Annotated in this window: 44 protein-coding genes and 8 pseudogenes; 19 read left to right on the top strand and 33 right to left on the bottom strand. The window is 61.3% G+C overall.

Going from position 1 to position 51,512, the window contains the following annotated elements; genetic code table 11:
- Positions 1 to 848 (bottom strand): IS110 family RNA-guided transposase (locus tag AXW67_RS38945; RefSeq protein WP_063681995.1); only part of this gene is annotated, 848 nt, incomplete at its 3' end.
- Between the two features lie 407 nt (positions 849 to 1,255).
- Between AXW67_RS38945 and AXW67_RS38940 the strand changes: the two genes are divergently transcribed.
- The gene (locus AXW67_RS38940; protein ID WP_063682156.1) at positions 1,256 to 2,806 is read left to right on the top strand and encodes a pilus assembly protein; all 1,551 of its coding nucleotides are present in this window, start codon (positions 1,256 to 1,258) and stop codon (positions 2,804 to 2,806) included.
- A gap of 71 nt (positions 2,807 to 2,877) precedes the next feature.
- Here the strand turns inward: AXW67_RS38940 and AXW67_RS44660 are convergent.
- Positions 2,878 to 3,258 (bottom strand): annotated as a pseudogene (locus AXW67_RS44660) (hypothetical protein); the annotation flags it as partial.
- Positions 3,259 to 3,401: 143 nt separating this feature from the next.
- On the opposite strand from AXW67_RS44660, the gene AXW67_RS38930 reads away from it, so the two are divergent.
- Positions 3,402 to 3,638, top strand: a complete 237-nt coding sequence (locus AXW67_RS38930; protein WP_063682155.1) for a hypothetical protein — start codon at positions 3,402 to 3,404, stop codon at positions 3,636 to 3,638.
- Between the two features lie 601 nt (positions 3,639 to 4,239).
- On the opposite strand, the gene AXW67_RS44655 is transcribed toward AXW67_RS38930, so the two are convergent.
- The 8 genes and pseudogenes from AXW67_RS44655 to AXW67_RS38895 all read right to left on the bottom strand — a co-directional run.
- A complete protein-coding gene (locus AXW67_RS44655) occupies positions 4,240 to 4,440 on the bottom strand; it encodes a hypothetical protein (protein WP_082908213.1) in 201 nt (66 codons plus the stop codon).
- 167 nt (positions 4,441 to 4,607) lie between these two features.
- Positions 4,608 to 4,706: pseudogene (locus AXW67_RS45170) on the bottom strand (SOS response-associated peptidase); the annotation flags it as partial.
- A 20-nt stretch (positions 4,707 to 4,726) separates the two neighbouring features.
- On the bottom strand, positions 4,727 to 4,888 hold the full coding sequence (locus AXW67_RS41375) for a DUF2934 domain-containing protein (RefSeq protein WP_082908212.1): 162 nt from the start codon (positions 4,886 to 4,888) through the stop codon (positions 4,727 to 4,729).
- A 165-nt stretch (positions 4,889 to 5,053) separates the two neighbouring features.
- Positions 5,054 to 5,272, bottom strand: a complete 219-nt coding sequence (locus tag AXW67_RS38920; RefSeq protein ID WP_430648753.1) for a hypothetical protein — start codon at positions 5,270 to 5,272, stop codon at positions 5,054 to 5,056.
- Positions 5,273 to 5,428: 156 nt separating this feature from the next.
- On the bottom strand, positions 5,429 to 5,890 hold the full coding sequence (locus AXW67_RS38915) for a GNAT family N-acetyltransferase (protein ID WP_063682152.1): 462 nt from the start codon (positions 5,888 to 5,890) through the stop codon (positions 5,429 to 5,431).
- A 781-nt stretch (positions 5,891 to 6,671) separates the two neighbouring features.
- Positions 6,672 to 7,136 (bottom strand): HEAT repeat domain-containing protein, encoded by a 465-nt coding sequence (locus AXW67_RS38905; RefSeq protein ID WP_063682149.1) that lies wholly within the window; start codon positions 7,134 to 7,136, stop codon positions 6,672 to 6,674.
- The gene (locus tag AXW67_RS38900) at positions 7,133 to 8,971 is read right to left on the bottom strand and encodes a glycoside hydrolase family 15 protein (RefSeq protein WP_063682147.1); all 1,839 of its coding nucleotides are present in this window, start codon (positions 8,969 to 8,971) and stop codon (positions 7,133 to 7,135) included. The genes AXW67_RS38905 and AXW67_RS38900 overlap by 4 nt, the downstream gene beginning before the upstream one ends.
- A 258-nt stretch (positions 8,972 to 9,229) precedes the next feature.
- Positions 9,230 to 9,691: pseudogene (locus AXW67_RS38895) on the bottom strand (IS110 family transposase); the annotation flags it as partial.
- A gap of 111 nt (positions 9,692 to 9,802) precedes the next feature.
- Between AXW67_RS38895 and AXW67_RS44920 the strand changes: the two are divergent.
- From AXW67_RS44920 to AXW67_RS38880, 4 genes and pseudogenes are all read left to right on the top strand, one after another.
- Positions 9,803 to 10,123 (top strand): annotated as a pseudogene (locus AXW67_RS44920) (class I SAM-dependent methyltransferase); the annotation flags it as partial.
- A 199-nt stretch (positions 10,124 to 10,322) separates the two neighbouring features.
- Positions 10,323 to 10,781: an OsmC family protein gene (locus AXW67_RS44645; RefSeq protein ID WP_063682145.1), complete on the top strand. Its 459-nt coding sequence runs from the start codon at positions 10,323 to 10,325 to the stop codon at positions 10,779 to 10,781.
- Between the two features lie 274 nt (positions 10,782 to 11,055).
- Positions 11,056 to 12,738, top strand: coding sequence for a pyrroloquinoline quinone-dependent dehydrogenase (locus tag AXW67_RS38885; protein ID WP_245315869.1), 1,683 nt, complete (start codon positions 11,056 to 11,058; stop codon positions 12,736 to 12,738).
- An 18-nt stretch (positions 12,739 to 12,756) separates the two neighbouring features.
- Complete coding sequence (locus AXW67_RS38880) at positions 12,757 to 13,401, top strand: c-type cytochrome (RefSeq protein ID WP_245315867.1); 645 nt, start codon at positions 12,757 to 12,759, stop codon at positions 13,399 to 13,401.
- A gap of 132 nt (positions 13,402 to 13,533) precedes the next feature.
- On the opposite strand, the gene AXW67_RS38875 is transcribed toward AXW67_RS38880, so the two are convergent.
- Entirely contained in the window at positions 13,534 to 14,487 is a 954-nt protein-coding gene (locus AXW67_RS38875) for an ankyrin repeat domain-containing protein (protein ID WP_161491340.1), read from the bottom strand.
- Between the two features lie 450 nt (positions 14,488 to 14,937).
- Here AXW67_RS38875 and AXW67_RS38870 point away from each other — a divergent pair, with 450 nt between their 5' ends.
- Positions 14,938 to 15,894 (top strand): glycosyltransferase family 2 protein, encoded by a 957-nt coding sequence (locus tag AXW67_RS38870; RefSeq protein WP_063682164.1) that lies wholly within the window; start codon positions 14,938 to 14,940, stop codon positions 15,892 to 15,894.
- Positions 15,895 to 16,001: 107 nt separating this feature from the next.
- Here AXW67_RS38870 and AXW67_RS38865 read toward each other — a convergent pair whose 3' ends face one another.
- The 4 genes from AXW67_RS38865 to AXW67_RS38850 form a co-directional block, all read right to left on the bottom strand.
- Positions 16,002 to 17,429 carry a hypothetical protein gene (locus AXW67_RS38865; protein WP_063682142.1) on the bottom strand — a complete coding sequence of 476 codons (1,428 nt, stop codon included), beginning with the start codon at positions 17,427 to 17,429 and terminating at the stop codon, positions 16,002 to 16,004.
- A 363-nt stretch (positions 17,430 to 17,792) separates the two neighbouring features.
- Positions 17,793 to 19,673 (bottom strand): potassium transporter Kup, encoded by a 1,881-nt coding sequence (locus tag AXW67_RS38860; RefSeq protein ID WP_063682163.1) that lies wholly within the window; start codon positions 19,671 to 19,673, stop codon positions 17,793 to 17,795.
- 253 nt (positions 19,674 to 19,926) lie between these two features.
- Positions 19,927 to 20,316, bottom strand: coding sequence for a hypothetical protein (locus tag AXW67_RS38855; RefSeq protein ID WP_063682141.1), 390 nt, complete (start codon positions 20,314 to 20,316; stop codon positions 19,927 to 19,929).
- A 202-nt stretch (positions 20,317 to 20,518) separates the two neighbouring features.
- Positions 20,519 to 21,193: a protein-L-isoaspartate(D-aspartate) O-methyltransferase gene (locus tag AXW67_RS38850; protein ID WP_063682140.1), complete on the bottom strand. Its 675-nt coding sequence runs from the start codon at positions 21,191 to 21,193 to the stop codon at positions 20,519 to 20,521.
- A gap of 227 nt (positions 21,194 to 21,420) precedes the next feature.
- Here AXW67_RS38850 and AXW67_RS41365 point away from each other — a divergent pair.
- A pseudogene (locus AXW67_RS41365) lies at positions 21,421 to 21,705 on the top strand (LysR family transcriptional regulator); the annotation flags it as partial.
- 48 nt (positions 21,706 to 21,753) lie between these two features.
- On the opposite strand, the gene AXW67_RS38845 reads toward AXW67_RS41365, so the two are convergent.
- Entirely contained in the window at positions 21,754 to 22,623 is an 870-nt protein-coding gene (locus AXW67_RS38845) for an SDR family oxidoreductase (protein WP_063682139.1), read from the bottom strand.
- 143 nt (positions 22,624 to 22,766) lie between these two features.
- Entirely contained in the window at positions 22,767 to 24,275 is a 1,509-nt protein-coding gene (locus AXW67_RS38840) for an amidohydrolase family protein (RefSeq protein ID WP_063682138.1), read from the bottom strand.
- A 738-nt stretch (positions 24,276 to 25,013) separates the two neighbouring features.
- Here AXW67_RS38840 and AXW67_RS38835 point away from each other — a divergent pair.
- The gene (locus tag AXW67_RS38835; RefSeq protein ID WP_082908208.1) at positions 25,014 to 25,508 is read left to right on the top strand and encodes a RidA family protein; all 495 of its coding nucleotides are present in this window, start codon (positions 25,014 to 25,016) and stop codon (positions 25,506 to 25,508) included.
- Between the two features lie 126 nt (positions 25,509 to 25,634).
- Here the strand turns inward: AXW67_RS38835 and AXW67_RS38830 are convergent, their stop codons facing one another.
- The 3 genes from AXW67_RS38830 to AXW67_RS38820 all read right to left on the bottom strand — a co-directional run bounded on the left by AXW67_RS38830 (position 25,635) and on the right by AXW67_RS38820 (position 27,884).
- Entirely contained in the window at positions 25,635 to 26,216 is a 582-nt protein-coding gene (locus tag AXW67_RS38830) for an amino acid synthesis family protein (protein WP_063682137.1), read from the bottom strand.
- A 6-nt stretch (positions 26,217 to 26,222) separates the two neighbouring features.
- Positions 26,223 to 27,086, bottom strand: a complete 864-nt coding sequence (locus AXW67_RS38825; RefSeq protein WP_063682136.1) for a fumarylacetoacetate hydrolase family protein — start codon at positions 27,084 to 27,086, stop codon at positions 26,223 to 26,225.
- A gap of 96 nt (positions 27,087 to 27,182) precedes the next feature.
- A complete protein-coding gene (locus tag AXW67_RS38820) occupies positions 27,183 to 27,884 on the bottom strand; it encodes a GntR family transcriptional regulator (RefSeq protein ID WP_063682161.1) in 702 nt (233 codons plus the stop codon).
- Between the two features lie 116 nt (positions 27,885 to 28,000).
- Between AXW67_RS38820 and AXW67_RS38815 the strand changes: the two genes are divergently transcribed.
- The 5 genes and pseudogenes from AXW67_RS38815 to AXW67_RS38795 all read left to right on the top strand — a co-directional run.
- The gene (locus tag AXW67_RS38815) at positions 28,001 to 28,993 is read left to right on the top strand and encodes a zinc-dependent alcohol dehydrogenase family protein (RefSeq protein ID WP_063682135.1); all 993 of its coding nucleotides are present in this window, start codon (positions 28,001 to 28,003) and stop codon (positions 28,991 to 28,993) included.
- Between the two features lie 17 nt (positions 28,994 to 29,010).
- Positions 29,011 to 29,916 (top strand): VOC family protein, encoded by a 906-nt coding sequence (locus tag AXW67_RS38810; RefSeq protein WP_063682134.1) that lies wholly within the window; start codon positions 29,011 to 29,013, stop codon positions 29,914 to 29,916.
- Positions 29,917 to 29,990: 74 nt separating this feature from the next.
- Positions 29,991 to 30,971 (top strand): tripartite tricarboxylate transporter substrate binding protein, encoded by a 981-nt coding sequence (locus tag AXW67_RS38805; RefSeq protein ID WP_063682133.1) that lies wholly within the window; start codon positions 29,991 to 29,993, stop codon positions 30,969 to 30,971.
- A gap of 53 nt (positions 30,972 to 31,024) precedes the next feature.
- The gene (locus AXW67_RS38800) at positions 31,025 to 32,494 is read left to right on the top strand and encodes an amidohydrolase family protein (protein ID WP_082908207.1); all 1,470 of its coding nucleotides are present in this window, start codon (positions 31,025 to 31,027) and stop codon (positions 32,492 to 32,494) included.
- Positions 32,495 to 32,936: 442 nt separating this feature from the next.
- Positions 32,937 to 33,616: pseudogene (locus tag AXW67_RS38795) on the top strand (DUF932 domain-containing protein); the annotation flags it as partial.
- Positions 33,617 to 33,768: 152 nt separating this feature from the next.
- Here AXW67_RS38795 and AXW67_RS38790 read toward each other — a convergent pair.
- Entirely contained in the window at positions 33,769 to 33,999 is a 231-nt protein-coding gene (locus AXW67_RS38790) for a helix-turn-helix domain-containing protein (protein ID WP_063682132.1), read from the bottom strand.
- A gap of 89 nt (positions 34,000 to 34,088) precedes the next feature.
- On the opposite strand from AXW67_RS38790, the gene AXW67_RS44640 reads away from it, so the two are divergent.
- The gene (locus tag AXW67_RS44640) at positions 34,089 to 34,361 is read left to right on the top strand and encodes a hypothetical protein (RefSeq protein WP_063682159.1); all 273 of its coding nucleotides are present in this window, start codon (positions 34,089 to 34,091) and stop codon (positions 34,359 to 34,361) included.
- A gap of 218 nt (positions 34,362 to 34,579) precedes the next feature.
- On the opposite strand, the gene AXW67_RS38780 is transcribed toward AXW67_RS44640, so the two are convergent.
- From AXW67_RS38780 to AXW67_RS38735, 10 genes and pseudogenes are all read right to left on the bottom strand, one after another.
- Positions 34,580 to 35,362 carry a 3-hydroxybutyrate dehydrogenase gene (locus AXW67_RS38780; RefSeq protein ID WP_063682131.1) on the bottom strand — a complete coding sequence of 261 codons (783 nt, stop codon included), beginning with the start codon at positions 35,360 to 35,362 and terminating at the stop codon, positions 34,580 to 34,582.
- 43 nt (positions 35,363 to 35,405) lie between these two features.
- Positions 35,406 to 35,850 (bottom strand): annotated as a pseudogene (locus AXW67_RS38775) (carboxymuconolactone decarboxylase family protein).
- 29 nt (positions 35,851 to 35,879) lie between these two features.
- Complete coding sequence (locus tag AXW67_RS38770; RefSeq protein ID WP_063682130.1) at positions 35,880 to 37,490, bottom strand: MDR family MFS transporter; 1,611 nt, start codon at positions 37,488 to 37,490, stop codon at positions 35,880 to 35,882.
- Positions 37,491 to 37,525: 35 nt separating this feature from the next.
- Positions 37,526 to 38,674, bottom strand: a complete 1,149-nt coding sequence (locus AXW67_RS38765) for an HlyD family secretion protein (RefSeq protein ID WP_145928160.1) — start codon at positions 38,672 to 38,674, stop codon at positions 37,526 to 37,528.
- Positions 38,675 to 38,707: 33 nt separating this feature from the next.
- Entirely contained in the window at positions 38,708 to 39,883 is a 1,176-nt protein-coding gene (locus tag AXW67_RS38760; protein WP_063682128.1) for a patatin-like phospholipase family protein, read from the bottom strand.
- 32 nt (positions 39,884 to 39,915) lie between these two features.
- Positions 39,916 to 40,710: an acetoacetate decarboxylase gene (locus AXW67_RS38755; RefSeq protein WP_027555528.1), complete on the bottom strand. Its 795-nt coding sequence runs from the start codon at positions 40,708 to 40,710 to the stop codon at positions 39,916 to 39,918.
- Positions 40,711 to 40,786: 76 nt separating this feature from the next.
- Positions 40,787 to 41,992 carry an NAD(P)/FAD-dependent oxidoreductase gene (locus tag AXW67_RS38750; RefSeq protein ID WP_063682127.1) on the bottom strand — a complete coding sequence of 402 codons (1,206 nt, stop codon included), beginning with the start codon at positions 41,990 to 41,992 and terminating at the stop codon, positions 40,787 to 40,789.
- A 116-nt stretch (positions 41,993 to 42,108) separates the two neighbouring features.
- Positions 42,109 to 42,393, bottom strand: a complete 285-nt coding sequence (locus AXW67_RS38745; protein WP_063682126.1) for a hypothetical protein — start codon at positions 42,391 to 42,393, stop codon at positions 42,109 to 42,111.
- Positions 42,394 to 42,494: 101 nt separating this feature from the next.
- Positions 42,495 to 43,445: a helix-turn-helix domain-containing protein gene (locus tag AXW67_RS38740; protein ID WP_063682125.1), complete on the bottom strand. Its 951-nt coding sequence runs from the start codon at positions 43,443 to 43,445 to the stop codon at positions 42,495 to 42,497.
- A gap of 52 nt (positions 43,446 to 43,497) precedes the next feature.
- Positions 43,498 to 44,451: a helix-turn-helix domain-containing protein gene (locus AXW67_RS38735; RefSeq protein ID WP_063682124.1), complete on the bottom strand. Its 954-nt coding sequence runs from the start codon at positions 44,449 to 44,451 to the stop codon at positions 43,498 to 43,500.
- A 304-nt stretch (positions 44,452 to 44,755) separates the two neighbouring features.
- Between AXW67_RS38735 and AXW67_RS42535 the strand changes: the two are divergent.
- A pseudogene (locus AXW67_RS42535) lies at positions 44,756 to 44,992 on the top strand (helix-turn-helix domain-containing protein); the annotation flags it as partial.
- An 8-nt stretch (positions 44,993 to 45,000) separates the two neighbouring features.
- Here AXW67_RS42535 and AXW67_RS38725 read toward each other — a convergent pair.
- A complete protein-coding gene (locus AXW67_RS38725; protein WP_347336778.1) occupies positions 45,001 to 45,876 on the bottom strand; it encodes a catalase in 876 nt (291 codons plus the stop codon).
- A gap of 624 nt (positions 45,877 to 46,500) precedes the next feature.
- On the opposite strand from AXW67_RS38725, the gene AXW67_RS38720 reads away from it, so the two are divergent.
- Entirely contained in the window at positions 46,501 to 46,902 is a 402-nt protein-coding gene (locus AXW67_RS38720; RefSeq protein WP_145928159.1) for a tripartite tricarboxylate transporter substrate-binding protein, read from the top strand.
- Between the two features lie 256 nt (positions 46,903 to 47,158).
- Here the strand turns inward: AXW67_RS38720 and AXW67_RS38715 are convergent, their stop codons facing one another.
- Positions 47,159 to 48,610: a helix-turn-helix domain-containing protein gene (locus AXW67_RS38715; protein ID WP_063682120.1), complete on the bottom strand. Its 1,452-nt coding sequence runs from the start codon at positions 48,608 to 48,610 to the stop codon at positions 47,159 to 47,161.
- 272 nt (positions 48,611 to 48,882) lie between these two features.
- On the opposite strand from AXW67_RS38715, the gene bioB reads away from it, so the two are divergent.
- Both bioB and AXW67_RS38705 read left to right on the top strand, forming a co-directional pair.
- Positions 48,883 to 49,878 (top strand): biotin synthase BioB, encoded by a 996-nt coding sequence (gene bioB / locus AXW67_RS38710; RefSeq protein ID WP_082908205.1) that lies wholly within the window; start codon positions 48,883 to 48,885, stop codon positions 49,876 to 49,878.
- A gap of 111 nt (positions 49,879 to 49,989) precedes the next feature.
- Positions 49,990 to 51,512: acyl-CoA carboxylase subunit beta (locus AXW67_RS38705; RefSeq protein WP_063682157.1), on the top strand; the 1,523-nt coding region annotated here is incomplete at its 3' end.

Raw genomic sequence — 51,512 nt, 5'->3', positions numbered from 1 at the left:
AGCGCGCGCAGGTAGCGATTGCCGCGCCTTGATATACTGCCGAGGATCGTGCGGTCGCCGGTCGAGATCTGCTTCGGCACCAGTCCAAGCCAGGCGCCGAAGTCGCGGCCTTTCGAGAACACGTCTCCAGTGCCGATCGCGGCCACCATTGCGCTCGAGATGATTGGGCCAATGCCAGGCACCGTCATCAGTCGCTGGCAGGCCTTATCTTGACGGGCCAGCGTTTCGATCTCGCTCGATAGACCCTCGATACGCTGATCCAGCCGGCGCCAGTCTTCCGCCAGACCCTCGATGATGCGCAACATGCGAGGTGAGAGCACATCGGTGCGTGTCGCCAAGATGCCCGGCAACTCGAACCGCAGGGAATGCGGGCCTTGCCGCACGGCGATGCCCCGCTCCAGCAGGAATGCACGGATCTGATTGATGACGCCGGTACGCTGACCGACCAATCGATCGCGGACGCGGTGCAGTGCCTGAAGGTCGAGCTGATCGGCGGTCTTGGTCGCGACGAACTTCATGGTGGGGCGTTGGACAGCCTCGGCGATGGCTTCAGCATCCCGGAAGTCATTCTTCTGTCCCTTCGAATATGGGCGCACGTATTTCGCCGGCATCAGGCGGGCGTCGTGGCCAAGCATTTGCAGTTTGCGGCTGAGATGATGGCCGCCCACACAGGCCTCCATGCCGATCAAGCACGGCGGCAGGTTGGCGAGCCGCGTTTCCACCTGGTCACGCGACCACTTCTGACGCAGCACAATCGCACCGCGCTGATTCTGGCCGACGATGTGGAACGAGTTCTTGCCAATATCGATGCCGATTACGGCGGGCGAAGCGTCGAGTTTCTGTGACATCGCGTGCTCCTTGTCTTCGGTGCCCCCTGCCAGCATTCGCTGCTGGCAGGGCCGGAGCACGGCCGGACCGTCCCATTAGCTGACATCCCACGGACAAAGACAGGATGGGCGCGGTCGCGATGCGCGCCTCTGTGTCCCAATTCCCACACTGCGGACCAAAAGAGGGTCTGTTTGTCTGTTTGCGAACAGACAGATCAAATCCGTTCGTCCAACCTCCATGATTGGAAACAGTCATTGGTGAGAATGCGAAAATGGAACGTTCGCTGATAACTGGCAAGCCGCGCGATAAATATGTTGAGCGGTGCAAGCGGTGAATTATCAGTTAGCGGAGACCGCGGGGGTCAAACCAACCTAAGATTCGATCGCCTTGTTCAATTGCACCTGGCAATCGCGGATCAGGGGGCGAAATGCGAAAATATGTTGACGGAAGTAATTTCGATTTCGGCAGCGACGACAAGCCTTGGTTTGGAGGTCCGTCCTCATACTCCGACGCACAAAACGACGTCTTCAATTTTCTTCCGGACCCCGATGTGCCGACCCACGTGTCTCTCCAGGTCCATGCTACGACGACATCGTCGTCATCCCCCGGCCAGGTTGTCAACGGCACCTCGACGATAACCGACGTGGACTATCACTGGGATGGGATAACGTTCGCGCAGAGTGGTGGGTATTATCCGCCGGATAACGCTCTGGCGGCAGGAGCAAACGTCGTCATTACTGCTGAGAACGATGCCATCCAAATCACGACTCTACAGGGCACCAGTCCTCAGACCGAATCGTTGAATACATTCTTTGGCTCTGTGATGTCGTCAGGATATTTTCTGGCAGATGCCAGGGTCCTCTACGATGTTGTCCACCACCAATTTATTGTCACCGTCGATGAAGTAAACAATAGTCTGACCACCAGCTCTATTTTGATGGCTGTGTCCAATTCGGACCTCACCACGACATCGCTATCATCGGCCAATTGGCAATTCCAGGCCGCCTCCACAACATACAATATAAACGGGATAACGACTTGGGCAGACCAGCCGCTCGTCGCAGTCGACGGGCACAACATCTACGTGTCGACGAACCAGTTCTCAGCGTCCGGCACCTACGAAGGTAGCGTGCTGACAGTCTTTGATGATGGGCTCTTTACCGGAAGCCATTCAAATTTCGTCAGCGCGACAGCTTACGCAGCCCCATCATACCAGACCGCGGAGATCTCCGGCAGAGGAACGTATTACGGGGAATATCTAATCGCCAACACGCACAACAGCCTGAGCATATTCGAATCGGTCGGAGGCGTTAATTCAACGCCCGTGACCGTCTCTCTCGGCAACATCGATTTTGGAAACGGCGCCTATTCCGCCAGTCAATACGGCACCAGATACAAGCTGGATGCTGGCGATGGAAGAATAACCAGCGCCGCCTACGATTCAGCCAACCAAAAGCTCTACGTTGTCTTTGAAGGACAGCCGAGCAGTTCGAAGGCGCCCCCTTCAGTTGAGTGGGTACAACTTGACATGCACGACTTCAATTCGACAGGCGGAGCCACCGCGCCGACGGTCTTGCACGCCGGCAATCTGAACAGCCTCCTGCCGACAACGGGAGCTACCGCTGGAGCCGCGACATTCAATGGATCGGTAGCCGTTGACGGTAACGGGGACGTGCTGTTCAACTTCAATGTGAGCGGTTCCCACATGTACGCCGCTGATTATTTCACGTTTTGGAAAGGGGCAGGCAGCGCCACTGCGACCACGACGCCGAACTTTGTGGCACCGACCGATTATCACGACAGCGTGGCTGCTTATGTAGATCCAGCGCACGATTTGGTCGGGCGCTGGGGTGATTATTCGACAGCCACCTTCGATCCCGCCCATGCTAATGGATTCTATCTATCGAATGAGTTCGATAATGGGAAAGTTCTAGGGTATTCCAGCTGGAGCACATCCGTCGACCACATCTTAGTGTAGGAGCAGCCGCGGCGGCTCACACTCGTCGGCTGTCCCGGCTCTCCGGATCAGTTGGCGAGCTCTTTGAAGTCTTAATTATGAGGGACGCATTTGGCGCGGCAATCAGGCCATGTGAAGTAGGTCAGCTCCTGGCCCATCGCGTCCTTACTGCGCCCATCTGCTGTTGGTCTGCTTTTTGGGGCTAAGCGGACGGACTGTGCTGCTGTCCGATCTTCCTTATCCGCCCCGCGCATCACGATCTTGAGCGCATCATCCGCCAACGGCCGTTGCAACGCCTTGGCCTAGTCCCACGGCGCGCGCATCCAGACATCGCGCTCCTAATCGGTGGTTAAAATCACGGACATCGCCTTCGGATGGATCGGCTCGACCACCGCATTCGGCGCGGTCGTCAGGAAGCCATAGACCAGATGCGGTCCAGGGATCGGATTGGACTTGGTGCCGCGGTCCGCGCGGCGTCGGGTCGCGATGTGTCTGTGTCTTAATTCCCACACTTGCGACCAAAAGAGCATCCGTTTGTCGCCTTTCGAACAGACAGGCAAAATCCGCTCCGTTCCAACTGGCACTATTGGAAGCAGTCATCGGTTGGGGAGGCGAAATGGAACGTTCCCTGTTAATTGAGATGACGCGCGACAAATATGTCGAGCGGTGCAAGCAACGGGCCTTGGATCATCTCGACCGAGGCGATCTTAAGAGCGCCGTCGCCGCGTTTGTCGGCAATATGAACGCGCGTCCCGATTGCGAATTGCCATCCTACTTGGCAACGCTTGGCGCTTCGCTGCTGAGGGCGGACGATGCGCCCGGCTGGAGGACGCTCATTGAAGGATTGAAGTGATGATCCGATGATCAACACACGAGACAATGAATGAAGGAGCGCGACAAGGCGTCTCCTCCATCCAGGTTCTTGGTTCGCCAGCCAGGTCTGGCGATCAATTTGACAACGAGCGAGCCAAGCATCGAGCGGACGCTAATGGATGAGCGCGGGCCTTTGGGGGCGTGGGGATGGCGCACTACCGAGCTTACCTCTTGGATCACGACCGCCACGTTATAAGCGTGGCCAATTTGCAGTGTGCCGATGAGCAGGAAGCACGAGAACGTGCTCAGCAGCTGGTTGATGCCAACGACATCGAGCTATGGCAACTCGATCGGCTTATTGCGGTGTTTGAGGCCGCCGCAAGCCGAACCTCGAAGACGGCGGGACAGGGAAGACCTCAGCGGACGCCGCGCCCTACAGACAAATGAAGCGTACGTGAAAGCTCAGCGTCATCTCGGTCCCGGCTTCTGTGTTGCGGATCACCAGAGCTGGATAATCCGGGAAGAGACTCCGGGCGTCGGCTGTAGGTCCGACGTAGCGATTGACCACGGGGAAGAGCGCGAGGATGGCGGCTTGGTAGGTGGTGATGCCGTAGAGAACACCGGCCGCCGACCTGCTCGACCTAGATTGTGCGCTCCTTGGTGACCCGCAGGCTGCGGACGTAATAGCCGTGTCTCTGAACGGCTGACCTGATCTCGTCGCTGACTCTGAGAACTCTTTTTCTACTCTTCCGCCACTTATGTCTGGAGCTGAGTGTCGGTATTGCTGAGCCTTTGCTTAGAACGAGCAACTCGTGCTTATGATTGCGATAGACATCAAACACTTTTCGCCCCCGCTGATTATATTGAAATAGAGATGAAGTAAGACGGACCAGCTTAGTATCTCGAAGAGCTGCGCGGGTTGTAAATCTGCAACGCTCGCCGCTTTCTGCTTCACCGCGCTCCGGATCGGAAACGAACTGATACGCCTCCGGACAGATTGGTCGGCCTAGGCGATGCCGTTGAACGGCATGAGGCAGCGGATGTTGGTAACCGGCGGCCCGCCCATACGCGGCGGCGGTGGCATGCCCCAGCGCATCAGCGTCATCTCGGTCCCGGCGCCCGGCGGCGTCAAATGTCGGCACCTTTGTTTGGATCACCACTCTCTTCTGCGCTCTGCAATTCCCTCTGCGCTTGTTGCCAGAACTCGTCTTCGCGTCCTTCGGGTTTGCCAGCCTGCTCCCACAGTTCGAACGCGCGTTTCCGTATCTGCTCCTCTGTTGGGTGAGCCATGATGAATTCTCCTAGAGCGCAGGTCCCGCCTTGGGCAGGAGGCACAAAGGGGTGGGGACCTCGCGCCAATCTTACTTGTGGCCTAGAGAGCCAATTCAGGCTTACGAGAGTTGTTCCTCGTTTTCAGCTATGCTGCCGCTCGATCCTCCTTCTCCGCCCCACGCATCACGAGCTTGAACGCATCATCCGGCAACGGCCGTTGCAGCGCGCCTTCGCCTCATCCCATGGCGCGCGCCTCCAGACATCGCGCTCCTCGTCGGTCGTCAGGCGGCCCAGGGACGGCTTGGACTTGGTGCGACGGCTGTCCATGAATTCAGTCCGGATGCCTGCGAAAAGGGCTTCTATGTCCATAAGCGAACCGACGCGACTTCCGGAAGTCAGCATGCTGCTCTCTCATAGGCCACGGAGGAAGACGGCCATGAACGGGGTAGAGCGTAGGTTCATCGTCACCACGATGACGGGATTTTTCGTGCTGATGGGAGCAATGAGCTTGCTTATGATGGTTGGCTAAGGGGCCGATTAGGAGGTTGAACATCACGTTTACAGCTCGCGAACCATTAGAGCTGTGTCAAAGCCCTTCCAGTTGGTGCGATCAACGAGTGACCAGCCGAGACGCGCATAAAACCCAATAGCCTCTGTGGTGTAGAGGTACAGCCGGGAAAACCCTCGCAATCGGGCTTGATCCTCAATGGCGCGAACCAATACAGCGCCAGCCCCCTTTCGGCGATGCTCGGGGACAACGAACAAGCCTGCAAGCCAAGGCGACACGTCATGGTTCGGCTCGATCTCTGACTCGACTAGAAGACACGTTCCGATCGGTTCGTCATCGGCCTTAGCGACCAGCGCCACACCGTGTGTCTGATCGGACGCAAATAGCTCCAACGACTTCAATTCTTCCTCAAAGGACGCTTGGAGCACTGAAAAGGCATTTTTGCGCCATCGTGCGCAGATCGCCAACTCAGGCGTGCCGGGCTCCACGATGAAGGTCTGTACGTTGGTCATCGAGGCCCTCTCTACGCCGCCGCCCGACGGCGTTGATCAGCTCCATCAGCTTGCGCGTGGCGGCGTCAGCATCGGCGAGGTGGGCGAGGCTCGACGAATTTCATGTGTTGTTGCTGAGAAGCAACAAGCTTCCGCTAAATCAGGCTTGATCACCTAAGCTCTTCCTCGGGTGACAGATGATCTGTTGGATGCTGTTGAACGGCGCCACGAGAGGCCTAGCTTTTGCGTGATCCGTATGATCGCTCCCAGCGATGAAATCCCTCCCCACGGTGTAGGGCGGGTACATGGTGCATGCATTTTGCACGCCGAACACAATCGTCAAGGACTCGCAGTCCTCTACTAGTTTCGAGAGATGGCCTTCCAGCGTATGCGGGTCGATCTCCGACATCAGGTTGCCCCTTAGTTGGGCTCAATGTGCAGCTTAATGGGGGTCACGGGCAAATGCAGAAAAAATCCGAGAGACCATCGATAGGCCGACCCCGGAAAGTTCCCCCGGACCCCTCGCGTGACGGTCCTCAGCTTCGAGCCGACATCTCGTATCGAGGCACGACTGTCCTACTCGTCCCACGCCCTCGCTTCATCCCACGGCGCGCATCCAGACATCGCGCTCTTCATCCGTCGTCAGATCACCGGCATTGCTTTCGGCGTTCTGGCAACAAGCTGCGACGCTATCAGAGCGCCCAAGCAGGTTCGCCGCAATTCCGCCTTGGAAGCATTTCTGCCATCAAAGAATTGCTGGAGAAGCGCGAACAAATCCGCGCGAGGCGACGCCGCCGGAGGCTCAAGAGGACAAGGACTTCAGCTCCGGCGGCGGGGCGCCCTTCCCCTCGAGCATCCCCAGCGCTAGCGCGGCCTCCACCCGTACACTCGGATCCTTATCACCCGCTAGCTGTCGGAGGGGGAGGAGGGCTTGTTCGATCCCCGGGAAGGCCGGACCGAGGCGCCCGAGGTGCCAGGCCGCCAAGCTGCGGACGAAGGCAAGCTCGTTGCCCAACTCCGCGATGAGGACGGTGACCGACTCTCCACCTGGCGGCGCCACCCGGGCGAGGGCCGCCGCCGCCCAGACGCGCACGAACCCAACCGGGTCCTGGAGGGCCGCGGCGAGGTCGGACACAGCCTCGGTTGCCGCGGGGCCAATCTCGCCCAGGGCATATGCGCCGAGGCGGCGTTGGAGCGGATCGCTGCTCGAGAGCTCCCCCACCCAGTCTGCGATGGAAGTCCCTAGGTAAGCGACCTGCGCACTCATGGTCCGACCCTACTCAAGGCCCCCCGGCCGAGCCGGCGGTCCAGGTTGAACGCGGCGCTGATCAACCCGATGTGAGTGAATGCCTGCGGGAAGTTGCCCAGCGCTTCGCCACGCGGACCCGTCTCCTCGGCGTACAGGCCGAGGTGGTTGGCGTAAGTCAGCATCTTCTCGAAGATGAAGCGGGCCTCCTCGGCGCGGCCCGCCCGGGCCAGCGCTTCCACCAGCCAGAACGTACACATATTGAACGTCCCCTCGCTCCCGGTCAGGCCGTCGCCGGCTCCTCTGCCGATCTCGTAGCGGTGCACTAGGCTGTCGGAGACCAGCTCCGCCATGGTCCGATCCAGCGTCCCGCACATGCGGGGGTCGGTCGGCGACACGAAGAAGACGAGCGGCATGATCAGGTTGGACGCATCCACCGCGTTGGTGGCGAAGTGCTGCACGAAGGTCTGCCGCTCCGTGTCCCAGCCGCGCGTCATGATGGCCTCGTAGATGCGGTCTCGCTCCGCGGCCAGGCGGGTGCGGTCCAGCGGCAGGCTCCGCTTCTGCGCAATGCGGATCGCTCGGTCCAGCGCCACCCAGCACTGCACCTTGGAGTAGACGAACTGCTGCTGTCCACCGCGCACCTCCCAGATGCCATCGTCGGCTCGCTCCCAGTTGTTCGCCACCCAGTCGAGCATCTTGCGCAGGTGGCACCAGAAGTCATAGCCGGTCGGCGTCCCGTACTTGTCGTACAGGTAGACGGCGTCCATCAGCTCGCCATAGATGTCCAGCTGCAGCTGCTCGGCAGCGGCGTTGCCGACTCGCACCGGACGCGAGCCGCGGTAGCCATCGAGGTGGCGGAGGACCTCCTCGGGCAGCTCGTGCCCGCCGTCGATGCGGTACATAGTCTGCAACGGGTTGCCCCGGGCGCCCTCGACGGCCCGCTGCTCCAACCAGGCCATGAACTGCTCTGCCTCCGACGTCAGCCCCAGGCGCAGGAAGGCGTAATTGGTGAAAGCGGCGTCGCGCACCCAAGTATAGCGATAGTCCCAGTTGCGCACCCCGCCGATCTCTTCCGGCAGCCCGCAGGTCGGCGCCGCCACGATCGCACCGGTCGGCGCGAACGTCAGCAGCTTCAACACCAGCGCCGAGCGGTGGACCATCTCGCGCCAGCGACCTGAATAGTTGCACTTCCTCAGCCACTGCCGCCAAAAAGCCAGGGTCTGCGTCAGGGCCTCCGTGCCGACCAACCGCGCCTCGAGCAGGACGCCGTCATGAGCGCTGTCATGGCCGTTCTCCTCCACCTGGCGGAGGATGAACGTGGTCGTCTCGCCGGGGTTGAGGACGAACTCGGCAGCGACGCCGTCGCCTTGCCGACCAAGCGGAAAGCGGCTGACTAGCGAGACCTTCATGCCTTGCGCCTCGAAGATCGCTCCCCGACCCTCCAGGACGACCTGGTGTGGCCGGCGGGCGAAGTCGAAAGCCGGCCGGCAGTCGAGGCGGAAGCGGACCGACCCGCGCACCGCCCGCACTACCCGGACGATCTGGTGGATCTTTCTGATCTCGCGCGGGCCTTGGACCGGCATGAAGTCCACGACCTCACCGACGCCCTGGTCGCTCAGAAAGCGCGTCACCAGGACGTTGCTGTCAGGCATGTACATCTGTTTGTGCTGCGCCTCGTTGAGACTGGCGATGCGGAATGAGCCCCCTTTCTGGTCGTCGAGGATCGCCGCGAAGACGCTCGGCGAGTCAAAGTGCGGCAGGCAGCACCAGTCGATGGACCCGTCGATGCCGACCAGGGCAACGGTGTGCAGGTCGCCGATGACGCCGTAGGACTCGATCGGCTTGTAGCCCATGATCTCGCCTCCTCCGCTCGCTCGACGCTGATCGAGCCCCACGATGGGCGTAACGTCAATGCCCTGAGGCGGCGAAAAGAGACATCGGATATTCAACTTTTTTGCTCGCAACCTCGCTCCCGCGGGCCCTCGCCAGTCGCGAGGGAGCCGGAGTGGGAGGTTCGCTTCTGGCACGGTTGAGACATGCCGACGAACTCTTAAAATGTTTATCGGGGTAAACCGCAAGTGACGGGCGCGCGGTCAGAACGACGCGATTGACCCAATGCCTTGCCGCACGGCGATGCCCCGTTCCAGCAGGAACGCACGGATCTGATTGACCAATCGACCGCGGACGCGGTGCAGCGCCTGAAGGTCGAGCTGATCGGCGGTCTTGGTCGCGACGAACTTCATGGTCGGGCGTTGGACCGCCTCGGCGATGGCGTCCGCATCTCGGAAGTCATTCTTCTGTCCCTTCGAATAGGGGCGCACGTGTTTCGCCGGCATCAAGCGGGCGTCGTGGCCAAGCCTTTGGAGCCTGCGACTGAGATGATGCGCGCCGACGCAGGCCTCCATCTCGATCAAGCACGGCGGCAGGTTGGCAAGCCGCGTTTCTACCTGGCCGCGTGACCACTTCTGCCGCAGCACGATGGCACTGCGGGGATCATGACCGACCAGGTGAAACGAGTTCTTGCCGATATCGATGCCGATCACAGCGATCGCTGCGTTGAGTTTCTGAGACATGGCGTGCTCCTTGACTTGAACACCCCTTGCCAGCCTCTCGTACTGGCAGGGCCGGAGCACGGCCGGACCATTCCATTGGCAGACATCAGCGACGCTGCCCAGCTTTGCTGAATGAACGATCACGCTGGCAAGATTGTCGCCCATTACGAGCGTCACGCTTCCGATTGGGATGCAGATCGAAGAAGCTGCGGCTGGAATGACAAGAAATGGCATGACCGCTTCGTCGCATTGCTGCACAACGGCGCGAGAGTCCTCGACTTGGGATGTGGCGGAGGCATGCCGGTCGCGTGCAATGTTGTGGCCTATGGAATGTGGGTAACGGGCGTCGATAGCTCGCGGTCTTTGATCGCGCTGTGTCGAGAGCGGCTCCCGGGCCAAGAGTGGATCGTCGCAGACATGCGCGGCCTTCGACTTCCCAGAGAATTCGAGGGAATTTTAGCATGGGATAGTTATTTCCACCTCGATCCCGTTGACCAACGTTCCATGTTTGACGTGTTTGCTGACTCATCGATCACTCAATCGAAGACCCGCAGGCCGGCGATCGTACCGTGTGGCTCGCTCGCGCCGCTGAGAGACGAAGGACCGAATAGGCGTCGGCGCCCACTCGGCCATAGGGATGTCGGAGGTTCCAATGGAGACCAAGAGGGCCTACAAATCTTTTCGCTACAAGGCCAACACCGTCTGGAGCTCCGCGCGGCGGGGCACGCTTTCGGCGTCGGGAAAATCAAACATCGTCGTTGGCAGCCCGCCGGAGTTCAAAGGTGCGCCAGACATCTGGGCGCCCGAAGAGCTGCTGGTGGGCTCGGTCAATACATGCATGATGCTGACTTTCCTCACCCTTGCGCATGCCAAAGGTCTGACGCCGGTCGGATATGAAAGCGAAGCTGAGGGCCTGCTCGAAAACGTCGAAGGCAAGTACCGCATCACGGAAGTCACCGTTCGACCTCGCGTAAGCCTCAAAAGCAGGGCCGAGCTCGAGCGTGCCCGCGAAATCATGGGAAACGTTGAAGCGCAGTGCTTCATCTCCAATTCGATAAACTCGAAGATCTCGCTCAATGCGGAGTTTGTCGTTGCTCCTTCGCCGAAGTGAAGACGAAAGATCGGCTGCACGAGTCCGGATCTGGCCCCATGCGTCGCGCCGGCCCGGCGAGTTCTGAGATCTGTGCTGCAACGCACTCTGCTCTTACGATTGCGAACAGCAGCGACTTGAGCCCACGCATGACGCTCTCGCTTCGAGCTTTGTTCTTGTCAAACGGGTTTCGTCGGATCAGAATTCAAGACGCCGGCGCACATGAGTGCCGGTTCTGGTAATTCGAACGATATGGGGCGAAACCATGAATAGGCATTCTATTGCATGCGCCACGTTGTTCGGCCTGGGTTACACGCTCGCAGCATCAAGTCATGCGCAAGAAGTCCCCAACCCGGATCAGTGGACGCCGCCGCGCGAGGCGAAGATTTCTCCAGTCACCCAGGATCAACTCAACGCAGCAGACAAGGACACAACAAATTTTCTGCTGACCAACGTCAATTACGCTCAGACGCGCTTTCATCCTGCAAAGAAGATCAACCGCGACAATGTGAAGAACCTCCACGTCGCCTGGATCTTCCAGACCGAGGTCAAAGAATCCCTGGAAACATCGCCCATTGTGGTCGATGGAGTGATGTATGTGACAACATCGTTCAGCCATGTCTACGCGATCGACGCCAAGACGGGCGAACAGCTCTGGCACTATAATCACAAGATGGGACCTGTAACGACTTACTGCTGCGGTCCCAACAATCGTGGCGTTCAGGTTCTCGGTGACAAGGTTTACCTCGCCACGCTGGACTCCAAGCTAGTGGCGCTAAATGCAAAGACGGGCGATGTTGTTTGGAAAACCGATATCGCCGATCCCGAACTCGGTTACAGCGAGACGATGGCTCCGACGGTCGTCAAGGACAAGGTCTTGATCGGCACCAACGGCGGTGAATATGGCATCCGCGGCTTCGTCAGGGCCTACGATGCGAAGACCGGCAAGCTCGTCTGGAACTTCGACACCATCCCGGAAAAAACCGTCGGCGTCTGGGCGACCAAGGACGCCACCGGACGCGACATGCATCGTGATATCCAGGCCGAAAAGGACCAGCTCGCCAAGATTGGCGACCCCTACCAGAAGTTGGGCGGCGGCGTCTGGCAGAATCCCGCCGTCGATCTCGCCACGAATCGGATCTACTTCGTGGTTGGCAATCCATCTCCCGACCTCGACGGTTCTCCGCGCCCCGGCGATAACCTCTACACCGACTCGCTGGTGTCGCTTGACCTCGATACCGGCAAGATGAACTGCTACTTCCAGTACATCGCCCACGACGTCTGGGATCTCGATGCCGCAAGTCCGCCGGTACTGGTGGACGTGAAGGACAACAGTGGCAAGACCATTCCGGGCGTGATTCATGCCGGCAAGACCGGTCACATCTATGTTCACGACCGGAAAGATTGCAGCTTGATCCGCTTCTCCGAGGCGATGGTGCCGCAGGAAAATATGTGGACCCTTCCGACGAAAGAGGGCGCGCGCATGCTTCCTGGCGCAAATGGCGGCGTCGAGTGGTCGCCGATCGCCACCGACCCCGGGCAGGATCTCGCCTACGCAATCAACCTGCATCAGCCCATGCACTATCGGGTCGAGAACTCGCCCTATCCGAACGGCAAGCTCTGGCTTGGTGGCGCTTTCACGGCCATTCCTGGTGAAAAACAATCGGGCAATATCACCGCCGTCAACTACAACACCGGCAAGATCAGGTGGCAGGTGAAGACGCCGGAGCCGATGATCGGCGGCATTCTCGCCACCGCAGGCGGTCTGGTCTTTGCTGGTGAAGGCAACGGCAAATTCGCGGCCTACAACTCGTCCACCGGCAAGGAATTGTGGAGCTTCCGCGCCGGTGCGGGCGTCAATGCGCCACCTTCGAGCTATATGGTCGGCGGCAAGCAATACATCGTCGTCGGCGCGGGCGGCAACACCCAGGTGAACTTCAGGCGTGGCAACAACATCATCGCCCTTACGCTCGATTGAACTCACGGGTATGACGTCGTGATCACCGAAGCGGGGCCGGTTGCGGTCCCGCTTCTGTTAAGCCTTACCGGAATGAGATCGATGGTCAGCGATTTGATCTTGATGATCTCGCGCGGGATCATCCTCGGGGCGCTATTGAGCGCGGCCCCCGCCCTTGCGCAAAGCATAGCCGAAAAGGTCGAGGTCTGCGCCGGCTGTCACGGGCAGGACGGCAAACCGATCGACACGGCGCTTCCCATCATCTGGGGCCAGCAAGCCGGCTACATCTACATCCAGCTGCGCGACTTCAAACGGGGTGACCGCAAGAACGAGATTATGCAGCCGATCGTGTCGTCCTTCGAGAAGGACGACATGCTGGCGATCGCAGAGTATTTCGCGCAAAAGCCGTGGCCTAACCTGGGCCAGCCGCGGTCGCCAAAGGATGTTGCACAGCGGGCGCTCGGCGCCGAGCACTCGGTGGGCTGCACCGGCTGTCATCTCGAGCAATTTCAGGGTGCTGGCACGACACCGCGGCTGGCTGGGCAGAGCCAGGAATATCTTGCCAAGACAATCGCCGATTTCCGAACCCGTGCGCGTGGCAACAATCCCGGGATGAGTGACCTGATGCGCGCGACATCTCCCGACGATCTTGCAGCGCTGGCCGAATATTTGGCCGGGCTCTAGGGCATGATGAGATTGGTCCAACTACCGCTGGCGACGGACTCACTCCCGAAGGGAGAGATCGACCGAGTTCGCGGACGGACCTATTCAATCGGAACTCATCTCACATTAGCCTGACCGCGCGGTTTGGCGCCTTCACGGCGCCATGAGCCGCTCCCGCAGCAACGACAGGGTAGTGAGATCTGCCGCGCGTTTGCCGGTATTGTCCTTCAGCGAAGTATCAGCTCCGCGTGCGAGCAGCAAATTGACGATCTCGGCGCGGCCACCCTCCGCGGCAATCATGAGAGCGGTCCGGCCGCGCGCGTCCCGGTCGTCGATATGAGCCCCAACGTCCAGCAGATAGGTCACGACCTTGAGCGCGTCCGCTTCCGCGACCTTTTCATCCGCGCCCGCAGCCCACATCAAGAGCGTAAGATCGTTCGCGTATTGGGCATTGACCTCGATGTTTCGGGCGAGCAGCCGCCTCACAATGTCAAGCTTGGCTCGGGCCGCCGCATAGACGATTGGCGGCTTTCCCGTCTCGTCGGGTGCACGCTCGTCGGCGCCATGCGCGAGCAGCATTTCAACGATGGCATCGCTTCCGGCATAGGCTGCGGCCGCAACTGGCGAGGTGCCGCTGCGCCCGGTCAGCTTGACATCAGCCCCCCGCTCGATGAGCTGTTGCGCGGCTGCGACATGGCCTCGTTCAGCCGCAAAATACAGCGCGGTCGCCCCGGCTAGATTGCGTGCATTGATCGGGGCGCCGCGCGCGAGCAGGAGGTCGACCATCTCCAGATGGCCTTTCCTCGCCGCGCGGCTAAGGGGCCGCGTGCCGAACCGGTCGCGCGCGTCGACTGAGGCGCCAGCGTCCAGCAGTTCAGTGGCCAAGCTGATACAATTTTCGTCCGCCGCCGAAAACAGAGCGAGCGACACCTCGATGGCGCTTATCGACGCTTTCTCAACTCGAAACCGATTACCAAGCTCCTGGCATCGTTCGGATTCGGCGGCGCGAGCAACCAACGCGGCGCTCAGCACAGCGATCACGCCCGAGGATAGAAATAGAACACGCCGGTACAAGATAGTCTCCTCTTGCACAGCTTTTTGCTGCAAGATGACACAGCGGCATGAGCATGCCAAGCTGCCCGCCCACCCAAGCCGCTTGTCCAGCCTCAGAATCAGAGCCGTATCGAGTAGCACGCGAAGCAGCTTCCGCTGATGGCCCGAATGCGAAGTCTAGGCGGGCTACTAAACAGTCTGCTCGTCGGGGAGATCGAACACGGTCAGCCACCCTGTCTAAACAGCGCTTTCGACCCAGGGCGGACAGCGGCGGCCAATCCTGCCCTGCCGCGGAACACTGCGACCGAGCAAATCCAGCGGCCGGGGTGAACTCAGAACTGGATAAAACTGGGGGGCAAGGTCAGGCTGAAAAAGATGAGCTGAATGGCAAGCACGCGACGAAGCAGCGCTCAGCCAGAACTATATGTGGTGATGCCCGCACTGGCCCGCGGAAGCTTCGGTTTACTGCCGGTTGAGCGCAACTGCAGGCTCTATGGTCAAGCTATGAAGCAACAAAGTGTGGCGGTAATCCTTCCTTGTCGCAATGAAGAGGCGGCCGTCGGCGCCACGGTAACCGCATTTCGTGCAGCTTTACCTGACGCTGTCATTTATGTCTTCGACAACAACTCGACTGATAATACCGTGCATGTCGCTCGTGGTGCTGGCGCGATTGTTAGAACCGAACTGACGCCAGGAAAAGGCAACGTCGTCCGACGGAGTTTTGCAGACATTGATGCCGATGTCTATGTGATGGCCGACGGCGACGCGACTTATGACGCGGCGGCTGCTCCGAAAATGATACGGGAGTTGATCGAATGCCAGCTGGACATGGTGATCGGGGTGCGAAGTTCGCTCGCTGATGCCGCCTTTAGGCCAGGCCATCGCCTCGGCAATGCGATCCTCACTGGCATGATGTCGCGTATCTTCGGTCGCTCGTTCAGCGATGTCCTATCGGGTTATCGCGTATTCTCGCGCCGGTTCGTAAAAAGCTTCCCAGCTCTCTCGGAAGGCTTTGAGGTAGAGACGGAGATCAGCATCCATGCTCTGGGGTTGCACATGCCAGTGGCCGAGATCGTGACTGCTTACAAAGTACGGCCGGAAGGTTCGACGTCCAAGCTCTCCACGTTCCGCGACGGCTGGCGCATCTTGCTAACCATCCTGACGCTGTTTCGAATTGAAAAGCCGATGCTTTTTTTCGGTATCATTGGCACGTTGCTCGGATTCGTATCGATCGTGATCGCGGTACCTCTTGCCGTCACGTATGCTAAGACCGGCTTGGTGCCGCGTTTGCCCACCGCGGTTCTTTCGACGGGACTCATGATACTCGCCTTCCTTAGCTTCTTCAGCGGAATGATTCTTGACACTGTCGTGCGTGGCCGCCGCGAGTTGCGGCGGCTTGCTTATTTGGCCCTGCGGCCCCCGGAAGATGTCACTCAATCCGTCTCGAGCGGTGCTCCGTAAGGACGGCTTTCCTCGAAAGACAGCTCTCAGGTTCAGGAGGCTGCCAATATTGCGGCGCTAGCGATGCGCTCGCATTTTGTGCACACGAGAGCTCGCGAATGATGCGGTTAGCCCCTCCGCAGGCATGCGATCCTTTCGGCCAGTTCGCCCGCGAAAAGGGACAGCATGACGCCCACCATCGGCACCGAGGGAATCAGATATCGCCCGACGTCTAGGGTGTGGGCACCGGCGGCGGTTGCGATCGAAGCCGCCCACATCACGATCACGATACCTGCGCGCGTCAAGAACCCGCGGCGCCGAAGCCGCACAGCGGTTACCGTCCAAAATATGACGGCGATGACGAACGCGGTGGACAATGCCATGTACAGATAGGTGGAGACGCCAGGGAGATCTGACAGCAGGCCGATGCGAACTGCTCCGCCTTGCAGATCGATCGGCTGAACCGACCGGCCGTGCCGCGCCATGATGTCGGATACGTGCGGCACGTCGTCGGTCGACACCGGTATGGCAGAGTCAAGTCCGTAGGGCGGCCATGCGACCGCGGCCCCATAGGCCATCTGACGGACGAACTTGCGTGCGTAGGCCAGCGGCCGGTCGCGCACGGCGGCCAGGAAGATGTGCCGGTAGGCTGCGGCCGCGCCGACGGCATTCCCGGTATCGCCGGCGACGTCTCGATCCAGTGCGGTGTCGAAGAAGCACGCGTCGCCGAAGAACCCGAGCACGGGCCAGCGACCCGGCTCCGCGGCGAAGTCGGCCGCAAGTCGCGCCATCGAGACGTCAGCGCGGGCACCGGCCGCCGACACGATCTCGCGTCGCGCTGCATCGCTTGCGAGCACGATGTTCAGGTGATTGCAGAACAGTGTCTTGGGAACGAATACGACCGAGGCTTCGTCGGAGTTGGAAGCCCCGAACCGGGAACCGGCGACGAGGAGCCCCAGCGCTGCCGCGACGGAAAGGACAATCACGGCGAGGCGCGCGGACGTGTCTGGCCGGGCGAGGCTGGCGCCCACCAGGACGGCGACGATTGGGACCAAGATTCCTTGCGATCTGAAGCTCGCCGCGAGCGCAGCACACAGCACAGCGGCAGAGACCGCACAGCACTGCGCCGTTTTGCCGACGCAGGTGGCAACGAGCAATCCGGCCATTGTGAGATTGAGGAAGACCGCAAAGAGAAGATCTGCGGTGAGGACGTTCCTGAATATCAGAAGGCCAGGATACGTCGCCACGAGGATGATCGGCACAAGCCCAACGGCGCGGCGCGTCGCCGCCTGGGCGGTTGCGGCAAGCGCCAGCATCAGGATAGCCCAGGCCGCCTGCTGCAGGCGCACCACCGTCCCGAGCTCGCCCCCAGACGCGAACGTGACCGCGAGCAACGCCGGGTAGCCCGGATCGCGCCCACCCGTCACGGTCGGCCAACCGGCCTCGAGCGTACGAAAAGCGGATTCCACGAAGGATGGCGTGTCGCCCCAGATGACCGGGACCGCGGGCCTGAACGACACGACGATCGCCACCAGCAGCGCGCCCCACGCCAGCACAGTCCATCGCCACGGGGACCCGACGCCGCCCAGGGAGGCCGCTCCGTCCGTCTTATGTGCTGGAGCTTCGCGCTCGGACCGCACCATCGCCTCCCACACGAGATGAAGCTCGAAATGCTACCCCAGCTTCTTGCCAGACAAACGCTCTGCAAGACGATCGGAGGGCACGGCGTGCTCTCGGCTCCTTCGCCTTCCTGTCAGTACGCGCGCCTGCGAGACTTGATGGTCGACGCCTGCATGAACGTTGCATCCAGGATAGCGAGGCCTTGGTCCACGCGGGGCGCCGCTAGTTGAGATCGCGCAGATCGAGGGTGCCGCGCTGCGGATCGATGGGGGCCGAGATCATCTTCGCAGTCATCGGCACTAAATCTCAACCTCGAGACCAACCTCCACGACCTGGGCAGTTGGAACTCCGAAATACGCCGCCGGCAGGTTGGCGTTGAGGTGCATTGTGGCGAACAAGGATTTTCTCCAGACCGCCATGCCTGACGCCTTACTGGAGGCGATCACCATCACTCGCCTGAAATAATAGGTGATGTTCTCGGGATCGATGCCGTGAAGCTCGGGCTCGAGGCAGGCGAGCTTCAGCCCTTCCATCACGTCCGGTGATTCCATGAAGCCAAAATAGAATAGGACGCGGGTGATGCCGGCGCCGACCGGCACGAGCTTGATACGGTGGGCTGCTTCGACCCGCGGCGCATCCACGCTGACCGAAGCGATGAACAGCACGCGCTCGTGCAGCACGCGATTGTGCCGCAGGTGATGGGTCAGGCAGAGCGGGATCCCAGTGGTCGCTGCGGTAAAGATCGCCGCCGCTCCCGGTAACCGAATGGGTGGCGTCTTGACGACCCACTCGATGAACTCGTCCTCTCGCTGGCGGAGCTTGGAGCGCTCCTGCTCAAGTAAATGCCATCCCGTGCGCCACGTCAGCATCAGGAAGGCAATCACGCTCGCCAGCAGGAGTGGAAACCAGCCACCTTCGATCAGCTTCGTCATGTTCGCGGCAACGAAAACCAACTCGATAACAAGAAAGAACCCGTTCGCCGCCACGACCAGGAGCGGGTTGTAACCCCATTTCAGGGCGACGAGAGCCGCCAGCACGGTGGTCACCGCCATCAGCAGGGAGACGGCGATGCCATAGGCTCCTCCGAGTGCGTCGGATGAGCCGAAGATAAGCACGGCCGCGAGCGTGCCAATGGCTAGCAGCCAGTTCACAACAGGTATGTAGATCTGCCCCTTCTCGTGGCTCGCCGTGTGCAGCACCCGCATGCGAGGCAGGAAGCCGAGCTGCATCGCCTGCTGGGTGAGGGAGTACGCGCCTGAGATGATCGCTTGCGAGGCGATCACGGTGGCGAGGGTCGCGAAGGCAATCATCGGGTAGTGCGCCCACCCAGGTACGAGCAGGTAGAACGGATTCTGAGCCGTGTGGGGGGCGGACAGCAGCAGCCCTCCCTGACCGAGATAGTTGAGCATCAACGCAGGCGACACGATCGCGAACCATCCGAGCTGGATCGGCAGTCGGCCAAAATGGCCCATATCGGCATACATGGCTTCGCCGCCCGTCAACGTCAAAAAGGCAGCGCCGAGCACAGCGAAGGCAATGCCGGGTCCGGCGTGAGTGAGATAGAGCACGGCGTGATGAGGGCTGATGGCGGCGAGGATGGCCGGGCTCTGCAGGATTCCCTTGATGCCCAACACGGCGATCGCGACGAACCACACGAGCATCACCGGCCCGAAGATACGACCAACGAACTCGGTTCCCTTCCGCTGGACCACAAAGAGAGCGACGAGGATCGCAATGGTGACGGGAACGACAGCAGGCGCGAGCGCCGGTGCGTCTATCTTCAGGCCTTCGACGGCGCTGAGCACCGAGATCGCCGGCGTGATCACTCCGTCGCCATAGAGCAGCGCGGCTCCGACCAGGCCGACGATAAGCAGGGAGGCACGCGGGCTTCCGCGAGGGGCATTCCTGGCATCGAGCAGCGCGAGCAGCGCCACGATGCCGCCTTCGCCGCGATTATCCGCCCGCAGGATCAGAATAGCATATTTGAGCCCGACGATCAGGACGAGGGCCCAGAAGATGAGCGAGACGACACCCATCACCGTTTCCGGCGTGGGCCCTCCGCCGGAGTCGATTGCCTGCTTCAACCCATAGAGCGGGCTGGTGCCGATATCGCCGTAGACGACCCCGAGTGCCGTCAGCACTGCAATGGCCGGCAGCCTTCGCGGATCCTGCCGCGGCATTACCTCGGTCTGAAGGGCCTGGGTCATCCGGACGTCCCTTCTCTCGGTCCCGAAAGTATGCACGAAAATGGCGCGCTGAAAAGCTTGTGAACGCTATGGCTCATAACGAGTCCGCAACTGGGCCCTGAGCTGAGCAACGCAGTCACGGTCGGCTCGTCGGCTGTCAGAGGTACACCGGAAAGGCGCCCTCACGGGCGCGACTTTCGCTCATGACCCGCGGCTGTCATCAAAACGCTCGCTGGAAGGGAGCGCCTCAATCACGTCGATACGCCTTGAACGAGAGGAAGGCGCCGAGTCCCAGAAGCACGATGGCTCCTGGAATGATCGCGCCGGTGGTCTGGCCAATTCCGCCGGCAATTGCGGCCAGGCGGGTTGGGAACAACATTCGTGCAAGGCCACTGAGGATGGCCAGCCAGCCAAGGATGGTCACAAGCACCGGCCATTCCATCGTCCAGCGATTGTGAGCGCGCACAATGGCAAGTCCTGCGACGAACAAGAGGATGCCGGACACGAAGATGAGCGCGGGATCGCGGGAGACCTGTTCAGCCAACTCAGGGAACGAGCCAATGTTCAACAACATTCCAGCAGCGATCGCGACGAGTGTGGGACCGATCAGGCCGGCGATCGTTTTCGAGCTGGTCACCTAGTTGCCTCCGGTCTGAGCATTGCCGGTCTCCTTCTACTCTTGCGGCGCAGAAAGCGTTTTCCCGCCAGGAAGCTCGTGAATTCCTCACCACCGTGAACGATCTCAAATCCAAGGCTAGAAAGGGACGCGCGACGTGTCGTGGGTAGCGAGGGTGTCATTGTGGCCATGCTCCGTTACGGATGCGCCACCGGGCCGATCATCAGCCGGACCCAGTCCCCTCTAGTTGAGAGAACCGGACGGGCAGAATCTCCTTTGTTGTCATTCTGCCGTTGGCGAGCTTCTCGGCCAGAATGAGCTGCTGCGCATTGGGCAGGCCGGCCGGTATGACCATTTTCCCACCCGCTTTCAATTGGTGGATCAGCGGGGGAGGAAGGAGATCGGGAGCGGCCGTCACGATCACCTTGTCAAAAGGGGCGTGCTCTGACCAACCGTGATAGCCATCGGCAATCTTGAGTTCGACATTGCTGCAGCCCTGCTGTCGGAGTCGTTGCTTCGCCTGTTGGCCGGGTTCTTCGATGATTTCCACGGAGTATACCTTGCGGGCCAGCTGCGCGAGGATGGCGGCCTGATAGCCAAGACCGGTACCGATTTCGATAACGCTATCGTCGGCCTTGATGTCGAGCAGATCGGTCATTAGGGCGACGATAAATGGCTGCGAGATCGTTTTTTCGAAGCCGATTGGAAGTGGAATATTGGCATACGCGTAAGGCTGAAGTTCGATTGGCACAAAGTCATGCCGCGGCACTTTGCGCATGGCCATCATGACCCGTTCGTCAAAAGCAGTCTTTCCGATTGTGTCACGCAGCGCAAAGGCGTTGGCGGCGATGACCGCGAGCATGTGTTCACGCAGGGCCTCAAGGTCTTCCGCTCGCATTGGCAACTTCCACAGCACACGGCGGTTCCGCGCGCGCCTAGCCGGGCTGCTGCATCAACTGGCCCCTCGTCACGACCGCTCGCGCGGGCAACGCGCACGAGGTTTCTCAGTTGAAACTCTGTCGCGCATGACTCGCTGAAGACATCGCAGGTCCATCGAGGACAGCGAGAGGCCTTCAAACGGGCCGAAAGATTGTACAATCTAGACAGCCGTCTTTGAAGCGGGACATGCCGAAATTTTCGTGGCGGAGCGGCAGCGACCGTGCCGTCGGCAGGCATTTTAGTCGCAATCCGGCGCCGTTGACTCCTTCGGCAATCAGCCAGGCGGTACGCGCACTCGAAGCGCGCCTCGGCGCCGCACTCTTCATCCGCACAACGCGCAGCGTGGGCCTGACCGAAGCTGGTGAACGATTTCTTTCGCGCGCAAGGCCCGCTTTCGAGGAGCTCGTCGCCGCAACCGAAGCCGCGCGTGACCTGGGGCTACGTCCCACTGGGCTCTTGCGCCTCGCCGTTCGCGTCTTTGCCCCTAGCCGACGTGGATGCGTCGGCAAACGCGCCGGCCTAGCGCAGGGGCATTACCGTGACACCGGGCGGCGGTACGTCATCGTCGGGTACGAAGAAGTCCGACGCCAACGGGACCGAGGCATCGACGCGATAGCGGTCAAAATCACGCACTCCGCTGGCATAGAGCAGCTTGTCATCGATACAGAATTGCCCGGTGAACTCGCGCGACGGCTTCGTGAAGATGACATAAGCCGCATCTCCCATGATCTCGGGCGTGCGGCTCGCGCGCATCATGGCATCGCCCCCCAAGAGATTGCCGACCGCGGCGGTAGCGATCGTAGTGCGCGGCCACAGCGCGTTGACTGCGACGCCCGCATTCTTCAGTTCGGCCGATAGTCCCAACACGCACATGCTCATGCCGAACTTCGCCAGGGTGTAGGCGGTGGAGCGCTCGAACCACTTCGCCTTCATGTCGAGCGGCGGCGACAACATCAGGACGTGCGGGTTTTCGGCCTTCGTCAGGTGCGGGATGCAGTATTTCGACACCATGAAAGTTCCGCGGGTGTTGATGCCCATCATCAGGTCGAACCGCTTCATATCGGTTGCCTGGGAGTCGGTCAGGCTAATGGCGCTGGCATTGTTGACGCAGACATCGATGCCGCCGAATTCGGCGACGGTCTTGTCAACGGCTGCGATCACCTGAGCCTCATCGCGAATGTCGCAGATGACTGGCAGCGCCTGGCCGCCGGCCGCGCGCACCTCGTCGGCGGCGGTAAAGATGGTGCCCTTGAGCTTCGGATGCGGCTCCGCGGTCTTCGCGGCGATCGCGATATTGGCGCCGTCGTGTGCCGCGCGCAGCGCGATCGCAAGCCCAATGCCGCGGCTCGCGCCGGAGATAAACAGCGTCTTGCCTTTGAGGAATGACATTGGAGGACTCCTGTAAGGGATGCACCGAGCAATTGGGCTCACTCCCCGCTTGCGCGTGAGGGCGGGGTACAACACTCAAGACTATCCGCGTCCCCTGCACCGGCGAAGGCTTGCGCGCCCGCCGCTGACGCAGCCATTGGCACTCAGGCGGCGCGAACGTAGCCGTAGCGCAGGTTCGAGGGTTGGTTCGCCGCTTGCGTGTACTCGTTCCTGAGCGCCGCGAGGCGGTCCTCGGAAAAGGCCGGCATCCTCGTGTTGACGGCCGCCTTCAGCTTGATCTTGTAGAACCTGGTTGCGTTGCCCGCGAAGATCAGCTGCTTGGTGGCGCTGTTGGCGTCGCCGAGCGGCACAAAGCCGTACTTCTTCTGCATGTCCTCCGGGATTTCGAGCCTGCGCAGCGCCTCGATCTGCCACTGCGGTGAACCGTACCAGACCGAGTCGGTGCCCCACATGACGTGATCGATCCCCATGCCCTTGATCAGCGTGCCGACCAGCGCGGCGCAGAACTTCGGATGTGCCACCGCCGAGTTGGCAAAGGACGTACCTAACTCGGCATAGACATTGGTGACGCCGAACTTCTGCGGGATTTCCGCGAGATCCGAGGCCCACTGGATGCGGCCGGTCTGCTCGAACTCCGCCCATGCCTTGTCCGGCAGCTCGAGAAACGGCCGCAGCGCCGAGTGATAGATCACGAAGTTCATCTGCGGCCAGTCTTTCGCGGCCTTTCCGATGTCCCATGCGCTTGCGTACTCCCACACGCCGGCGAACGACTTCTCATAGTCGGGCGGCAGCAGCCCCTTGTGGATACACAGCGTGTTGATGCCGGCCTTCACCGCCTTCTCGTAGAACGGATACATCACCTGTTCGTCGTCAAGCCGCCATGGGAACTTCGAGGGCGCCAGCGGGTCGCCGATCGTGTAGGACTTCCAGGAATCCGGCTTGTAGACCTCGATCGCCTTGTCCACCTCGTCCATCCAGCCGGGCTGCTTGGGAGTGATGACGCTGTGCGCCAGCAAGCGGCGCGATCCAGCGAAGTCGTTGATCAGTTCTCGCGCCTTGACGATCTGCTCGTTGGACAGGAGCCACCAGCTCGGATCGTCGAATGGCGCGCCGCTCAAGAGCGCCATGTTGGTGTCGCTGTCGTAGTAGACCTCCTTCACGTAGTTCTGGAACTTGTAGCGGGCGAGCGAGGTGACGCCTTCCTCCTTCATCTTTGGGTTCCAGTGCTGGCTCGCAAAGTCCGCCAGCCCCAAAAGCTCCTTGTGATCGAAGTCGTCGCGCACGAAATGGGTCTGGACATCGAAGATGAACTGGCCGGCGAGGCTTTGCGCACGCGCCAGCATCAGCTCGGGCTCGCGGGCCTCGGCGGGTGCGACCTGGAAAACATTGCCGTAGATGTCGTTCATGGCGAGGAACGCTGCCGCCATACCGCAGCTCGTGTGCAGGAACTGCCTGCGGCTCAAGCCGAGGTGCTTTCCGTTCACGTCGGCGAGCTCGTTGATCCGTGCCTCGACCTGCTTCTGGACAGTACTCTGCGGGGGCGGGAGATACTCGCCGTTGGAAACGATCTGAGTCGGAATCGGCATCGCCGCCAATGCCGATTCAGCGCCCGCGACGAGACGTCGTTCTCGCTCACTAAGCCAAGTGCTCATTGCTCTCCTCCCTCTTGTTGGCTATCGACAGTGCCGGCCGGTGCGCGCAGAAGGATGCGCGTCTCTTCATCGCTTCATCGGCGAAACCTCAGGCACGAAAAAACACTTGCGGGAGTGGCGCAAATTCAACGCTCAAACTTCTTCTCATGCAAGCGAATGTAGTCCGACAGTCGTACTGTCCCAACGCCGCATGATTCTTTCATTTAGTCGTATCAAAGCCGAAGTGTGAAAGTCCGGGGAGCCTGTGAGCCGATGCTCTCCTGTCAGGCTGACGTCCCTGCTCAGTCACCCATTTGGCGCGCAAAAGATGGGCGTTGAGTTTCTTGCAACAGACTTGGACAGAAGGGAGCTGTTGGCTTGGCGCGATGGCGCTTGGAGGTGGCGGCTATAGAGATCTGTCCTAGGCCGGACGTCCCAGTGACAAGCCCGGCATAATTAAGCGAAGCACTTCCGATTGCTGTCTCGGAAGCGATGACAGCGAGTTAACTCCAGCTTTTTCAGTGCTGGTTGAATAGTCACGGCCCTTGCGACGATCCTTTATTCAGATCAAAGACACGTTCAGTAAAATGAGCAGTGCGCCGTGAGGAATGTGTGCGCCGCGTGCAGATCATTAAGCGCAGCTTGTCGATTGCGAAGAAACTATTGATTGTGAGGCGGTTGTCCCCACGAAAGAGTGCGTGATCGCGCGTCGTCGCAAATGACGTCGTACAATATCGCATTGGAATTGGGGTAACTCGGATGAGACCAGCACTTTCGAACTTGACCGGAGCGGCGTTGCTTTTCGTAGCCGTCGCTTCGCAAGCCGTAGCGCAGGACGCAGGCGGCTACGAAAAACAGAGCTACAACTATAGTGAATGGGCCAAGGGCCGCTTTTCAGAAGTGGTGACCGTGAAGAATCCGGGACGACTGTTGTTTCTTGGCGGTATCGGTGCCGAAGACGAAGCGACAACCTCGGGCGGAGCGATCAAGCATGTCGGCGACTTCGGCGCGCAGTGCAGGTACGCCTGGGATAAGATCAAGCGCATCCTGGAGAAGCAGGGTGGCACCCTGAACGATGTCATCAAGGCCACCACCTTCGTCACCGATATCAGGAGCTTTCCGGAAGCGGGAAAGTGCCGCGGCGAGGTCTTCGCCGGGTCGACCCAGCCCGCGGGCACATTCGTGGCCGTCAGCCAATTGGCCTGGCCGGGTATGATGATCGAGGTTGATGTGATCGCGGCAACAGCCAAATAGGTCTTGGCCTGGGCCCCTCAGACAGGGCGCAAGGCGCCGGAATGAACCGGCGCCTTGTCGTTAAATCTGGCTGGCGCCATGAATGCCTGGTTCCGTGTGCTTCAAGGCGGTGGTCGCCATCAAGCCTCAGCGCTGTCCGTCGTGCACCGAGATATCCGATGCGGCAAGTCCGCCAATCCGCGCATGAGGTCGGCCGCCAGTCGCCATCACCAGGCCGAAAGCGATCTCGTTGCGTCTTGGCGCATCCCAGAGCGTCATCTCCGCCGTCCCGAAATGACTGCGCACGTAACAGGCATGGATATGGCCGATCGGGACCATCAGGCGCGTGCCGGGACCGCCGATGGTCTTTGCCGCCGGAACAACGGCCTTGGGTTGCCCCAGCAGCTCGCGCATGCCTTGGCCGCCGGCTTCGTGCCAGACGGCGCCGTGCTCAAGTTCGCCGTCCTCGCCGATGATGATGCCCTTGCCATAGGCTTCGATGCGCTCGGCGCCGCCGAGCTGCGCGATCAACGCGCTCGCAAGCTCGCGACCGAGCTCGCGCAACGACGCTTGAAACGGCATCAAGTCCGGCTCGTAGCGGCCCGCGAAGGGATTGGCGACGACCGCAACGGTCGTCCCGACCAAGAGCGGCTTCTCCAGCCGCGGACCGCGCTCATGCCAGACCGTTTCGACGCTGAGCGCGGTCTTGCGGATGTCATAGGACGACATGCGAACCTACGCCTCGTCCACGACGGGATTGCTGAGCACGCCGATGTTCTCGATCTCGACCTCGACCACGTCGCCGGCTTTAAGGAACATCGGCGGCTTCCGGGTGAAGCCGACGCCGGCCGGCGTGCCGGTGGCGATGACGTCGCCGGGGACGAGGTCGAAGATGGTCGAGCAATATTCGATCAGCCGCGGGATCGAGAAGATCAGCATCGAGGTGTCGGAGGACTGCACGGTCGCGCCGTTGACGCGCGTCTCGAGCTTCAGCTTGGTGGGATCGCCGATCTCGTCCGGCGTGACCAGCCACGGTCCGAACGGGCCGGTGCCGACGAAGTTCTTGCCGGACGCGATCTGCTGCGCATGACGCTGCCAGTCGCGCACGCTGACGTCGTTGTAGATCGAGTAGCCCGCGACGTGATTCCAGGCATCCGCCTGGCTGATGTGGCGGCCGCCCTTGCCGATGACGACGGCGAGCTCGCCCTCCCAGTCGAAATTGTCGGAGACCTTCGGCCGGATCACCGGCGCGTTGTGCGCGACCTGCGAACGCCAGACCCGCAGGAAGATCGGCGGAAACTCCGTGATCTCGCGCTTCATGCCGAACGCTACCGCCTCGTTGTGGTGGTCGAGATAATTGCGCACGGCGCAGACGATCTTCTCCGGACGCGGAATCACAGGAAGGTATTTGATGTCGTTGAGCGCCAATGCCGGCTTGTGCTGGGCGACGATGGCATCACGTCGCGCGTAGTCGTCGCTGCCGAGGAAGTCCGCAAGGGTAGGATACTGGGGCAGGGCGCGCCCCAGATCCACGACCGCGTTTTCGACAACGGCTCCCCAGCTTTCCCGATTTTCGTTCAAGAACGACAGCAGCTTCATGATTTCGATCCGCAGGTTAGCGTTTTTCGATGTTCCCTATTATTTTCGAAAATTGTCAGAGGCGCAAGCCCGTTGCCTCTTAAAAAGCTGCGCGGTCTATTCGGCGTCGAGCAGGTGTCCGGCGTATTTCGCGACGTTGTCCGCTGTGGTGCGGATATGCGTCGTGATCAGTTGCACGGCGAGATCGGCATTGCGCGAGATGGCGGCCTGCATGATCGCCTGGTGCTCGCCGGCCTTGTCGCGGGGGCGCGGCCGGAAATTGGCCGAGAGATGTCGGTAGCGCTCGGCGCGATCGAACAGCTCGGCGCGGATCCCGAGCAGGGTCGCGGAGCCGCAGGCGGAGACGAGCGCCTGGTGGAACTGCCGATGGGCAATCTTCCATTCGGGGTCGCGCAATGGGTGTTCGGGATCGCGCTGCTCGATCCGCTTCAGGCGGTGCAGCGTCGATATCACGGCGATTTCCCAGTCGTCGTCACCGCGCTCGATCGCGCGGCGGATCAATTCCACCTCGATCAGCACCCGTGCATCGGTGACCTCCACCAGATCCTGGCGGCTGACCGGCGCGACGCGAAATCCGCGTTGCTCCTGGGCATCGACCAGCCCTTCGGCGGCAAGCGCGGTCAGCGCCTCGCGCAGCGTCGTAAAGCTCGCGCCGAAGCGTTCGCGCAGAACGTCGAATCGCAAAGGCTCGCCGGGCGGCAGGCTGCAGCTCACGATCTCCTCGCGGAGCCGGTGCGTGATGTCGGCGGCAATCGTCTTGCCAAATTCCTTGCGGGGGCGAATGGCGCTGTCAGGCATGGTCCTGCCCATGAATCGATACCCTAAGATGCCGTGCCAAGGGGCATCTTGCAATAATTTTCGTAACGGATAGTATTTTCGAAAATACGAGTCTCGCGAAGGGGGTAGATGAGCGCATGAGAGCAGTTCTGGTACGTCAGCCGGGCGGGCCGGATGCCCTCGAACTGGTCGAAGTGCCGGTGCCAGTGCCCAACGCCGGACAGGTCCAGATCCGGGCCGAAGCATTCGGGGTGGGGCAGCCCGACGTCCTGATCCGGCGTGGCGTCTACAAATGGATGCCGCCGCTGCCGGCCAATCCGGGCAATGATGTTGCCGGCCGTATTTCCGCGCTCGGGCCGGGCGTTGAAGGTTTTCAGGTCGGCCAGAAGGTTCTACTGAGCGCGCGTGACCTGTCGCAGCGCGGCGGCTGCTACGCCGATTATGTGGTCGCTCCCGCCGACGCCGTTCATGCTCTTCCCGACAACATCGATCTGCAAGCGGCGGTCTGCCTCTCGAACTACCAAGTGGCCTACGCACTCCTGCACGAGTGCGGTCATCCGCGCGCGCCCAAAAGCGTGTTGGTGATCGGTGCGGCCGGCGGGGTCGGCACCGCGCTAGTGCAATTGGCCAAGCTGGCAAACATGAGCGTGATCGGCACGGTCTCCACCGACGAGAAGGCCGCGTTTGCGAAGGCCAACGGCGCCGATCACATCATCTTCTACCGGAACGAGGACGTCGTGGGCCGGACGCGCCGATTGACAGGCGGCGAGGGCGTCGGCCTCGTGCTCGACCACGTCTGCGGTCCCGAGTTCGCCTCCTATCTCGGCGCGCTCGGCAAGTGGGGCACGCTGCTCTCGTACAACGCCTTTGCCGGGCTTCCGGAAGAGAATCTGATGGCGGCGATGCGCAACCATCTCGACATTTGCCCGGCGATCCGTTGCTTCTCCTTCCATATCTACGACCACGATCGCGAGGGCCGTCGCGCCCTGATGCGCAGCGTGATCGAAGCCCTGAGCCGCAATGCGATCAAGCCGGCCATCTCAGCGACGCTGAAGCTCGACCAGGTCAGGCAAGCCCAAACGGTGCTCGAGCAGGGCTCCGCACTCGGCAAGATCATCATGACACCATGAGAGGCTGGACCAACACAATGACGACCCAAGCACCTGTTGCCCGCTTCACACGGCTAAGACACGCTACTTTCCGCTCGCCGGATTCCGAGCGATTGCTCGACTACTATCGCGGCGTGATTGGTCTTGGTGTGATCGGCCGCGATGGAGATCGCATTTTTCTCGCCTGCGATTCCGAGCAGCTTTCGCTCGTGATCGAGCCAGGCGAGGCGGCGTTGACGAGTATCGCCTTCGAGATCTCTTCCAATGTCGAGATGGAGGCGCTGGCCGCCGCCCTGAAACGCGCGGACCTGCGTACGGAACTGCGGAGTGATCCTCTGCCCGGGATCTCCAGGCTGCTGTCGTTCATCGATCCTGAAGGAACGCGGTTCGAGCTGATCCAGGGCTGGACGCCGACACCGGCGCAGGAGCGGATCGGTGCGCTCGCCGTCACCAAGCTCGGCCACGTCGCGCTTCGCACGCCCGATCCGCTTGCGGCGTCGGAGTTCTATGCGAACGTCATGGGTCTGCGGGTCTCCGACTGGGTCGAGGACCGCTTCGTCTTCATGCGCAGCGGCTACGAACATCACACGCTGAACTTTGCCCTTGCTCCCGAGCGGAGCCTGCATCATCTCGCATTCGAATTGCGGGGCGCTTCCCACATGCAGCAGGCCTGCGATCATCTCGCCCGCCACAAGCTCAACATCCTCTGGGGACCGGTTCGTCACGGCCCCGGCCACAACACCGCGATCTACCACCGCAATCCCGACGGGCATCTGATCGAGCTGTTCTTCGATCTCGACCGCATGATCGATGAAGAGCTCGGTTATTTCGACCCGCGTCCTTGGCACCGCGATCGCCCGCAGCGGCCGAAGGTTTGGGTTGGACTGCCGCGCGACGTCTGGGGTCTGCCGCCATCACCGGAATGCGTCGAGTTCGCCCGCTAGGCGGCCCGGCACGCGTTTGGAAGACCGCCGCTTCGCCGCGGCTAATGAAAAACAGTCAAAGGGAGGATGCATCCATGCAATGGATGAAGCGGATTGCTGCGACCGGATTTCTGCTCGGCGCCTTGATATCGGCCGGCCCGGCCCAATCGGCGGACAACTACCCGTCGCGGCCGATACGCTTGATTCACGGCTTTGCCGCCGGCGGCGCGGCCGACGCGCTGTCGCGCATCATTGCCGACGGGCTATCCAAGAAGCTCGGGCAACCGATCGTCGTCGAGGCCAAGCCCGGCGCCGGCGGCAACATCGGCGCGGACGCGATCGCGAAGGCTGAGCCCGACGGCTATACGATCGGACTCGTCACGGGCGCCCACGCCATATCGGCCGCAACCTACAAGAGCCTGAGCTACCAGCCGGCCGAGAGTTTCGACATGATCTCGACGCTGGTCTATTACGCGCTCGTCATTGCGGTGCGTAACGACTACCCGGCCAAATCGCTCGGCGAATTGATCGCGGTGGCAAAGCAGAAGCCCGGCGCACTCAGCTTCGGCTCGGTCGGCTTCGGCAGCACGCACCATCTCGCGGGAGAGTTGCTCGATGCTATGGCGGGCATCGATATGGTGCATGTCCCCTACCGCGGAGATTCCCAATCCGTCACCGCGCTGCTTGGCGGGGAGGTTCCGGTCATCATCGGCACGCCCGTGCTGCTCGCTGCGCAAATCCAAAGTGGGGCGATTCGCGGTTTGGCGGTGACGTCGCCGATGCGGACTGCACTGTTGCCGGATGTTCCCACGGTCGAGGAAGCCGGCGTGAAGGGATATGACGTGCGGACCTGGGCGGGCCTCCTTGCTCCCAAGGGTACTCCGCCCGCCGTCATCGCCGCACTCAACTCAGCGACAATTGACATTCTTAAGGACCCCCAGATCAAGCAACGCCTGGAAACAGCCGTGGGAGGCGAAGTCCGTGGCAGCTCACCTGAAGAGATGAAGAAGCTGATTCAGTCCGAAATTGCGAAGTGGTCGGCCGTTGTGGAGCGGGCGAAGATTCTCAAGATCTGATCTGCGCGTTCGCTTCGGGAAAGGCAGAGAGAAACTTGCAGGGAGGGAATTTCATGGATCGTCGTTCTTTCATGAAGACGCTGCTGGCCGGTACCGCCATTTCGGCCTTTGGCGGATCAAGGCACAGCTCTGGAGCTGAATTCGTTCTCAGCGCGCGCGATGCCCCGAAGGGTGGGAAGATCCTGATCAAGGGGGGATCCTTGATCACCATGGATCCGGCGGTCCCTGATCTCATCGGCGACCTGCTGATCGAGAATGGCAAGATCGCCGCAATCGGTCGCCAGCTCGATGCGGCAGGCGCCGAAATCGTCGATGCTGGCCGCCTGATCGTCGCCCCTGGTTTCGTCGAAACGCACAGGCATACTTGGCAGTCGTGCCTTCGGCATCTCGGCGCCAACTGGAGTGCAGCCCAGTACTTCGCCAATAACTTCTTCAAGTTCGGCGTCGCGATGCGTCCCGAGGATGTGTACGCCGCCAATCTCATTGGCCGTCTCGCGGCGCTGGATGATGGCATCACGACCCTCGTCGACTGGTCGCACATCATGAATAGCCCAGCTCACGCAGATGCTGCGGTTCAGGGTCTTCGTGATACATTGGCGCGATCCGTATTTGCGATGGGTTGGCCGCAGGCTCCCGACCCTGCGAAATGGATATCCAAGAGCACCCAGGACATTCCTGATGATATCAAGCGCGTCCGAAAGCAGCATTTCAGCAGCAACGATGGGCTCGTTACCCTGGCTATGGCCGGTAGGGGTCCCGACTTTGCGGTGATCCAGCAGGTCGGTCGCGATCTGTCGATAGCACGCGAACTCGCGATACCGACCACGATTCATGTGGGTTTTGCCAGCCCCGGGGGCATCAAGGCGATGAAGGAGGCAGGACTGCTCGGCCCCGACATCACACATGTCCATGTAAAGGACAGCACCGACGAGGAGTTGCAGTTCATTCGGGACTCCGGCGGTACGGTCTCAATCTCCCCGTTGGACGAGATGCTTCGTGTGCGCTGGCGTCGCGGATTGCCGCCGGTCATTCGGACTGTCGAGAGGGGGCTGGTTACAAGCCTGAGCTGCGATAGCGAGTCGACATCCTCCGGCGACATGTTCTCGATCATGAAGACCACGCTGGCTGTCGGACGTTTCCAAGCGAGCAATCCCGGCGACGATCGGCCGGAGCCGTCCAACTGGAACGCCGCAACTGGCATATCGACGCGAAAGGTTTTCGAGATGGCGACCATCGAAGGTGCTCGAACGGCGGGGCTGGAGAAGGTGACGGGCTCGCTCGCCGTCGGCAAGAGCGCGGATGTCATCCTCCTGCAAGCGGAGAATCTGGCCTACTACCCCCTGCAGAATCCAGTGGATGCAATCGTCGGTGCGGCAGACGCCGGTTGCATCGAGGCCGTTTTTGTCGCGGGCAAGCCCGTCAAGTTCGGCGGGCGGCTTCTCGACGATGACCTGGTTGCGCGCGCGAAGCGCTTGGCATCGGAATCCCGCGACTATCTGTTTCAGAAGGTCGGCTTCGTGTGAGGCTGAGCGCAATGGAAGGATAAGCCGACTGCAGCCCATCCCTCTTCATGACAGCAGGTACGCAGTTTGGATCGGCTCGTTGTTTCGCATTTGGTGGCATGCTCAGGCGCTTAACTGTCTTCATTCAGCTGTGACGGGGACGCCAGGCGGTCTTGCGTGCCGCGAACCAGGCTTTTCAAGCGTGCAATGCCATGGCGAGCGGAGATGGCGCCTTCCGCATCACGGGCTCTATATTGTCACGACCAAGTCGCGATGCGGGCCAGCTTGGCGCCGATGTCGTAGCAGCGCCGGGCTGTCGGGACGTGGCCGGCTTCTTGGGCGGTGTTCGTTCCACTTGAGGGGTCTGCGTATGTCGTCGATCGACCGCTTCCCGATTCGGCTAGCTGACGCGTTTGACGTGGGACCGTACAATAAAACCATTCGACAGTGCGGCCGGCAGCCTATCGCGGGTAATGGCACCGGCGATACACGGTGGAAGGTGCCGGGCGTGATGGACTGGTCGACCATGACCCATAATCCTTTTGTGGACGTGACCAAAGATACGATGACGCTCTACGCTAGTGACTGCGATGTGTTTCTGTTTCTGGTCGACGACACCAACCCGATCGAAGCGGGGCGCCTGGCCGATGGATCGCCGGATTTGTATTTCCGGGGGCTCTACTGATGGAATAGTGAGGTCGGGAGCAAGACGCTGGGGATTGCGAGCTTCTACCTCCGCGCTGTCTGCATGACCGCAATCTCTGGGGCGTAGAGACTTTCGAGGAGATCACCATCCGGCACTCGAAATTCGCCGCGCAACGTTTCGCCCATGAAGCGGCACCGGCGCTGACCAGCTTTGCCAATTCCTCGCCCGCGCCATTTGTCGCCGGTATCAAGGCGGCGCGGGAGCGGATCGTTGCCCGCACCGACGAAGACCGGGAGATGTTCCTTCGTAAGGGCGGGTTTTCCAAATCCGAGACCGCGAAAATTGTTGAAACCGTTTTGGGCGAAGAAGATCGAAAGCCGGAAAGCATCTTTGATTTCGTGCAGGGCATTACCGCATTTGCTCGCGGCAAGGCTCATCAGGACACACGTCTTGAACTGGAAGGCAAGGCGAAGCGCTTGATGGAGCGCGCAATCTGAGGACATGGGCCGCGTGACCGGGCGTCGGTTGCGCGGCCTCGCTTCCAGGCCCAGTGCATCGCCGCCGACCCGGCAAGCCGGATCGGCGGCGATGACACGCCTCCGCGTCCGGCGCTCGCCGGGCCTTCGGCCCGGCTCGCGGAAGGTCGCGCCTATTTGGCGCGACCTTTCCTTGCCATCCGTTTTAGGAACTCATCAGGTTCGACGTCGAGCTTATCGGCAAGCCGGCCAATGACCTTTATGCTGACGTGGTATACGCCCTTCTCCAGTTGGCTCAGATAGCTCCTGCTTATCTTAGCTTCCAAAGCAAGTTCGTCTTGAGACCATCCCCTCGCATTGCGTAGACGACGCAAGTTGGTGGCGAATGTCTCCCGCAAATCCATGCGGGCAAAGATGCCGCTTGTTCAGTATATTGCACCTCGATATACTTAACAAAGAACCGTTAGATAGTAGATTCCGCGACCGTAAGATCATGCAGACCCCGCCGCTCGATCCTAACGTGGCTGACCTGGCCCCCGCCGGGTCTTTGCTGACGTCTTACGATGAGGAGCACGTTGTAACGTACATTCGCCTTCTACAAGCTGAGGGTGAGGGCGCGGACTGGCGGGAAGTCGCTCGAATAGTCCTGCATATCGATCCTGAGCGTGAGCCGGACCGTGCGCGCAACGCATACCAGAGTCATTTAGCACGCGCTAAGTGGATGACCGAGCAGGGACGTCTCTTGCGCGGCTCAAGGTCAAATTAGAAGAAGTTCGTCAGCTAAAGCATCCCTCTGGAAATGATCTTCTCCGGCCAGTGCGTGGTCAGCCAGAAGCACCACGTGGTGCCAAACTAGGGTCTTCCTGCAACCCAATCGATTAGAACTATTGCGTCAAGGCGCGTCGGTCCCGTTCCGTACCTTCCGCTAAGGTGCCGTAACACAGATGGAACAACTCGCGGGCAATGCCGGCCGCGCTTGCTTCGTTACTGAGCGGTCCAGCCGCCATCGACCGAGATTGCCGTGCCCGTGATCTGGTCTGCAGCAGGCGAACAGAGGAAGGCCACGGTGCCCCCAAGCTGCGAGGGAGAGACGAAATCCAGAGACGGCTGCTTCTCAGCCAAAATCTCCTCGGCCGCTTCCCTCTGGCTTATTTGCTTCTGCGCAGCGATGTCGCTGATCTGCTTTTCGACCAGAGACGTTCGCACCCACCCGGGACAGACGGTATTGCAAGTGACGCCACTACCGGCCGTCTCCAGGCCGACTACCTTGGTCAGACCAACCAGCCCGTGCTTGGCCGCAACGTAGGCCGCCTTGTGTGTTGACGCGACAAGGCCGTGCGTCGAAGCGATGTTGACGATCCGTCCCCAACGCTGCTTTTTCATCTGAGGCACCGCCGCGGCAATTCCGTGAAACGCCGCGGACAGATTGATATCGAGAATTGCATTCCACTTGGCAGCAGGAAACTCCTCCACAGGCGCGGTAAACTGAATGCCGGCATTATTCACCAGGATGTCGAGACGTCCGAACTGCTCGATCATTCTGGCGATCAGTCCGCGCACGGCTTGTTCCTTCGACATATCGGCGCCGTCGTAGACGACGCGGACGCCGTGCTCACGTTCGATGCCGCTCCGGATTGCCTCGATCTCGCCGGCGTCGCCGAGGCCGTTCAACACCAGGTCGGCGCCGAGCTCGGCCAATTCTTTCGCGATGCCCAGCCCGATGCCGCTGGTCGATCCGGTGACGATTGCTACTTTTCCCTTCAGCATGGTGAGATTCCTTTTGATGTTTGAGAAAGCGAATTACGCAGAGTTAGGTGGCCGCTGCCGCCATTGCTTTGGCCGGTGGCACCGCACGGAAGGAGCTCGCGAGCCCGTTCCATGCGTTGATGGTCCCAATCAGCATGGTCAGGTTCACCGCCTCGGCCTCGGAAAAGTGTCTGCGGAGCTCTTCATAAGTGTCGTCGGGCGCATGCGTTTCGGGGATCAGCGTCACGGCCTCGGTCCAGGCCAGCGCGGCGCGTTCGCGATCGGTATAGAGCGGCGCCTCGCGCCAGGCGTTCAGGAGATAGAGCCGCTGCTCAGTCTCGCCATGCTTGCGCGCATCCTGGATGTGCATGTTGATGCAGAAGGCACAGCCGTTGATCTGGGAGGCGCGGGTCCTGTTCGAGACCGGATGACTGGATCTGGGCCTCGACGGCGATGAGAGCTTTGATGCTTTCAGGCGCGGCCTGGTAGAAATTCATGCGGGGTTCCATGGTCGTTCTCCTTTCGGGTTTTAAGATGGTCAATGGGCGCCGCCGGCGTCGATGCGGTCGGGCTTGGTGAGCATGAGCGCCGCTATCAGGGCGACGATCTGCGAGACGCCGAGCAGATAGAAGGTGTCGCTGAAGCCGAGGATGAAGGCTTGCTTCTGGATGATCTTGCCAATCGCGACATAGGCGTGGTGGACGGCATCGACGCGGTCGATCACGCCGTGGCTCATGAAGTACTGCGTGAGCTGATCGAGCCGGGTACGGGTGGCCTGCTCGAACATCGATACCGATTGCATCAGGATGTTGGAGTGGTACTGCTCACGCTTGGTTAGGAGCGTCTGCAGCGCAGCGATACCGATCGCGCCGCCGAGGTTGCGCATCATATTGAACAGAGCTGACGCCGACCCCGCATTCTCCGCTTCCATTCCCGAAGTCGCAACGCTCGACAGCGGTGCGAAGACCAGGGCCTGGCCAAGCGCGCGGACGACGTTCGGCCAGAACAGTTGATCTGCCGCATAGTCGTTGGTCATGTAGATATTCAGGAAATTGGAGCCGCCAAACAGGGTAAAGCCGACCCCGATCACGAGACGCGGATCGAACCGCTTCATCAGGCGAGGTACCAGCGGGATCAGCACGAGCTGCGGCAGGCCGGTCCATGCCAGCACCATGCCGATCTGCTCGGAGTTGTAGCCCTGGATGCGGGACAGATAGACCGGCAGGACATAGACGGAACCATACAACGATACGCCGAGCAAAAAATTCGCGAGCACGCCAAAGCCGAAATTGCGGCGCAATAGGATGCGCAAGTTGAGCAATGGCTTCTTTGCGGTCAGCTCGATTGCGAGAAACAGCGCCAGCGCAACCGCAGCGATCACCGCCAACCGAACGATGAATGGCGAGCCGAACCAGTCGTCCTTGTTGCCTTCCTCCAGGACGGTCTGAAGTGCGGCGAGCCCGATTGCCATGGTGATGATGCCAGCCCAGTCGCCTTCCGCGAGCTGCGACAGCTTCATGGACGTCGCCTCTAGCGAAAAGAACAGCATGGTGATCATGATCGCGCCGGGTACGATGTTGACATAGAAGACGTACTCCCAGCCGAAGCTTTGGGTGAGATAGCCCCCGATGGTCGGACCGATGGCGGGGGCAAACGTCGCGGAGATGGCAAACATCGCCAGCCCGATCGGCTGCTTCGCCTTCGGCAGGAGCGTGATAATGAGCGTGAACGCCATGGGGATCAGCACGCCGCCGGTAAAACCCTGTATTGCGCGGAGCGCGATCATCTGCGGCAGGTTTTGCGCGAGCGCGCAGGCGGCCGAGAACACCAGGAACAGGGTCGCGTTGGTGAGAAGATAGATACGGACCGAGAACACCTGAGCGAGCCAGCCGCTAAGCGGAATCACCACGATCTCGGCGATTAGATAGGAAGTCGAGATCCAGCCGCCGTCATCGATGCCCGCTCCGATCCCGCCCTGAATATCGGCAAGCGAGGCATTGACGATCTGGATGTTGAGCACCGCCATGAACGCGCCCAGAGTGGCCCCGACCACCGCGAGCCAGGTTTTCGCGGAGACGGCGGGAGCGGCAGCCGGTAGCGGATCCTCGCTGGCGGGCGGGGCTTTGATGACGGATTGCAAGGTGCTCATGGCTGTCTCCCGGCGTGCAAGAGAGGATGCATTGTTCAGCTGCGGGGCTCGCCTCTACGCGACGCGAGCCGCCTTTCGGTGTCGCGTTCGGCGACTACAGTCGACTTGGTATTGATGGTCGGCTCCGCCGACATGCCAGGGCGCAGCAGACCGCTCAAGCGCCGGTCGTCGAGCACGATCTTCACCGGCACGCGCTGCACGATCTTGGTAAAATTTCCGGTGGCGTTGTCCGGCGGGAGCAGCGCGAATTCCAGGCCGCTTGCTGGCGAAAGGCTGTCGACATGGCCCTTCAGTCTGGTCGAATGAAAGCTGTCGACCCGAAGCTCGACCGGCTGTCCATTGCGCACATGGGTGAGTTGGGTTTCCTTGAAGTTCGCGACCACATAAACCGCGGCCAGCGGCACCACCGCCATGAGCGGCGTACCGGCCTGGACATATTGGCCGACGCGCAGCGTGCGCGCGCCGACCGTGCCGTCAACGGGCGCGGTGATCTGCGTGTATGACAGATTCAGCGCGGCCTGCTGCTCGAGTGCGCGGGCGTGATCGAGTTGGGCGAGCGCCTGGGCGCGTTGGGTCGAGAGCACCTCGATCTTCTTGTTGGCGGCGATCAATCCCGCCTTACCTTGCTGCAATTGCGCGGTCTGCGAGCGCAACGCCGCATCGGTCTGCTGGGCGCGTTGAATTGTGCCAGCGCCCGATTTCATCAGATTGTCGTAGCGGGCGCGCTCCTGCTGGGCGAACGTCAGAGTGGCCTCGGTCGCATCGACCTCGGCCGCTTGCTGTTGGATCAGCGGCTCCTGCAATTCGATCTGCGCGTTGAGATTCTTTACCGCGGCCTCGGATGCCGCAACGTCGGCCCTGGCCTGGTTCAGCGCGGTCTTGAAATCGCGGTCGTCGATCCGCGCCAGCACCTGGCCGGCCTTCACCGGCTCGTTGTCAGCGACGAGAACGTCCGCAATGTAGCCGGAGACTTTCGGCGCAATGATCGTGGAGTCCGCCTTCACATAGGCATCATCTGTCGTTTCCAAATAGCGACCGGTCGTGACGTAGTAGTGGCCGAAGGTGGTAGCGCCGGCGACACCGAGTGCCGCGGCGAACGCGAGCGCTGCGCGCCGGATCGCCAGACGCGACGGGCGAAGGCCGGTTTTGACGTCTTGCTCAGACGCATAGGAAAGAGTTGACATGGCTTTCTCCGAAATTTGCAGACGGTGCTGAGTTCAATCGCGGCGATGGACGTCATGCGTGACGATGCCGAGCTCGGGAGGCGGCACGTCCAAGCGGCGCGGCTCGGCCAGCGTGCGGCGAATGTCCTCCAGCCCGCTCTGCCAGTGAGCGCGCATCGCGCTCAGCCCGAACTCGTAGTCCTTTGACTGCCCCTCGTAGGTCTTGGACTGGTAAATCAGGTGGATGATGTTGTGAGAGCTATGACGGGCCATATCCGCGATGGCCCGAATTTCCGGATCCTGCTTTGCGCTTTCCGGCAGTTTTTCGATGGTTCGTTGCAAGGCCCGACGCATCTTCTGCATCCGCAGCGCCTGATCTGTGATGGCGCGCGTCCGGCTCGAATATTGAATGTCCTTCTGCCGGCTCGACACCTCCATCATGTCGTGGGGAACGCGGCCCCTCGCGGACCAGAGGTCGACCTGAAAGGTCAGGGTCTCGCCCGGCTCGCCGGACAGCACGCGAGAAAGAGGCGTATTCCAGGCCACGCCACCATCCCAGTAGTGCTCGCCTTCGATTTCGACGGCGGGAAATGCTGGCGGCAGGGCGCCGGAAGCCATGAAATGCTTCGGCGTCAGCCGGCGTTCGGCGGTGTCAAAATAAGTGAGGTTGCCGGTGCGGACGTTGACCGCGCCGACGCTGACGCGCACCTCACCCGAGTTCAATCGGTCGAAGTCGACGAGCCGCTCCAGCGTCTGGCTCAGCGGTGACGTATCGTAAAGGCTCGTTGCTGCATCACCCGAGAAGGGCGACCAGAACGGCGAAGGGAAGCGCGGCTTGAAGAAGCCGGGCTGACCGTGGAACAAGGCCCGCATCGCGGCAAACGTGTTTTGCAGCGAGCGCAGGTCGAACGCGAACGGCAACGCATCGCCAAGCCCTTCGCCAGCGGGCCATCCCACCGGGCAGGCGCAGATGGTTTCCCAGAACTCACGCAGCCGCCCGACCCGTTCGGCTTCCGGCGAGCCCGCGATGATGGCGGCATTGAGCGCGCCGATCGAAATGCCGGCCAGCCAGTTCGGCCGAATGCCTGCTTCATGCAGGCCCTCATAGACGCCGGCCTGATAGGCTCCCAAGGCTCCGCCACCCTGCAGCACCAAGGCGACCACATCATATGGCCGCGGTCTCGATTGCTGCGGCTCCGACGTGATTTGCTCGCGCATCACCTTCAGCATTTTGCAAACTCCTTATGTTGCGGCCGATCCGATCAGCCAGCGTTCGCTTCGCTCAAGATTTCGGAATCGAGCCGTCGTGCAGCCCGACTTGGGGACAGATAGTCGTGGACCACGGTGCCCAGGCCGAGCGTCAGGTCGGCGACAAGGTGCTTGGCTGACAGCACTTGAAGAACCGGCAGCTCGGCGACGGGGGCCAGGGCGTGCGAATACAAGTCGAGCGCAGCCGGCCCCGTCCATGCGCCCTTCACGGTGATGTCTTCGAGGTGAAAGCGAACGAGCTCGCAGACGCGCGTCGTGCCGTCGACATGCGGGATGATCTTGAGCAGAAAATTCGGTGCGGCGAGCTTCCTGGCTTCGACTGCGGCGTCGAGCGCCCGGTGCTTGTAGCCCATGGTGCCGGTCGCGATGCGGACCGAGCCATAGTTCAGGGTGCCGACCAGCGTGTCGATCTCGACCGCGAGCTTCGGCTGCGCCAGCTTCTTGGGAAAACCCCACAGCTCCCGCCCGCCGGCGATGGGCGGATGGTCATTGAGAAACATCTGATGGGTGAAGCTGCCAGCCTGACCCTGAAAAGACACCGGAATGACCTGACCGCTTTCGGTGTAATCGCCGAAGCCGGTCGAGTCAGGCATGCGGATGAACTCATAATTTACCACCGGTTCGGCGACCGCGAGTGGTTCTGGCACGATCCGGCGCAGTAGCTCGGGATCCGTCCGGTACTGGATGATGAAGTACTCGCGATTGACGAAGCGGTATGGGCCGGGCGGAAATGCCGGGTTCATCAGTGGCATTGCGAACGCTGTGGCGCGCACGGTGTCGTGTTTCATCGTGGTGAGCTCCAGATTGATCTGCTTGGGTGGGGCGCGCGTTTTTGAGGCGCGCGGCCCAAGTCGCGTGAGGTAGCTAAACCTCGGTGACGTGCTCCGGATCGGCCGAGGCCAGCGCGGCGGCGCGTTCAGGCCGCGGCGGATAGATCCACACGGTGTTGATCTCGTGCTTGGTCTTCTTGGCCTTATCGCCAACTATCTCCACTTTGCGCTCCCAGCCGCGCGTGAAGACCGCGCCGGCCTCTCCAAGGTCGAGACAGGTGACGTAGGCCTTCTGGTGATATGGCTTGGTCGGCACGCCCAGGAGCTCGGCGGCGGCGTTGTTGCCGGCAAAGGCGCCCATCCGCGTGGCATGCTGGCACGACATCAGCGCGTAGTTGCCGGCATCGTCGCATGCGGCGCGAGCGGCATCGCCGGTGGCGAAGACGCCGGCTACCCCCGGCACGCGCAAGTCGCGGTCGACAAGCAGCCGGCCGGATTTGTCGCGCTCGCCGGGTATCTGCGCGGTAAGCGGGGCGGCACGAATGCCCGCCGCCCAGATCACGGTCTCGGCCTCGATGCGTTCGCCATCGGAGAGCGTGACGCCGGATTTGTCGAGCGATGCGACGCCGGCACCGACCCGCGCCTCGACACCGAGCTTCTTCAGCGCGTCCTCGACGACGGGGCGGGAATCTGCGCCCATATCGGGAGCGATCGCGGGATTCCTTTCGACGATGATGACGCGCGGCTTTGCATCTTTGCCGAGGATCGCACGAAGCCGCGCCGGCATCTCCGTGGCCGCCTCGATGCCTGTGAACCCGCCGCCGGCCACGACGACCGTGTCGCGCCCGTTTATTGCCGGCCGGTCGGCCAAGCCATGCAGATGCCGGTCGAGGGCAATCGCATCATCGAGCTGGTCGACGCTGAAGCCGTGCTCGGCGAGGCCCGGAATATTCGGGCGGAACAGCCGGCTTCCGGTCGCCACGACCAACCGATCATAGGGGAGCTGCTTGCGCCGGCCATCGGCAGTGCGGAATCCGACCGCGCGAGCCTTGGTGTCGACCGTCTCGGCGCTGCCTTGAACGTAGACAACGTCGATGGCCTTCAGGACATCGGTGAGAGGCGCCGTCAGGGTCTCCGGCTTCGGCTCATAGAGGCGCGGGCGAATCACCAGCGTAGGCTCGGGTGCGACCAGCGCGATCTCGAGCTCCTCGGGTGATGCGCCATGGATGTCGCGCAGGCGGGCGGCGGAAAGTGCGGCATACATGCCGGCGAAGCCGGCGCCGATGATGACAAGTCGCATGTGATTTACTCCTGTGGTTGATTTTCTCGGGCGTGCGCGCGCCACCGCCGCCGCTTCCGCGGCGAACTTCTTGCGATCGACGATGGCGTGAAGGGGTGAAACGAGATTGTAAGTTCTTAGGGCGAGGAGCAGCTCGTCATTGACGATGCTCGCAGCGGCCAGCCGTGGCGAAGGAAAATCGACTGGGTGGCGTTCGGGCTCCAGTCGGCGTAGGGGAGCTGGGCGCCGTCCTTGGTCATGGTAGACATCGCCGTTGGCAAGGACTGCAGCGGAATTTCCACCTCTTCGCCGGTCGCCGAGGTGAAGCGCACGGCCAGTGAAAGTCCGTATACGAGTGCGGTCGCGATCACTCTACTTCGCGGTCTGATCGCGATTTGGCTGACGAAGGTTTTCCGGATCATCGTTGGTCTCCGCCGGTTGTAGGCGTGGGCACCCTGATCATCTAGCGGATCGGATCTGCAATTGCGCCAGAGCGATTGCTCTACCTGCAGAGTGATTGCTGTTAGCGCGTGCGTCGTCGCCAATCGCTCGGTGTCTCGCCGGTCAATCGCCTGAACGCGGCAGTGAAGGCCGTTTGCGAGGCGTAGCCGAGTTCTGCGGCCACCGTTGCGATCGACGCGTCTGTATCGCGCAACATGTTCATGGCCTGCTCGAGCCGGTGCTGGCGCAGCCAGGCATGCGGCGAAAGGCCGGTGCTTTCCTTGAAGGCGCGGCAGAAGTGGAAGCGGGACAGACCGGCGTCCGAAGCCAGAGCCGCAAGAGAGACGTCAGTATCGCTGTCCGAACGCAAACGTTCGATCGCGCGTCGCAGAGCGTGGGGAGCCAGCCCGCCCATGATCGGCTCGAAGGCGGTTGGCACACCGGTGTGCTCAGCCAGGATGCGCGTGGCCACGAGATCTGTCAGTCGCTGCCTGAACAGGGCGTCCAGGACCGCATTGCCCTCCAGCACATCGGCTGCACTCATCAGCAATCCGGATGTGACGGGGTCGGGATGCCCGGTGCGCTCCAGAAGATCGCTGGGAGCGGGCGCCTCGGCTTCGCGGGCAACGCGTTCGAGCGTTGTCTGCGGAAGATACAGCTGGATGACGTCGACTAGGCCGGGAATATCCCATCTGGCGCTTGAACCCGCCGGAATGATCGTCACAACTCCGGAACGCGCCGTTCCAATCGCAACCGATTTCCCGGCGCGCCGCTCCAGGCGCTGAACGCCTGTGGGGTAGGCCATGATGACGTGGTCGGTCATGGGCTCGACCACATCGTGAAGAGGCCCATGCTTCCAATGCGAGATGCCGCCATTGGAAGGGTCCGAAGCCATTTGGAGCGGTGCGGTCTTGAGGATGCGCGCCATTTCCACATCGGCAGCGCGCCGCTCGGAGACCGGCGAGTCGCTATGGCGCGCACTGGGTGCGGCAAGCAGAGCCTCCAAGGGATCGTGCAAGATCGGTTTATTCATGGAGCTGTCCTCGCATTCGGAAAGCGCTTCGCTCCCCGCAGAGCGATTGTTGTTAACGCATGCGTCGTCGCCAATCGCTCGGCGTTTCGCCGCTCAGTCGCCTGAACGCCGCGGCGAAGGCCGTCTGCGAGGCATAGCCAAGCTCTGCTGCCACCATGGCGATCGATGTGTCGGTATCGCGGAGCAGGTTCATGGCCTGCTCGAGCCGGTGCTGGCGCAGCCAGGCATGAGGAGAAAGGCCGGTGCTTTCCTTGAAGGCGCGACAGAAGTGGAAGCGCGACAGACCGGCATCGGAGGCGAGGGAATCGAGGGAGACGTCCGCATCACTGTCCGAGCGCAAGCGTTCGATTGCACGGGCCAGGACCTTCGGCGAAAGCCCACCGATGGTCGGCTGGAATGTGGTTGGCGAGCCGGTGTGCGCAGCCAGGAGGCGCATGGCCAAGAGGTCTATCAACTGATGCCTAAACAAACTATCCAGGGCGCCATTGCCCTCCAGCGCGCTGACCGTGCTCAAGAGCAATCTGGAAGTAATGGGATCCGGATGCGCCGTTCGCTCCAGGAGATCGGTCAGTGTGCCGGTAACGGCCTCGTCGGCGACGCGCTTTAGCGTTGCGTGAGGAAGATAGAGCTGTACGACGTCTACAGGTTTCGGAATGTCCCAGCGGGAGCTTGATCCTTCCGGAATGATGATCACGACCCCGCGACGAAACGTACCGGTCGCAACCGACCTTCCTGACCGCCGCTCCATGTGCTGCGTCGAGCCGTTGTAAGCCATGATGACGTGGTGGCTCATGGGCTCGACGACGTCGTGCAATGGCTCATGTTTCCAGTGGGCAATCCCCGCGCCGGAGGCGTCCAAAGCCATGCGAAATGGTGTGGTGTGGAGGACGCGCGCCATCTCTGCGTCGGCGGCACGTCGCCTGGATGCCGGCGATTGGTCCTGGCTCGTGTGAGCGGACGCCGGAGGATTCTCATACGCAGCATCGTGCGAGATCGGTTCACTCATGGGAGGTGCTCGCTTCAGGGGGCCTTGCACTCGCGTCGCCAGGCGTGACTTGCGGGCCAGAAGCCATCGCTTCTTTTGTGCCGGTATTGCGCCGCTAGGCGCCGCGAGTTCTCGCCGGAGGTTCTAGGCACGCAGGACTACGGGGTCTTTCCTGAAGCTGCTCGGCTTTTCCCAATTCTGCTCTCAAAGCACTTGCGTGCGAGATCTTGTGATCGGCTGCCCTGGGCAGTTGCTCACGACCGCCGGCAGGCCTAAAGTCGCAGCCCGGCGCGTTTTGCCTTGAAATTACTTCCGAAAATGGCTTTTTCTCGGTGCATTGCGCGTTTCCACCGGCCTGCCGCCGCATCAATGCCCGCTTCGCCAGCGCGTGAAGGCGGCCAAGCAGTTGATGAGCGTGCGCGACCTGCCGCTGTCCGAGAATGCGATATCGGTCGGGTTCGCCAACCAAAGCCACCTGACGAAAGCGTTCTCGGCGCAGGTCAGCGTGAGCCCGGCGACATGGCGCCGCGAGGTGCTTGGCGTCAGGGACAACGAGACGTGATCGTCTGATCAGCGGCGCTGCACCAGTGAAATGGCGTACGCGGCGCGGCGCGCCGCAAAGATCTCATCCGGCGGATAACCAATGCCTTCGGCGAGAGTCGCCGGATTGAAAACCGATGAATCGCACACCGCGTTCGCTTCGAGACCAGTGATCACGATTGTTCCGAGCCTCACTGCTTCACGGCCGTCCTCGTCCGGCCATCGCATCGTGACATCCAGCGTTGGGTCATCGGGACGTCCGAGCAGTGCCATCAGGCTGAACCGGACATCGCCCGTAGCGATCCTTCTTTCGAGATCGTCGTAAAGGACGTTGGCGGACTGCGTCCGGACCTCAGCCTCGGCCAGCGCAAGCTCGCTACCGACCGGGACTACCTTGAATTTGATGAATTGCGTCTCGCCCTTCGAATTCGTTGCGGGAAAGGCGTGGACGGCCCAGTAGGTCGTGCCGGCGAAACTCGGGGGCTGCGGATGGGCTGTGATGTAGTCCGCCTGATGCAGCGTTTCAGGATAGGCGGCGGAGAACGCCTCGAGTTCCTCCAGGTCCTGCCTTCCGTCCGGTCCCGGAATGCGCGCCTTGAGGAACGCCAGCATCTGGCGGAGCGTCCTCGCGTAATGAACGGGAGCGCTCTGCGTGAGGACGTCCGATCGATGGTTGGTGTCGCCGAGCCTGAAGCTGAAGCCGCGCAGCGCGAGGTCGCCGGCATCCAATATGCTGGGATTGCCGGCGTTTTCGGAGAAGCGCGCAAGCACGCGCGATGGTCTCGTAAAGCTCCGGGACCTCGTAATCTCGTCGGCCCGATCCGACGGGATGTAGGTGCCCCGGACGCATCGGCCATTGGCGAAGCTCGCGCGTACCTTCGGCGAAGCACCAGCGGTCGTTTTCATGGCATGGATGATTGACGCGAGCGTGGCGGCTGTGACCCGGATCATGGCGATATGTCCAGCGTCTTGCTAAAGCGGCCACGCGCGGCAGCCACTCGGGCTTTGAATGACAACCCGTTGGACCGGCTTCGGCCTCCACCCCCTGCAGAAGATCGGAGCGCCGTCCCCGGTCATGATTGAAACCAGGGGATTGTGCGTGTGAGCCGGTAGCGCCGGAATCTTCGTTGCTTCATCGGCTAATGAAGTGAGGCGAACCGTCGCCGAGAGGGCGCACATGAAGGTGGTTCTGAGGACCCTCGGCCGCGATGCAAGTGTCGCGGATTGGTTGACGAAGCTCTTCCAGGCCATCATTGTCTCTCCGTCCGTTGCTGGCGTCGAAACAGTGATGGTAGTGAGCGCGCCCAGCGCTGCCCCATAGCAATTGATCCCATTGCAGAGGGATTGCTGCCAGGTGAGCGACATCGCGAATGGCGCGGCCCCGCGCGCACGGCGGCAGGCCTTCTTTCTGCCGGCCTATGCCCGGAGAAGCGCGAACGCCGCAACTATCTACCATGCGGACAAGAAGTGGAAGACACAAGGAGAAGCGGGCGCGGGTAGGTTCGAGATCGATATCCTGCGTCGCAAGGAATGGCCAGGGCCACTCTGTGCCTCCCGCATCGATGCTCTAGGCCCGCGGTCTATCGCTGGTTCAGCTCCAGCAAGGCCTCGAACGTACCAGTCATCGTGGACAATCGACCCGGAGCAGGCGGCAATATCGGCTCCGATGCGGAGGCGCGTTCCGCGCGGGACAGCTACACACTGCCGCTGGCTACCGTGGCGACGCACGGCATCAATGCGAGCCTCTACAAGAATCTGCCGAATGACCCGGTGAAGGACCTTGCTCCAGTCAGCTTGGTCGCATCGTCGCCGAGCGTGCTCGAGGTGAACCGCTTGCTGCCGATCAATTCAGTCTCCGAGCTGATCGCATACGCGAAACAGAACTTGGCAAATGTCGAAGGGCTGCAATGCTACACGGTGGCAGCCTGGTAAGATGGCGCCTTCCGTGACGGCCGTGCGGTCAGCACCGACGAGATTTCAAGTCACAGCCAGAAGTGATCGTCGATCAGTGACGGAACCTATTCAGTTGCTCTTAGGCGGCGAGGGAAGCGCCGTAAACGGCGGGATCCGGCGCACTATCGAGACGGACATTCCGAGTTAAACTGCTCTCCGACAAAAAACAGGGTCTCCGAAATAGTGGATGTAGCGATAGCGGCCCCGGCTACCAAGGTTCGTCGGCTCTGCGCTGTCATCTGATGCGCCCGGTTCGCGGAATTTTGGTGTCGATTTGATACGGGACGACTCCTCTTTCGATTGTGCCCACGTCAAGTGGATGTCCGATCGGCGGTAGCGCTCGGTGACGACAATCCTTGCGTTCGCATGCTCGGCATCCCGGGCCGATAGGATCGGTCGAATCGAGATCGTCCAAGTCCAGGCCTTTCGAGTAGACCGTCTCGCTTGCATAGGCAATTTCGCATCCCAGTCCGACCGCAACCGCGCGCGGGCGGCTGAGATAGGAGCCTGCCGAGTGGCTCACGGTTCGAGCCACGGAGAGATACCTCGTCCCATCCGGCGTGGCAGCCAACTGGACCAGGATGCGGCCAGGATGCGAAAACGATTGGTGCACGTTCCACAGGGGGCAGGGACCTCCGAAGCGGGCGAACTGGAAACGGGTGGCGCTGCTGCGCTTCAGCACATTTCCGGCGATGTCGATCTTCAAAAAGTAGAACGGAATTCCCGGTGAGCTTCGCCGTTGAAGCGTGCTCAAGCGATGGCATACCTGTTCGAAGCTCGTGACGAAGCGTCGCTGAAGGCGTTCGATGTCGTAGCGAACGTCGCGCGCGGTGGCGAGGAATGTTTCGTAAGGCATGACCAGAGCGCCGGCAAAGTAGTTGGCGAGAGCAACGCGTGCCAGCGATGCAGCCTCCTCATTGCTCAGTCGTGCCTGCTTGATTTGCCGCTCGATGCTGTCCCGCTGCTCAAGGAGGCCGATGACGTGAGCGACCCAGAAGATCCGACTTTCGACGGGGGCATCTTCAGACAGAAAGAGCGTCTTGGCGTTGTTATCAAGCCGCCAGATCATCCCCTTACCAAGATCCTCTCGAGCTTGCCCCGTTCGGATCCCATACGTGTCGCGCAAGTACTTGATGAAGTCCTCGCTGCGGTTCTCGGGGTGAAAATTTCGTGCTTCGGCGAGTCTCTCGGCGGCGCGGTCAAGCGCATCGAAATAGTTCCGCTTTGATTGCACCCAGTCCCGGACCTCATCGTAGGGAAAGCGACTGGCGGCTCCTACGTCGTTCTGCGCGACGCGCGTTTGTAGGGAGCGATGCTCTTCTTCGAGCGCAAGATAGCCGCGGTAGAGATGGAGAAAACGCTGCGCGATGTCGGGTGCGACCCGGACCGCCGCGCTCGCCTCGTCGGCCGAAATGGCTGATCCGAACAGCGGGTCGCTGGCGCTTTCGCGAAGTTCGCTTGCGAGCCGCAAGTCGTCATCGGCTGCGAAATAGTTCGGTTCAATGCCGAGCAGCCGGCTGAGCCGCATTAGCAGCCTGCGCGTGATTGGCCGCTGATCCCCCTCCATTTGGCTCAGATAGCCTGCCGAAATGCCAAGACCGCCGGCGAGTTCCGCCTGCGTCGTCCCGCGTTGTTCGCGCAGCCGCCGCAGCCGGTCGCCGGCAAAGATCTTGTGATGCTTCGTCACTTTGCAAACTTTACAAAAAGCAGCGCGAAGTCAGCAACAATGAGCACTTCTCTAGTCCTCCTGCGACGAATAATTTGCTAACTTTGCATACATCCGACTGAGTTGCAAAGGCTGCTGATGCCTTCAACCCCGGTGGGGATTGCATCTCGGGAGCAGGTGACCTCTGGGGGATTCAGCCGTCGGTACTGTTGGCTTGTGAGGCTTTGGTGGATCATCGCAGAGGCCGCGGTTCGTTTCCAGGATCAATGGCGGCGCTGAGAAGACGAGTAATTATGAGCGTGATTGACCGAGCCTACGAAGATAGCGCTGCCCCCACGGGAGCAGTTCATTACCAGTGGACCCGCTCCGAAGCCGAGGCGATCTACAATCTTCCCTTTTCCGATCTCGTTTTCCGTGCCCAGAGCACTCATCGAAGCAACTTCGATCCGAACACTATAGAGTTCGCGAGCTTGCTCAGCATCAAGACCGGCGGTTGTCCTGAGGATTGCGGATACTGTTCGCAAAGCGCGCGTTACGATACGGGCGTCGGTGCAACTCGTTTATTGGATCAGGCCGACGTAATTGCTGCCGCGCAGCGTGCCAAGGACGCCGGTGCGACCCGATTCTGCATGGCTGCCGCCTGGCGTAGCCCAAAAGACCGCGAGCTTGATCGCGTTTGCGATATGGTGACCAAGGTGAAGGGGCTAGGTCTCGAAACTTGTGTCACGCTCGGAATGCTGACGGCCGAACAGGCCGAACGGCTCGCGACTGCGGGCCTCGACTTCTACAATCATAACGTCGACACCTCGCCCGAGTTCTACGACAAGATCATCACCACCCGTACTCTGCAGGATCGCCTAGACACGCTGGAGCGCGTCCGCCACGCCGGCATCAGCGTCTGTGCAGGGGGAATCATCGGAATGGGCGAGGGAATCGAAGATCGGCTCGGCATGCTCGTATTACTTGCAAATCTGCCCTTCCGTCCCGAAAGCGTACCCATCAACCTCTGGAACGAGGTCAAGGGTGTTCCAGTTGCGGAAACCGCAGCGCGTCCCGATCCGATCGAGGTGGTGCGGTTGGTTGCGGTCGCCCGCATTTTGATGCCGCGCGCGGTGGTTCGGCTGTCGGCCGGACGCCAGTATATGACCGATGAGCTGCAGGCGCTTTGCTTCCTGGCTGGTGCGAATTCGATCTTCATCGGCGACGTACTGCTCACAACGAAGAATCCGCAACGCGATCGGGATGCAAGTCTTCTGGAGCGGCTTGGCATGAACTCCAGGCTGGATTGACGATTGCGTCGCATCATCGGCAAAATGGACTGTTGCCCTACATCCATTCTGTAAAGAGCGCTTTTCTTGGTTCGCACCAAGTCGGACCTGACCGTGAGGACGTACGCTGCCGTGACTACATTGACTGAACTCGAAGATAGACGTGCCGGCGCCAGGCTCGGCGGCGGGGAAAAGCGCATCGAGGCGCAGCACGCCCGCGGCAAGCTGACGGCGCGCGAGCGTATCGAACTGCTGCTCGACAAGGGATCGTTCGAGGAGTTCGACATGTTCGTCGAGCACCGCTCCACCGAGTTTGGCATGGAGAAGACCAAGGTGCCCGGTGACGGCGTCGTCACCGGCTGGGGCACCGTCAACGGCCGCAAGACCTTCGTGTTCGCCAAGGACTTCACCGTGTTCGGCGGCTCGCTGTCCGAGACCCACGCGCTGAAGATCACGAAACTGCAGGACATGGCGATGAAGGCGAGGGCGCCCATCATCGGCCTCTATGACGCGGGTGGCGCCCGCATCCAGGAGGGCGTCGCGGCGCTCGCGGGTTATTCCTACGTCTTCCGCCGCAACGTGCTCGCCTCGGGCGTGATCCCGCAGATCTCCGTCATCATGGGCCCCTGTGCCGGCGGCGACGTCTATTCGCCGGCGATGACCGATTTCATCTTCATGGTGAAGAACACCAGCTACATGTTCGTCACCGGACCCGACGTGGTGAAGACCGTCACCAACGAGGTCGTCACCGCGGAGGAACTCGGCGGCGCTTCCGTGCACGCGACGCGCTCCTCGATCGCGGACGGTGCGTTCGAGAACGACGTCGAGACGCTGCTGCAGATGCGCCGGCTGATCGACTTCCTGCCGTCGAACAACACCGACGGCGTGCCGGAATGGCCGAGCTTCGACGACATCGGCCGCGTCGACATGTCGCTCGACACGCTGATCCCCGACAATCCGAACAAGCCTTACGACATGAAGGAGCTGATCCTGAAGGTCGTGGACGAGGGCGACTTCTTCGAGATCGCGGAAGCTTTCGCCAAGAACATCGTCACCGGCTTCGGCCGCATCGCCGGCCGGACCGTCGGCTTCGTCGCCAATCAGCCGATGGTGCTGGCGGGCGTGCTCGACTCCGACGCCTCGCGCAAGGCCGCGCGCTTCGTTCGTTTTTGCGACGCCTTCAACATCCCGATCGTCACCTTCGTCGACGTGCCGGGCTTCCTGCCGGGCACCGCGCAGGAATATGGTGGTCTGATCAAGCACGGCGCCAAGCTCCTGTTCGCGTATTCGCAGTGCACCGTGCCGCTGGTGACGATCATCACCCGCAAGGCCTATGGCGGTGCCTTCGACGTCATGGCGTCCAAGGAGATCGGTGCCGACATGAACTACGCCTGGCCGACCGCCCAGATCGCGGTGATGGGCGCCAAGGGCGCGGTCGAGATCATCTTCCGCGGCGACATCGGCGACCCCGACAAGATCGCCGCGCGCACCAAGGAATACGAAGACCGCTTCCTGTCTCCCTTCATCGCCGCCGAACGCGGCTACATCGACGACGTCATCATGCCGCACTCGACCCGCCGCCGCATCGCCCGTGCGCTGGCGATGCTGAAGGACAAGAAGACGGAAATGCCGGCGAAGAAGCACGACAATTTGCC

Source organism: Bradyrhizobium neotropicale, from assembly GCF_001641695.1.
GTDB classification, from domain to species: Bacteria; Pseudomonadota; Alphaproteobacteria; order Rhizobiales; family Xanthobacteraceae; genus Bradyrhizobium; species Bradyrhizobium neotropicale.
The sequence above is the reverse complement of the archived record's forward strand: the minus strand, read 5'-3'. Positions and strand labels throughout refer to the sequence as shown.

What these genes read in the sequence shown, in the direction of transcription:
- AXW67_RS38940 (WP_063682156.1), top strand. Translation starts at nt 1,256, where the DNA reads ATGCGAAAATATGTTGACGGAAGTAATTTCGATTTCGGCAGCGACGAC.
- AXW67_RS38930 (WP_063682155.1), top strand. Translation starts at nt 3,402, where the DNA reads ATGGAACGTTCCCTGTTAATTGAGATGACGCGCGACAAATATGTCGAG.
- AXW67_RS41375 (WP_082908212.1), bottom strand. Translation starts at nt 4,888, where the DNA reads ATGGCTCACCCAACAGAGGAGCAGATACGGAAACGCGCGTTCGAACTG.
- AXW67_RS38920 (WP_430648753.1), bottom strand. Translation starts at nt 5,272, where the DNA reads ATGCTGACTTCCGGAAGTCGCGTCGGTTCGCTTATGGACATAGAAGCC.
- AXW67_RS38915 (WP_063682152.1), bottom strand. Translation starts at nt 5,890, where the DNA reads ATGACCAACGTACAGACCTTCATCGTGGAGCCCGGCACGCCTGAGTTG.
- AXW67_RS38905 (WP_063682149.1), bottom strand. Translation starts at nt 7,136, where the DNA reads ATGAGTGCGCAGGTCGCTTACCTAGGGACTTCCATCGCAGACTGGGTG.
- AXW67_RS38900 (WP_063682147.1), bottom strand. Translation starts at nt 8,971, where the DNA reads ATGGGCTACAAGCCGATCGAGTCCTACGGCGTCATCGGCGACCTGCAC.
- AXW67_RS44645 (WP_063682145.1), top strand. Translation starts at nt 10,323, where the DNA reads ATGGAGACCAAGAGGGCCTACAAATCTTTTCGCTACAAGGCCAACACC.
- AXW67_RS38870 (WP_063682164.1), top strand. Translation starts at nt 14,938, where the DNA reads ATGAAGCAACAAAGTGTGGCGGTAATCCTTCCTTGTCGCAATGAAGAG.
- AXW67_RS38860 (WP_063682163.1), bottom strand. Translation starts at nt 19,673, where the DNA reads ATGCCGCGGCAGGATCCGCGAAGGCTGCCGGCCATTGCAGTGCTGACG.
- AXW67_RS38850 (WP_063682140.1), bottom strand. Translation starts at nt 21,193, where the DNA reads ATGCGAGCGGAAGACCTTGAGGCCCTGCGTGAACACATGCTCGCGGTC.
- AXW67_RS38845 (WP_063682139.1), bottom strand. Translation starts at nt 22,623, where the DNA reads ATGTCATTCCTCAAAGGCAAGACGCTGTTTATCTCCGGCGCGAGCCGC.
- AXW67_RS38840 (WP_063682138.1), bottom strand. Translation starts at nt 24,275, where the DNA reads ATGAGCACTTGGCTTAGTGAGCGAGAACGACGTCTCGTCGCGGGCGCT.
- AXW67_RS38835 (WP_082908208.1), top strand. Translation starts at nt 25,014, where the DNA reads ATGAGACCAGCACTTTCGAACTTGACCGGAGCGGCGTTGCTTTTCGTA.
- AXW67_RS38830 (WP_063682137.1), bottom strand. Translation starts at nt 26,216, where the DNA reads ATGTCGTCCTATGACATCCGCAAGACCGCGCTCAGCGTCGAAACGGTC.
- AXW67_RS38825 (WP_063682136.1), bottom strand. Translation starts at nt 27,086, where the DNA reads ATGAAGCTGCTGTCGTTCTTGAACGAAAATCGGGAAAGCTGGGGAGCC.
- AXW67_RS38820 (WP_063682161.1), bottom strand. Translation starts at nt 27,884, where the DNA reads ATGCCTGACAGCGCCATTCGCCCCCGCAAGGAATTTGGCAAGACGATT.
- AXW67_RS38815 (WP_063682135.1), top strand. Translation starts at nt 28,001, where the DNA reads ATGAGAGCAGTTCTGGTACGTCAGCCGGGCGGGCCGGATGCCCTCGAA.
- AXW67_RS38810 (WP_063682134.1), top strand. Translation starts at nt 29,011, where the DNA reads ATGACGACCCAAGCACCTGTTGCCCGCTTCACACGGCTAAGACACGCT.
- AXW67_RS38805 (WP_063682133.1), top strand. Translation starts at nt 29,991, where the DNA reads ATGCAATGGATGAAGCGGATTGCTGCGACCGGATTTCTGCTCGGCGCC.
- AXW67_RS38800 (WP_082908207.1), top strand. Translation starts at nt 31,025, where the DNA reads ATGGATCGTCGTTCTTTCATGAAGACGCTGCTGGCCGGTACCGCCATT.
- AXW67_RS38790 (WP_063682132.1), bottom strand. Translation starts at nt 33,999, where the DNA reads ATGGATTTGCGGGAGACATTCGCCACCAACTTGCGTCGTCTACGCAAT.
- AXW67_RS44640 (WP_063682159.1), top strand. Translation starts at nt 34,089, where the DNA reads ATGCAGACCCCGCCGCTCGATCCTAACGTGGCTGACCTGGCCCCCGCC.
- AXW67_RS38780 (WP_063682131.1), bottom strand. Translation starts at nt 35,362, where the DNA reads ATGCTGAAGGGAAAAGTAGCAATCGTCACCGGATCGACCAGCGGCATC.
- AXW67_RS38770 (WP_063682130.1), bottom strand. Translation starts at nt 37,490, where the DNA reads ATGAGCACCTTGCAATCCGTCATCAAAGCCCCGCCCGCCAGCGAGGAT.
- AXW67_RS38765 (WP_145928160.1), bottom strand. Translation starts at nt 38,674, where the DNA reads ATGTCAACTCTTTCCTATGCGTCTGAGCAAGACGTCAAAACCGGCCTT.
- AXW67_RS38760 (WP_063682128.1), bottom strand. Translation starts at nt 39,883, where the DNA reads ATGCTGAAGGTGATGCGCGAGCAAATCACGTCGGAGCCGCAGCAATCG.
- AXW67_RS38755 (WP_027555528.1), bottom strand. Translation starts at nt 40,710, where the DNA reads ATGAAACACGACACCGTGCGCGCCACAGCGTTCGCAATGCCACTGATG.
- AXW67_RS38750 (WP_063682127.1), bottom strand. Translation starts at nt 41,992, where the DNA reads ATGCGACTTGTCATCATCGGCGCCGGCTTCGCCGGCATGTATGCCGCA.
- AXW67_RS38745 (WP_063682126.1), bottom strand. Translation starts at nt 42,393, where the DNA reads ATGATCCGGAAAACCTTCGTCAGCCAAATCGCGATCAGACCGCGAAGT.
- AXW67_RS38740 (WP_063682125.1), bottom strand. Translation starts at nt 43,445, where the DNA reads ATGAATAAACCGATCTTGCACGATCCCTTGGAGGCTCTGCTTGCCGCA.
- AXW67_RS38735 (WP_063682124.1), bottom strand. Translation starts at nt 44,451, where the DNA reads ATGAGTGAACCGATCTCGCACGATGCTGCGTATGAGAATCCTCCGGCG.
- AXW67_RS38725 (WP_347336778.1), bottom strand. Translation starts at nt 45,876, where the DNA reads ATGAAAACGACCGCTGGTGCTTCGCCGAAGGTACGCGCGAGCTTCGCC.
- AXW67_RS38720 (WP_145928159.1), top strand. Translation starts at nt 46,501, where the DNA reads ATGGCCAGGGCCACTCTGTGCCTCCCGCATCGATGCTCTAGGCCCGCG.
- bioB (WP_082908205.1), top strand. Translation starts at nt 48,883, where the DNA reads ATGAGCGTGATTGACCGAGCCTACGAAGATAGCGCTGCCCCCACGGGA.